At 58.5% G+C, this 40,642-nt stretch carries 35 protein-coding genes and 1 pseudogene; 22 read left to right on the forward strand and 14 right to left on the reverse strand.

From position 1 onward, the window contains the following. Nucleotides 1-124: 124 nt before the first annotated feature. Nucleotides 125-1,123: pseudogene (locus tag E2481_RS17830) on the reverse strand (restriction endonuclease); the annotation flags it as partial. 117 nt (nucleotides 1,124-1,240) lie between these two features. Here E2481_RS17830 and E2481_RS17835 point away from each other — a divergent pair. Then, nucleotides 1,241-1,927, forward strand: coding sequence for a DUF6166 domain-containing protein (locus tag E2481_RS17835; protein ID WP_136718518.1), 687 nt, complete (start codon nucleotides 1,241-1,243; stop codon nucleotides 1,925-1,927). Next, nucleotides 1,927-2,061, forward strand: coding sequence for a hypothetical protein (locus tag E2481_RS19080; RefSeq protein WP_256867918.1), 135 nt, complete (start codon nucleotides 1,927-1,929; stop codon nucleotides 2,059-2,061). Before E2481_RS17835 ends, E2481_RS19080 begins: the two co-directional genes overlap by 1 nt. 11 nt (nucleotides 2,062-2,072) lie before the next feature. Here the strand turns inward: E2481_RS19080 and E2481_RS17840 are convergent, their stop codons facing one another. After that, nucleotides 2,073-4,160: a hypothetical protein gene (locus E2481_RS17840; protein WP_136718519.1), complete on the reverse strand. Its 2,088-nt coding sequence runs from the start codon at nucleotides 4,158-4,160 to the stop codon at nucleotides 2,073-2,075. 142 nt (nucleotides 4,161-4,302) lie between these two features. On the opposite strand from E2481_RS17840, the gene E2481_RS17845 reads away from it, so the two are divergent. The 7 genes from E2481_RS17845 (at nucleotide 4,303) to E2481_RS17875 (ending at nucleotide 9,718) form a co-directional block, all read left to right on the forward strand. Next, nucleotides 4,303-5,463, forward strand: a complete 1,161-nt coding sequence (locus E2481_RS17845; protein WP_136718520.1) for a hypothetical protein — start codon at nucleotides 4,303-4,305, stop codon at nucleotides 5,461-5,463. A 97-nt stretch (nucleotides 5,464-5,560) separates the two neighbouring features. Further along, on the forward strand, nucleotides 5,561-5,872 hold the full coding sequence (locus E2481_RS17850) for a hypothetical protein (RefSeq protein WP_054584773.1): 312 nt from the start codon (nucleotides 5,561-5,563) through the stop codon (nucleotides 5,870-5,872). A gap of 139 nt (nucleotides 5,873-6,011) precedes the next feature. Then, nucleotides 6,012-6,233: a hypothetical protein gene (locus E2481_RS17855; RefSeq protein WP_136718521.1), complete on the forward strand. Its 222-nt coding sequence runs from the start codon at nucleotides 6,012-6,014 to the stop codon at nucleotides 6,231-6,233. 123 nt (nucleotides 6,234-6,356) lie between these two features. Next, the gene (locus E2481_RS17860) at nucleotides 6,357-7,358 is read left to right on the forward strand and encodes a DUF6610 family protein (protein WP_136718522.1); all 1,002 of its coding nucleotides are present in this window, start codon (nucleotides 6,357-6,359) and stop codon (nucleotides 7,356-7,358) included. Nucleotides 7,359-7,429: 71 nt separating this feature from the next. After that, nucleotides 7,430-7,777: a hypothetical protein gene (locus E2481_RS17865; protein ID WP_136718523.1), complete on the forward strand. Its 348-nt coding sequence runs from the start codon at nucleotides 7,430-7,432 to the stop codon at nucleotides 7,775-7,777. An 87-nt stretch (nucleotides 7,778-7,864) separates the two neighbouring features. Then, a complete protein-coding gene (locus E2481_RS17870; protein WP_136718524.1) occupies nucleotides 7,865-8,812 on the forward strand; it encodes an ArdC-like ssDNA-binding domain-containing protein in 948 nt (315 codons plus the stop codon). Nucleotides 8,813-8,902: 90 nt separating this feature from the next. Then, nucleotides 8,903-9,718 (forward strand): hypothetical protein, encoded by an 816-nt coding sequence (locus tag E2481_RS17875; protein WP_136718546.1) that lies wholly within the window; start codon nucleotides 8,903-8,905, stop codon nucleotides 9,716-9,718. Nucleotides 9,719-9,729: 11 nt separating this feature from the next. On the opposite strand, the gene E2481_RS17880 is transcribed toward E2481_RS17875, so the two are convergent. Then, on the reverse strand, nucleotides 9,730-10,533 hold the full coding sequence (locus E2481_RS17880; RefSeq protein WP_136718525.1) for a DUF6036 family nucleotidyltransferase: 804 nt from the start codon (nucleotides 10,531-10,533) through the stop codon (nucleotides 9,730-9,732). Next, entirely contained in the window at nucleotides 10,533-11,456 is a 924-nt protein-coding gene (locus E2481_RS17885) for a helix-turn-helix transcriptional regulator (protein ID WP_136718526.1), read from the reverse strand. The genes E2481_RS17880 and E2481_RS17885 overlap by 1 nt, the downstream gene beginning before the upstream one ends. 138 nt (nucleotides 11,457-11,594) lie before the next feature. Here E2481_RS17885 and E2481_RS17890 point away from each other — a divergent pair, with 138 nt between their 5' ends. Next, a complete protein-coding gene (locus E2481_RS17890; protein WP_136718527.1) occupies nucleotides 11,595-11,918 on the forward strand; it encodes a hypothetical protein in 324 nt (107 codons plus the stop codon). 630 nt (nucleotides 11,919-12,548) lie between these two features. After that, the gene (gene orc4 / locus E2481_RS17895; protein WP_136718528.1) at nucleotides 12,549-13,781 is read left to right on the forward strand and encodes a DNA replication protein Orc4; all 1,233 of its coding nucleotides are present in this window, start codon (nucleotides 12,549-12,551) and stop codon (nucleotides 13,779-13,781) included. Nucleotides 13,782-13,920: 139 nt separating this feature from the next. Here the strand turns inward: orc4 and E2481_RS17900 are convergent, their stop codons facing one another. From E2481_RS17900 to E2481_RS17915, 4 genes are all read right to left on the reverse strand, one after another. Further along, on the reverse strand, nucleotides 13,921-16,089 hold the full coding sequence (locus E2481_RS17900) for a type B DNA-directed DNA polymerase (RefSeq protein ID WP_250137879.1): 2,169 nt from the start codon (nucleotides 16,087-16,089) through the stop codon (nucleotides 13,921-13,923). Nucleotides 16,090-16,091: 2 nt separating this feature from the next. Then, entirely contained in the window at nucleotides 16,092-16,397 is a 306-nt protein-coding gene (locus tag E2481_RS17905; protein ID WP_136718530.1) for a hypothetical protein, read from the reverse strand. 2 nt (nucleotides 16,398-16,399) lie between these two features. Beyond that, on the reverse strand, nucleotides 16,400-17,344 hold the full coding sequence (locus tag E2481_RS17910; protein WP_370628424.1) for a hypothetical protein: 945 nt from the start codon (nucleotides 17,342-17,344) through the stop codon (nucleotides 16,400-16,402). 429 nt (nucleotides 17,345-17,773) lie between these two features. Then, nucleotides 17,774-19,255, reverse strand: coding sequence for a DUF7096 domain-containing protein (locus E2481_RS17915; RefSeq protein ID WP_136718531.1), 1,482 nt, complete (start codon nucleotides 19,253-19,255; stop codon nucleotides 17,774-17,776). Nucleotides 19,256-19,415: 160 nt separating this feature from the next. Here E2481_RS17915 and E2481_RS18800 point away from each other — a divergent pair, with 160 nt between their 5' ends. The 4 genes from E2481_RS18800 (at nucleotide 19,416) to E2481_RS17935 (ending at nucleotide 22,642) form a co-directional block, all read left to right on the forward strand. Next, nucleotides 19,416-19,922: a hypothetical protein gene (locus E2481_RS18800; protein ID WP_169302492.1), complete on the forward strand. Its 507-nt coding sequence runs from the start codon at nucleotides 19,416-19,418 to the stop codon at nucleotides 19,920-19,922. Continuing rightward, nucleotides 19,843-20,385 (forward strand): polymer-forming cytoskeletal protein, encoded by a 543-nt coding sequence (locus E2481_RS17925; protein WP_136718532.1) that lies wholly within the window; start codon nucleotides 19,843-19,845, stop codon nucleotides 20,383-20,385. The genes E2481_RS18800 and E2481_RS17925 overlap by 80 nt, the downstream gene beginning before the upstream one ends. Nucleotides 20,386-20,622: 237 nt before the next feature. After that, nucleotides 20,623-21,642 carry a helix-turn-helix transcriptional regulator gene (locus tag E2481_RS17930; protein WP_250137880.1) on the forward strand — a complete coding sequence of 340 codons (1,020 nt, stop codon included), beginning with the start codon at nucleotides 20,623-20,625 and terminating at the stop codon, nucleotides 21,640-21,642. 313 nt (nucleotides 21,643-21,955) lie between these two features. Then, entirely contained in the window at nucleotides 21,956-22,642 is a 687-nt protein-coding gene (locus E2481_RS17935) for an SOS response-associated peptidase (protein ID WP_136718533.1), read from the forward strand. 18 nt (nucleotides 22,643-22,660) lie between these two features. Here E2481_RS17935 and E2481_RS17940 read toward each other — a convergent pair whose 3' ends face one another. Continuing rightward, nucleotides 22,661-23,689, reverse strand: coding sequence for a Cdc6/Cdc18 family protein (locus tag E2481_RS17940; protein ID WP_136718534.1), 1,029 nt, complete (start codon nucleotides 23,687-23,689; stop codon nucleotides 22,661-22,663). Nucleotides 23,690-24,071: 382 nt separating this feature from the next. Here E2481_RS17940 and E2481_RS17945 point away from each other — a divergent pair, with 382 nt between their 5' ends. Then, nucleotides 24,072-25,220, forward strand: a complete 1,149-nt coding sequence (locus E2481_RS17945) for a hypothetical protein (RefSeq protein ID WP_136718535.1) — start codon at nucleotides 24,072-24,074, stop codon at nucleotides 25,218-25,220. A gap of 56 nt (nucleotides 25,221-25,276) precedes the next feature. On the opposite strand, the gene E2481_RS17950 is transcribed toward E2481_RS17945, so the two are convergent. The 3 genes from E2481_RS17950 to E2481_RS17960 form a co-directional block, all read right to left on the reverse strand. Next, a complete protein-coding gene (locus E2481_RS17950; RefSeq protein ID WP_136718536.1) occupies nucleotides 25,277-29,158 on the reverse strand; it encodes an Eco57I restriction-modification methylase domain-containing protein in 3,882 nt (1,293 codons plus the stop codon). An 83-nt stretch (nucleotides 29,159-29,241) separates the two neighbouring features. After that, a complete protein-coding gene (locus tag E2481_RS17955) occupies nucleotides 29,242-29,982 on the reverse strand; it encodes a DUF6338 family protein (protein ID WP_136718537.1) in 741 nt (246 codons plus the stop codon). 12 nt (nucleotides 29,983-29,994) lie between these two features. After that, on the reverse strand, nucleotides 29,995-30,375 hold the full coding sequence (locus E2481_RS17960; protein WP_136718538.1) for a hypothetical protein: 381 nt from the start codon (nucleotides 30,373-30,375) through the stop codon (nucleotides 29,995-29,997). A gap of 216 nt (nucleotides 30,376-30,591) precedes the next feature. Between E2481_RS17960 and E2481_RS17965 the strand changes: the two genes are divergently transcribed. The 4 genes from E2481_RS17965 (at nucleotide 30,592) to E2481_RS17980 (ending at nucleotide 36,919) form a co-directional block, all read left to right on the forward strand. After that, the gene (locus E2481_RS17965; protein WP_136718539.1) at nucleotides 30,592-33,177 is read left to right on the forward strand and encodes a PD-(D/E)XK nuclease family protein; all 2,586 of its coding nucleotides are present in this window, start codon (nucleotides 30,592-30,594) and stop codon (nucleotides 33,175-33,177) included. Next, entirely contained in the window at nucleotides 33,174-36,023 is a 2,850-nt protein-coding gene (locus E2481_RS17970; protein ID WP_136718540.1) for a UvrD-helicase domain-containing protein, read from the forward strand. Before E2481_RS17965 ends, E2481_RS17970 begins: the two co-directional genes overlap by 4 nt. A gap of 37 nt (nucleotides 36,024-36,060) precedes the next feature. Further along, nucleotides 36,061-36,495 (forward strand): TRAM domain-containing protein, encoded by a 435-nt coding sequence (locus tag E2481_RS17975; protein ID WP_136718541.1) that lies wholly within the window; start codon nucleotides 36,061-36,063, stop codon nucleotides 36,493-36,495. A gap of 151 nt (nucleotides 36,496-36,646) precedes the next feature. Next, complete coding sequence (locus tag E2481_RS17980; protein ID WP_136718542.1) at nucleotides 36,647-36,919, forward strand: hypothetical protein; 273 nt, start codon at nucleotides 36,647-36,649, stop codon at nucleotides 36,917-36,919. Nucleotides 36,920-37,005: 86 nt separating this feature from the next. Here E2481_RS17980 and E2481_RS17985 read toward each other — a convergent pair whose 3' ends face one another. Continuing rightward, the gene (locus E2481_RS17985) at nucleotides 37,006-37,701 is read right to left on the reverse strand and encodes a nucleotidyltransferase family protein (protein ID WP_136718543.1); all 696 of its coding nucleotides are present in this window, start codon (nucleotides 37,699-37,701) and stop codon (nucleotides 37,006-37,008) included. Continuing rightward, nucleotides 37,698-38,372 (reverse strand): RNA polymerase subunit sigma-70, encoded by a 675-nt coding sequence (locus tag E2481_RS17990; protein ID WP_136718544.1) that lies wholly within the window; start codon nucleotides 38,370-38,372, stop codon nucleotides 37,698-37,700. Before E2481_RS17990 ends, E2481_RS17985 begins: the two co-directional genes overlap by 4 nt. 494 nt (nucleotides 38,373-38,866) lie before the next feature. On the opposite strand from E2481_RS17990, the gene E2481_RS17995 reads away from it, so the two are divergent. Further along, entirely contained in the window at nucleotides 38,867-39,739 is an 873-nt protein-coding gene (locus tag E2481_RS17995; protein WP_136718545.1) for a ParA family protein, read from the forward strand. After that, nucleotides 39,732-40,217 (forward strand): hypothetical protein, encoded by a 486-nt coding sequence (locus tag E2481_RS18000; RefSeq protein ID WP_004594450.1) that lies wholly within the window; start codon nucleotides 39,732-39,734, stop codon nucleotides 40,215-40,217. The genes E2481_RS17995 and E2481_RS18000 overlap by 8 nt, the downstream gene beginning before the upstream one ends. Nucleotides 40,218-40,642 lie beyond the last annotated feature (425 nt).

Below are 40,642 nucleotides of genomic sequence, written 5' to 3' on the forward strand. Positions count from 1 at the left end.
GAGCCGACGCATAATTCTCGATGAGGAGGTGTCGTTGTGCACACTCGTCGCCTCCTCATTCCTCACAAAAACGTTCCTCGATAAGCCGCTGCTGTCACGCGGTTCTTCTCTTAGCTAAAGACGGATGCTCGTAGGGGTAGGTGTACTCTTGGACGTCGGTAGTGTGCCGAACTTCCGGGAGGTACACTGGTTCGATCGACTGGACAGAGATGTCCGAGCGGTTCGGCTCACAGGTCTTGTTGTACGTGACGTTGTTGTCGCCGGTGTAGGTGACCGTCGTCGTGTGATGCTGCTGGAGGCGCTCGACGGCCCACTCCTTGTACTCCGTTTGCGTCTGCCCGAACCGCCGCTCCTCGACGTCGTCGAACACCTCTCCGAACTGCTCGGCATCGAGGTCGACCGTCGCGTGGAGATTCTCGGTGACCAGCGTCCCGACGTCCTCATTGACGACCTGCGGCTGCCCGCGTTCGGCGTGGGCGACGAATCGGGTCCGGTCGTTGATTCGGTGGATGACGCCCACCGATGTCTCGAAGACGGCGTTCGTGTCCGCGGTAACCGCGACCACCGGGCGGAACGCCACCGATGAGTGTGGTTCTGGGAGATCGGCGGCTTCGATGTTCTCGATCTCGCGGAACGCCTCCACGACGGCCGCGTCGACGTCGGTGGCCGGGTCGTACGGGCGTAGGGTCTCGTCGCAGAGAATCTCGATGCGCCCGTTGTAGAGGTCGAGGCCGATCTCGTCGGCGATCTCCCGGAGGTCCTCGCCATCGAGTAACTCGATTGGGTGTGGGTCGTCGTTCTGCTGGAGGCGGTCGGCGTACTCCTGAGCGGGATTCGTGAACCGGCCGGTCGTGACGACCATCCCGCGTTTCGGGCCGTCGAAGTCGAACGTCGCGATCGCCGAGTGGAGCTTCTGGACCACCGGCCGCCCGACCGTCCCCGTGTGCTTGCACTCGACGATGATCGCGCGCCGCGTGCCGTCGACGACCTCCTCCATGATGACGTCGCGACCCTCGTCAGCCGTGCGGTCGGCCTGACGGACGTTCTCGTAGCCGAGGTTGCGGAACACGTCCTCCATCACGTCCTCAAACTCGAACCCCGAGAGATCGTCCAGTACAGCCATCCTCAATTATGTGGACAGTACGTTGCAACTGCCAAATACGTTGCCGAACGCTACGCCGTCCTGTTTGTTGAACCCCTGAGAGGGGTGCGGGGGTCACCGAACCGCCCGCGAGCAACGATGAACGGGAATGTACCTGTAGCAAGTTCGGAATCGGTTCCAGTAGCATCGCCCGGTCAGTCCCACCGAGACACAGTCGAGTACGTAGGCTTCCGCGTCGACGGCCAAGCCGTCGTCCTGAACCTCTCGGAGCATCGGCGACTCTCCCTCAAGCGCAGTCTCGACCTCGTCAACCACAGTCCGAGCGGGTTCGAGTGGGGGTACAGCGGTAGCGGGCCCGCCCAGCTCGCGTGCGCGCTCCTGCTCGACTACTACGACGATGAGCAGTTCGCCCATGAGCACTACATCGCGTTCCGGAATCAGGTGGTCTCACAGCTGGAGTGCGACGGTGCCGCGGCGTGCTGGCACCTCCCCGGCGAGGAGATCGACGCCGCGATGGCGACCCTTACCGACGACGTCGTCGCGCTCGCGGACGGCGGACGGCCGTCACCGTCGCTCCCCGAGAACTGGCGAGCCGTCTCTCGCCCTGATCGAAGAGTGTTCCAGCGCGCTGATCGCGACCACTACATCGTACTCGGGGATGGAAGCGACGAGTGGCTGGTCGTGCTCTGCAGCCAGGGTGACCGAGCATATCCAGCCCCGCTCGCACATCGGGTGGTTACCGAGGAGGCTGACGTAGAACGGGTGATCCAGGAACTCGCAGAAGAGAGCAACAACCTCATCGAGCCCCCAGAGGGGGAGCACTGATGGAGACGCTTCGACTGGCGCGAGCCACCCACCAGCTCCTCGAACGTGGTGTCGAGGCGCTTGAGAAAATCGGGCGCGAACTGGAGCGATACAACGACCGGCAGGAGCCTAAGCACCAAGCGACCGACGAATAAGCTAATGGCGGCTATTCCGTGAGGAAGTCGGTATCTGAGTTGCGCATCTCAATCGAGACTGGATTCGACGTTTCCTCAATATCTGTCCCGATGTCCCAGGTGTCCTCACCTAACGGGCCAATACGTGGAGTCGAGTCAAACTCCCCAGGCAGCCCTCGATAAGTACCACCAGCCAGCAGGTGATCCAGCGTAGCCACCAAATCGTACCACTGTGGTTCGGTAAACTGCGCCGTCACGCCGGCTTTCTCACCCGTACCTAAGTCCACCTCGAAGATTTCGTCGCCTTCGCCCTCGTCGACAAGACTCCGGATCTCTAATTCTAAGAGATCCTCCTCTCCGAAACGGCCCTGTAGTCGAAGATGTTCACTGTCACCCCGAATCGGGAATGTTTCCAAATCGATTACTTTGCCCTGTCCACGTATCGTCGCCCCATTGAGGTCCGAAATGTTCAGCAGAACCGAGAGCAGCTGCTGGATGGACTTGCCAGTGAACCAGAGATAACCCCCCACCCACGAGCCACCGCCAAAGTTCAGCTTCAGCCCTGGTTCGTCAGTGTCCTCAAACCACTCCAATGCCAAGCGAGTGTAGCCGCCCATCATCTCATCTTGGTCGACATCAGAGTCGAGGAGGTACGGGCCAGCTTTCACTCCACGGAGGAGGTAGTACCGCACTCGCTCCTTTGTGAACTCATCTTCTGTTCGTTCGGCGCCCGTCCAGTCTTCGACGTCAATCCAGCTCCCTGCGGGCACGTCCAAGTCGGCTGCCTCAATAATGGGTTTCGCGTAGGCGACTGGATCGGGATGCTTGACCCGTTCGGCTTCTTCGTCGGTGAGGTATAGGTTTGAGACTGGTTCAAGCCACGGGAGCTCGAGATCGCCATACCCGACCTTCCGATCATGATGATTCTCGAGATAGCCATCGTATTTCGGCGTCAGGTGCGTCGCTTCGGGAACGATGTTGACGCCACCGGTGTCGTCTACGGTGATGAGCCCAACTGTGTCAAATCCCTGCTTCTCAAGAAATGTGACTGCACGCTCGCTTAGCGTTGTTGGAACAGCAAGATAGAGTTTTGAAAGAGTTTCAGTTGCTAAGAACTGTTCTATTTGCTCGGTTTTTCGCGAACCCGAAAAAGAGCTCTCACCCTTTGCCTCGATACCAATGACCGCATTCGATTCGGGGGTTTCGACCGCTGTAGTCGGATCAATATCCCCTTCGAAGGCCAGAATGTCGATTGGGCGGGTGGGAGTGTCCGAATCCAAGTCGTTCGGGATATGGGCTTCCGGGATGCCACCAAAATGAGTCCAGGTATGATGTCGCACCCATGGTTCTTCTGTCGGAGAGATCTGGCCAGTGGTATCATCGCCAGCATAGACTGGCTCGGCATCCCGGACGATCGAGGGAATCGGACCGTCACCGGGAGTAAGCAGTCTAGAAAAGTCGGACTTGGATCCGTTCTTTTCGATCGGGACGTGAATCACACCCAACTCCTCCGGAAGTTGTGTCCGTCGTAGCTCTTGAACAGCCTCGTCGAGAGATATCGGCTCGTTATCCTCCGGGGAACGATCTAACAGTTGCCGAATTAGGTCCTCGACAGTACGATGCTCCAGCGAGTAGGCAAGAAAGTCTGCAGAGATCGCGTCCCGAATGTGAGTGATAACCTCCGATGGTGTGTACCAGTCCTCATCAACGCCCGCAGCTAACCGATAGCTTATCGCACGGATACTCATCTGGTCGACAGGATCCGATTCCGGATTGGTCCCAAGTTTGTCGGCGTCGGGAGCAGCAAAGTACAGCTTATCGAGGGCTCCGCTGTCGATATACCGATGGGTTTGGGCATATACGTCTCTATCGAGCCCGAATTCAGATGCTCGCTTCAGCTCGACCCCGATAATCTCTCCCGACGGTGATTCCGCGAGCAGGTCGATGCGACCAGTCCCGATATTGACCTCACCATCGACTGTGTATCCCTTAGACTCCTCCAGCCAGTGCCAAACTCGTTGCTTGGCTAATGCCTCAAGGAATGACGCCACAATAGTTGACTGGAGTTTGTCATAGCGAGTAAGCGTTCCGGTTCTATTGAATCCAGTTGCGGTATCCACCTCAGCCGGGGGAGCAGTGCATCTGAACAACCAGACAACCACCTCTTCTCGTCTGTGTTGTTTTTGCGCCCGGGAGAGGGGCGCAGGGCGCGAGTCGATGCAGTCGCACGTCGACGAGGATTCCTGAAGTGAGGTGACTGAGATGAAAGATCCAGAGTCCAGAACCATCTTCGCTGGCGTCGATGGACGTACCGACACCGAACTACCCCAGTGGTACCGAGAGCGTCACGGGGATGCAGACCCCGTGAGCTTCGCCGAGGCGGTTCGTGATCTTCCGCAGGCCGTCGAGACGACCGTGGCGTACCAGAATCCCTACACCGACGAGTGGGTTGAGACGGAGCGGTTCAACGCGCTCGTCGAGCCGAGTCGGGCTCGGGATCAGGCCCGAGATGAGGACGCGGAAACGGACCCGTTGTTCCACGTTCCCACTGACAGCTACTCGATCATCAACCCGGTCGACGTCTACGGGCCGCTGGAGGAGGTCCTCCGCGAGGAGACCATCGAAGGGACGCCGCTGGGTGAGGTGATGTTCGGCGAGATTCGGCGCTACCGGGGCGGCGGCGAGGTCCACATGGACATTATGTTCGACGGCCTCGAGGTGCGCCTTCCTGGCCGGTCGGACCCAATCACGATGGGCGTCACGTCTGGCTACGACTTCTTCGGCGAGCACGCCGTCTACGTGGAGGGGTTCGCCCAGGACGGCTACTGCTCGAACACGATGCGCTCGCTCACCGACAAGGAGGTTATCAAGCACGTCGGCGACGTGCGGAACTTCCGCACCTGGTGGGAGGAGCTCCTCGCACAGGTCGAACTCGTCGCGGACGACCTCTTCGAGTTCATCCGGGACGCTCAGGATATCGACCTCGACTTCTCGGAGCTCCCGTTCACCGTCACGGAGTTCTACACCCTGTTGGGGTTCCCGGACTACCTGGCCGAGCGTGCCGCCGGTGATGCAGAAGCCAACGCCGCGTCACGGTTCGAGATCGATATGTGGACGCTGCATTCCGGCGCGACGTACGCTCTCACCCACTTCTTCCAGGGGAAAGAGGGGGCATCCCTCGATCAGTACGTTCGGATCGCCAACGACATTCTGTTCAACCCGGAAGGTACGATCGAACGCGTCGAGCAGGCGTACGAGCAGCAGTTAGAGGCGGACGGTGACGACGGGTCGCAGGCCTCGCTGGCCGGCGAACGAGCGCTGGCGAGCATCGAGCGCGTCAGCGACGACCTGCAGGAGAAGGTCGAGCAGTTCGAAGAACGCGAGGACGCGCTGCGCGAGCGGTTCCAAGAGGCGATGGGCTAAGACCAGTTGAAGAGAAAATTCGCCAGGCGTGCTTCCGTTCTAGCGGCTGGAATCCACTGCTGACAGTATTAAGTGAGTAGGGGCGTACCCAGAGACCATGTCTATTGAGCATAATCCGACTCTCGACGCGCGAGAGCCACAGCAGGGGGATATAGAGACTTTTGAAGAATTGGAGCGTGGTGACTCGGTCAAATTCTTTGAATGGCCCGTCGAGCCGTTGACCGTGATCGGCTGGGAAGAAGACGATAATGTCGGGAAGCGAGTACGAGTTGAAGCAGAAGGCGGCGAGTCGTTTCTCTACCAGGTAGACGGCCATCTCTGGCATTACGTCCCTGAGGACGAGTTCGCCGGCGAGAATAACCCATACCCTGTTCAGAACCTCGTTTTGCTCGAATCCTCGGAAGCCTGATTGGGCTTCGAGACAGCTCGAATCCTGTCGTGAAGGCCTCTATATTGATGGTCTCATTCGCAGTGGCTGCACCTTCCCAAGATCTACTGCTTCAACCCTCTGCTGTTGCTCGTGCCCTCGATAGGTGGAGGCATCCGTTATGGGTACTTCTACAGACGACTCAGAGGCGTCAGACGAATTTCCGCCTGAAAAGCGGCTTGAGGCACCGAACACGCGCCTGATCAAGGCAGGGATCGCGACGATTCCGGATTTGGAAACCCTCCAAGAGTGCGTTGCCTACGAGAACGCCCACCAGAATCGAACGCAGATTCTGCGCCGGCTCAAGTGGAAGGCCGAAGAGCTACGTGAGAACGAAGAGTAAGCTCTATCCTTAACCAACACACTCCGAGTGAGTTTCCCTATTGTTGGTTAACTGCCTGAGTCTCGGTTTTTCGGGCCCCTGAATGGGTGCGGGGCAGCCAGCAGCAGCCTCGCGAGCCTAATCATGTCCCTCGAGCTGAGCTCCAGCGCCAGCACCGCCCGCGAAATCGCCGCCGCCAGACAGGGAGACTACGTGGCGTTTCTGCATCGAGCCCCGTTTGTCGTCGACGCTGTCGACCTCGGCTTCCTTCCCGGCTTTCGCGAGGACTGTGGGTATCAGGAGGCGCAGTATCAGAACCTTAGCCTCCCCGTCGGGATGCTCGACAACGATTTCCGGGATCCCGATCTGGAGCGGTTCGTCGACCGTTTCTTCGAGTACGAACCTCAGGTCGGGGTCATCGGGGACGTCGACGAAATCGACGACGTCGACGCCCACGTCGCTGCTGCTCGTGAGATCCAAGCGAGCTATCCAGAGGCCGAGCTCATCGTCGTTCCGAAGTCGCGGGCGGTGATCGACGCGATTCCCGAGACCCTCGTCCTCGGGTATTCACGGGGATACGCCGACCGCCTGGCCCACGAGTTCTCCGACCTTGCCGATTGGAGAGGTCGGCGCGTCCACATCCTCGGCGGGAGTCCGCCCAAGCAGCTCGATGCCATTCGACAGCTGACCAGACCGACACTCACGGACGAGCCACCAGCCGACATCGTCGGCGTCGACTGGAACGGGCTGCATCGCGGCGCGCAGTTCGGTGAGTTCTGGACGGCCGACGGCTGGGACGACAGCGGTCGCGACGCCGACCACGTCACCGTGCGAAAGACGGTGCGCCACAGCCTCGCTCGCGTCCGTGAGTTTTGGAGGACCCACGGGATCTGGCCCGAAACAACACCGCAAGACGAGGGGCTCGACGTCGAGTACGAGGGTCCGAGTCCTGCCGATCTCGAGGACGCCGCCTGTACCGAGTGCGGGACGAACGTCTGGCGAACTCACCGCGGCCCGTACGTGGCCGAATACGATACCGGCGCGATCTGTGGATACTGCAGCTACGAGTGCTACTTCAGCCACCGTCATCGAAACAACCTGGAGGAGATTGCCGGCGAACAGAGCGTCTACCTCCCGCCGGCGTGACTTCGCGACCTGTTTTTCGTGCCCCCAGAGAGGCCGAGGGCTCCTTCGAAAGCTCTCAGAGGTGACTTCCAGTGAGTCAACAACAGCGTCCTGACAACGTCTCGGTCGACGATATTCCCGTCGATATCGACAACACGCAATCAGCGGAGGTCGATCCCGCCGACGTCCCCGACGAAATCGAATCCATCACCCGTGGGCTCGCCGGTGAGCAGCCGCCGACGAATCCCATAGTGGTTCTCAAGGCGGCCCGGTGGTGGTACATTCACGGCAAGGGCGGCACGGATCCCGCCTTCCAGTGGGCCATCGAGTGGGCACGTCACCTTGCGACCGACACGCCCAGTGACGTCGAGCGGTTCGACGAGTTCCTCGAGTACCTCGTCTCGGTTGGCTTTGCGGACGAACGCCACGAGCTCCGCTGACCGACAGAGCGGTTTTTTGAACGCCCCGGAGGGGTGCGGCGCGATCTGAACAGACGCAGTCGCCGTGAACTTGATTCGGTGAACACGATGTCTACGACCAGAGACTCGTCGGTCTCCTTCGAGGAGACCGACACGCGATCAGACGAGATGAACAGTACGATCGAACAGTGGATCGACGACCTCGTCGCCGGCGTCGACGACGCGCAGGCCAGCGCGGAGTTCCAGGAGTGGCTTGACGTCCAGAGTCGTTTCCACGACTACTCGTATCGGAACACGCTCCTCATCAAGCGGCAGTGTCCCGAGGCGAGCCGGGTGGCGGGCTACCGGACGTGGCAGGAGGAGTTCGACCGTCACGTCACGGAGGGTGAGTCGGCCATCTGGATCTGGGCGCCGATCATCACCAAGCAGTGCCCGGAGTGCGAGAATTCGCCGAGCTATCACGAGGACAGCGACTGTGACTACCATGAGACGTCGCCCGAGGAGTGGTCCGAGGGCCTGGTCGGGTTCAAGCCCGCGCCGGTGTTCGATGTCTCCCAGACCGAGGGCGAACCGCTTCCCGACCTAGACACTGAAGCGACTGGGGACGCCGGCGATCTCGTCGAGCAGCTGACTGACGCCGCTGACGACCTCGGCGTGACGGTGCGGATCGTTCCAGCCGAGGAGTGGACCCACGGCGAGGCGAAGGGTATCTGCGAGCAGCTGAGTCTCGTCGACGTTCAGCCGCTCGTCGAGGTACGTGATCGGGAGAACGAGGCCGACCTCGCGCGAACGCTGATTCACGAGTACGCTCACGCCCTGCTCCACTTCGACGTCGACGACGACACCGAACGGGCGAAACGCGAGGTCGAGGCCGAAGCCGTCGCCTACGTCGTCGGGCGCTACTGTGGGTTGGACACCAGCGGGTCGGCGTTCTACCTCGCTGCGTGGGAGTCGGATAACCCCGAGGTCGTTCGCGAGCGGCTCGGACGGATCAGTTCCACAGCAGAAGAGCTCATCGACGTGCTCGAAAGCGAATCTTCGTCCCAATCCAGTTAACCAACAGAGTGATGGATTCCTTCCGCTCTGTTGGTTAAGTTTTTCAGTGCCCGCGGAGGGGCGGAGGCGCGTTCTGACCTCCGTCGAATGATGACTGAACCCTATCTCACGACGGTCCTCGAGGAAGCCGAGCACGTCGCCGAGCAGCACGATCAGGTCGCCCGAACGACAGACAACCAAGCCCACGAGTACCTCCGATACGCCGTTCTTCGGGTGCTTGAAGGCGAGGCGGACCACCTCCCAGCAGACTGGACGCCGATCAACGGCGTGACCGTCGGCTACGGGAGCGACGAGGCGATGTACGACAGCTGGAGCTCCAGCGAAGACTGGTGGGAGACCGTCTCGCCGCAGGAGGCGTGTACCCGCTTCCGGGTGTTCTTCCCGGACAACCACCAGACAGTTCCCCGTGACATCGTCGACGTGATGGCTGCGCTGGGTGCCTGGCGCGTCTGGACTGGGTGCGCAGCCGCGTGCGGCTCCTACGACCATCGCGAGCGCCGCGAGGTCCACTACCTGTGGCCGGAAGGCCATCCGGTGGAGGAAGTGCTCCACGAGCGGCTCAGGGGACCTGCGGAAGCCGTCGCTCCCGACGGTGGCCGAACGGGCGACGTTCGCGACCGACTGGTCGTCGACGAGAACGCACAGTCGGAGGACGATCTTGAGCCCCGCACGAAGCGTGCCGTCGCCGAAGCGATGGACGTCTCACTCCTCTCGAAGGGTGGCCGCTACGAGTTACAGTCTGCGTCCGGGAACCGGTACGAAGTCGACGTCATCGGCGAATCGTGTACCTGTCCCGACTGGCAGCAACGTTCACCCGAAGGCGGCTGCAAGCACCTGCGCCGCGTCGATCACGAGATCAAACGGGGCCGCGTTCCCCGACCAGACGGCCGCCTTCCCTCCCCGTAGTCGTGGCCAGACTACTCCACGGAACGGACTGTGTCGCCATCCCGACGGACCCGGTCGAACGTTGAGAGATACGCGATCCGGTCGTGAACCTCGTCAGTATCCAGCTCCAGTTTGGTGGCCAGTTCGTCGACGGTCATCGGCTCGTCGAGTGCCTGGAGGACTTCGAGCCCCCGGTAGTACCTGTTCGTGAGCTCCTGGACGCGGTCCTCGATCGGTGTGGTCACTCCGTACCGCTCCTCGAGTTCGACCAGCGCCTCGTTCGCGAACGTGGCGAACTGATCGTCCCCCAGGCGTTCGATCTGGGCTTCGAGTTCAGCCCGGACGACGTCGTAATCGAGGCCGGCCTGCACGAGCATATTCATGTCCTCGATGTCGTCGTCGCGGCCGGCGATCGCCTTGAACAGGAAGATATCCTCGTTGCTGACTAGCCGGACCGTCAGTCGATCCGTGTCGAGGAACGGCTCGCTGCGCTCTTGCATCCCGTCGGTGAGCACGAGCTTGTTCGCGACCTGCTGGTTGAAGATGTCGAGGCGACACCCGTCGTCGTTCTCGACGCAGCTCGTCGCCCCCAGCGCCCGGTAATCTGGATCCAGCGATTGAACCTCCGCATACCCGAGGTCCATCAGGACCGCCCACAGCTGACCGTATGCGTCGCCATCCGGGACGACCAGGTCGATGTCTTTCGTCGCCCCCTTGAGGTCGCGCAGCGACATCGCGCCACCACCAATCAGGTAGACCGTGAGCGGGGCTGAGAGGCCATCCCCGATGCGCTGGAATTCGTTCTCGATGTACTCGCGTCCGAATGTTGGTCTCATTATGGTAGTGGCACCTCGTAGTCAGCCGCCAACTCCTGGAACTCGTCCCACTCCGGGAGCCGGTCGTCGTCGACCTCGCCGTGCGTCTCGAGGTAGCGGAGCAAGGCGTCGATTTCGTCTTCGAGGCCATACTTCGCCGCCTGCTCTCGGAGGTCCGCCTCGTCGACGTCGACGTGGCTGAGCAGGAGGAGACAGTACGAGCGGTGGCGACTGCCGTCGTCGATCAGCAGCGTGTGACAGCAAAGTTCCGCCGGCGAGACTGCGTCGAGGTTCTCGGAGTAGACGTAGTAGCGGTGGCCGGTAAGCAGGAACTGGAGGTCGAAGGCCGCGAATCGAGCGAGGCCGGTTTCGTGGAACCCCTCTGCGTCGATCTCCTTCTCGGCCTGCGCGAGGAATTCGTCGTAGTCCTCCCAGAGAATCGTGCCCTTCGGGGCGACGGGTTCGAGGCGCTGGCGATGCAGCTGGTGTGCGAGTTCACGGGCGAACTCGTGGAGGCGGTCGAAGTCGGCGTTGAACTCGTAGTGGCCGTCGGCCGTCCCGACGAGACCACGGTCACGAAACCGCTTGAGGACGCGGTTAACCGTGTTGCGGTAGTTGTCGCTTCGATCGGCGATTTCGGAGACGGTTCGCGGCTGGTCGAGGTAGTACAGCACTTCGAGTGCCTTGCCCGTCAGCAGTTCGGGGAAGTCGATATGGGAGTGCTGGCGGACGAGATCTTGGTAGAGTTCGACGGCGCGAGCATCCGATGGAACGACTCGTTTTCGCCGCCCGTCGCGTTCCGTGTAGACGAGTCCCTTTTCGACGAGGTCGGCGACGGCACGAGAGAGGTAGCTCTCGCTGTGGTTGAGCTTCGTCGCGAGTTCGGAGATCGTGTCGCCGCGGTCGACCGTGGCGAGGACCTCGAGTTCGATACGCCGGAGCACGGTGTAACATAGTACGAAACTTGTATATAAAGAAGTTTCGAGTAGTGTTACAGTCAGCAAGCACGAGAGGCGTCTCCATCGTCTTAACCAACAAAACTATGGATTCGTGGGGCGTGTTGGTTAACACGAGAGTAGCCGATGTCCTATGAACCCCCGACCCCACCGGCGAACCTCCCGACGGAGATCGTCAACACGCTCAACGAGTCGGACCCGGAGCAGCTTCGAGACGTTGCAACGTACGCTGAGGCGCTCGCCGAGCACAAGGAACGAGAGGCCCGTCTCGAGGAGTCGGCAGATCAAGAAGAGGTCGAAGAACGACCAGACGATCTTCCGGACGAGGTCCCGGCCAAAGCAACGATCACGATCAAGGAAATCAACGACAATCGCTACTACTACTGGCAGTGGCGGGAGGGAGAGAAGATTCGTTCTCAGTACAAGGGTCCGGTCAACCCGGACGAGTAAAACTCGATGATAGAGGACACCCACCCCACGTTTCCGTCGTAACTGGATGTTGGTGGAGGGGGTGACGCTGATTTCGAAGGGGCCACACCCCCCGCGTTTCCGTCGTTTCTCCACGACGGTGTAGGGAGAGGCTACGATAGTGCTATACAGCCACTAATTCTGTTGACCTAGAACCAATCTAGAGATGAACTAACTTCTGCAACACATAGATTAAAGTGGTGTAGCCGAGAAAAGCTCATTAAGTGTACTTCGACCAAAGAAGGGGCGAAGTACTTCGCCCCCTCAGATGAAACGATCCTTTCCAGATGCTTCTGTAGACGGCCAGTATTGGACGGATAGGCCGCTCTCGTCTTTGGTATCTCGTCGTGGATGTCTTCTTCGAGTCCCCTCCCCACCTGTTCGGTGATTACGACGGAAACGTGGGGTGTGTGAGTTCGGGATTCGACATCGAGGCGATGCTTCCGTCTACGGGTTTCCTCTCTCACGTCGGAAACGCGGCTATATTGTCAGCAATCCAATTCCACCGAATGACGGCATTTTCCGGCTGATATCGGACAAGGAACGTCGGAAACGTGGGGTGGCGTTCTCCACTAGATTTATACTCCCCCCGCTCACACCGTGTGATATTCAATGACGCCCGACTCTTCACCCAGTTCTGTCGACGATCCACTCTTTGAATCCGGGCATCGAATCTTCGCGAACAAGGATCTCCTGAAAATCGGCCATGTTCCGGAGGCTGACCGGATCGTCGGTCGCGACGAGGAAATCTCGAAGCTCGCGAAACGTCTCAACGGTGCTGTCCACGGGTACTCCCCGGAGAACGTGATGATCTACGGGAAAACGGGGACCGGGAAATCTCTCGTTTCAAAACACGTCTGCCAGCGAGCTCAAAATGCCGCTCAGGATGGCGTCGAGATTGGAACCGCGTATATCGACTGTGCTGAAGACAACACGGAGACTCAAGCAATCTCCTCACTGGCCGCGAAGCTGAACGATGAATCTTCGACTGGAATCTCCGTCCCCCATACCGGCCTCAGTACGTCGAAATACTACAAACTCCTCTGGAAGACGCTCGACGCTCAATTCGATTCTGTGATCATCATCCTCGACGAGATCGACTTGATGAACGACGACAGCGTGCTGATGAAGCTCTCGCGCGCTGAGGAGGCGGGGAAAATCGACTGTAGCGTCGGCGTCATCGCGATCAGCAACAAGATTCAGTACGTCGACAACGTGAACGAGCGCGTGAAAAGTAGCTTCCAGCACAAGGAGCTGTTCTTCAAGCCATACGACGCCAACCAGCTCCGGGAGATCATGTTCAACCGCGAGGACGCCTTCCAGGACGACGTCCTTTCCGAGGACGTGATTCCGCTCTCCGCGGCCTTCGCCGCGCAGGAACACGGCGATGCTCGGAAGGCGATCGACATTCTTCGCCACGCCGGGGAGGTCGCCTACGAGGCCGGGGCAGAGCAGGTGACGGAGGAACACGTCCGCCAGGCACAGCAGCACGCCGAAAAGGACCGGTTCAGAGAACTCGTGAACGGCGCACCCACGCAGGCGAAGGCGGCGTTGCTGGCGCTCACGGAGCTGAGTGTCAACAGCAACGACGATGCGTTCCTCACGAGCCGGGTGTACGACCAGTACGAACGCATCTGCAACCATCTCGATATGGATATCCTCTCCGTCCGCCGGTTCCGCGACATCCTGAAAGAGCAAGCCTTCCTCGGGGTTGTCGAAATCGAGAAGATCAACAAGGGGAGTGCGGGCGGCATCCACCTCCAGAACCGACTCATCGAAGATCCCCAGGTCGTACGCGAAACGATCCTCGAGGACAGCCGGATGCAGGACTGGACTCGCGAGTAGTGACCCCCTACTACTGAGTGGGTGCGGACGACGGAAATCCGGGGTGGGGCGTGAGGAAACGACGGAAACGAGGGGGGCCGAAAATTACGTCGGAAACGTGGGGTTGGATCGAAACGACGGAAACCAGGGGTGGGGTCCACTACGACAGTTCGTTGGAGGCTCCGAACGAGGTCAAAACGGCGTCCCTCTCACCGGAGAGCTCTCGGCGAATATCGGTTCGGTCCCACCCGAGCGGTGAAAGCACGTTCTCGACTGCTCTGACCAGCTGCGTCTCGTAGTACGAGGCGTCGTAGGTCTCGATCTCCTCGTGGGCGAGGGCGACCCGGTCTCGCGAGGATTTCTCGTCGTCGACGACCACGTACTCGATATCTTGGCCCGGGTGGACTGCCAGGTCCTGCTCGCGGGCCCGTTTCAAGGCGGCCACGTTCTGGGTATTCTGTGAGTAGCTTTCCAGGGGCTTGGAGACACGGTTCCGCTCGACGAGCCGCTCTACTGCTACGTTGCCCGCCTGCAGTTCGTCGATTGCTCGTTCGAGCCGTCCGAGCACCGCGTCCGGTGACCGCGTGGCATCGAGCCGGTCAAGACAGTCCCGCTGGACGTCCTCGATGAACGGCGGGGTTGAGCGCTGCCGGGCTTCGATGCCCCTGATCTTGAAGTCGTCGTCGCCGGCGACCTTCCCGAAGTACTTCGTTAGCGCGCCGGCGTCGCTCTCGCGCTGCGGGACGAACGCCACCCAGTCGTACTGAGCTTCGTGTTCGAGCCGAATCTCGACGCAGTCGGTGATCTCCGTTGCGAGCGTCTGGAGGTCCTCGCGGTCCTCGTCGTTGACGTCGGGGTCCGGAGTCACCCAGATGGAGTCAACGATGCCGTGGACGACCCGCCAGCCGCCGGCTTCCAGCCGCTGTTTCGCCGTCAGGAGAATCTCGCGAGCGAATGCGTTGATCGCTTCGTGACACTCGATGCGGCCGAACTTCGCGTTGCTGAACCCTTGATAGCCGAAGCAGGCGACGAGGATCCACTTCAGCGCTCCAGACCGCCCTTCGAGTTCAGCCAGGCGGTCCTCGTCGGGGTCGTCTCGATCCTTTTCGCGACGGATGGCCGCCTTGATCTCGTCGCGTGCGTCGATGATCGGCTGCAGCACGTCGACAAGGTAGCCCTGGTCGTCGCAGATCGAGTACCCGAGGCCGGGGACGTCGTCGCGGTCGCTGTGACAGCTACACCGGATGACGTCCGGCGAGACGTTCCGGGTACAGATGATGTTCGGGTACAACGAGGAGAAGTCGAGTTCGTGGACGTTCTCGTGGAGGCCGACCTCGGGGGCGAAGATGAAGCCACCGCGGTCGGCGTCGTGGAGCGTCCCCATCGGCTTGTAGAACTCGTGACGCCAGGAGTTCCATGGCACGAGGAAGTCGCGGTCGTGGGCCTCGCAGATCTGGATCGCCGTGAGCACGTTCCCGATCGACGCCCACGCAAGTTCCTGGACGGGCTTCTTTGAGCGCGATACGAGGTCGAGGACGCCGTCGAGGTTCGTCTCTCCGTAGAAGAACGTGTTCGACTCGTCGATAATCGCCCGGCCGGGCACGTTGTACCGCGCCGGCGAGTGGCCGACGCGACCGTAGCTCGAGTACGTCGACCGGCTCGCGAGCTGCTGGTAGTCGACGCCCGGCCACCGACCCAGCGAGAAGTCGTCGACGCCGACGTCCGTCGCCATCTCGTACAGGGTCGGGACGATCTCGCTGGTTGAGCAGACCAGGACGTCCGGATCGTGCGCTTCGAGTGCCCCTTGGACGGCGGTCAGGATATCCGTCGGCGAGCCGGTGACGGTGTCGCCGGCGACGGACAGTTTCTCGTAGACGTCGTTGCTCGTTTCGGTCACCGGAATACTGAGCCGGAGCGTCGACAGCTCGCTCGCCGGCGTCGGATCGGCGCCGGTCTCCAGACAGTACCGGAACTCTCGCGAAAAGTCCACGTTGAAACAGGCGAGGTCCCCGACTGGATAGTCCGACAGCTGGCGCGCTTGCCGGGCGAGTGGAGTGACGCGATCGATGTGGGCAACGTCGACTGCGAGAACGGCCTCCTCGTCTCGTCGAAAGCCGGGGCGTCGCGCAACCAGTTCGGTCGCGACGACATCCGGGTGCTGGTCGTACACCGATTGGAGCGTCGTGAGGTCGATGTCGGACGCTGGGTCGCGAGCGGCGACGTAGAAGCGTGGGGTGTAGTCATCGCGCTCGGTCGCGACGGCGCCGTCGGCGGTTGCCTCCCACTCCAGGACGCGGCCGTCGTCCAGAAAGTCGATACTGAACGGCATCGTCACGGGTCCGAGTCTGGTGGGGCACTCTCTTGATCATCGCGTGCTGCGACCGCGGCTTCGAGCTCTTCGAGGCGTTCCTCGTGGTCGTCGAGGCGGGCCTCCTGTTCGAGATCGATACTGAGCAGCGCCGGCAGCAGCGGATTCTGGTGGTTCAACAGTCCGCTCGCGTCGGCGTGCTCGCGGGCGTACTCGAACAGTCGGTCGAAGCGCGGCTGGTCGCGACGCCGCAGTGCCCGCCGGAACTCTGCCCAGCGCTCTTCGATGGCCCGCAGTGCATCTCGGTACGTCGGGTTCGTGCGTCCCATCGCTATCGGCCTCCTGTCCCGGTCGCGGTCCACGCATCGAGCAAGGGGTCCGCAGTGGCCGCCACTGTCTCACCGTCAGCGGTGATGCCCGTCCCGACACCCTCCGGAGCCGGCGTCGACGGCGTCGGCGTTGTCGGTTCCACGCCGACCTGCGTGGCGCGTGCCGCGAGCAGCTGCCGCCAGTACGCGAACGTCGTCTGGTAGTACGCGCCGTCGTCGACGGGATAGACGAGCGTCTCGAAGTCTTTGCCGACGACCCGTGGCCCCATCCGAGTCTGCTCGCACTCCAGGTGGTGGTCGGCGACCGTCGCAATTGGCTCGGTGAATTCGTTTCGTTCGTTTCGCGTAACGAGCACCGGGATGTCGTACCCCTCGGCGTAGCTCGCCAACCGGGCGAGAGTTCGGGCCTGGATGGTTTTCGCGTGGGTTTCGCCGAGAGTATCGTCGGCGCGGTACTGGGCGTCGACGGCCGGCGCGACGATGAGGGCGGGCGTGTGGGGCGACGTGTCCTCGTCACGACTTGGTTCCCCTCGACCGGCCGCCCCAGAACCGGCGGTGGACGACTGGATTACCTTATTCACCGCTGACGGGAGACCACAGACGGCGCCGTAGTGCTGGTAGGCGGTGAATCCGCGTGCCACGTGGATTCGGTTGAGCAATCGTTGACTAGGGGCGATTTGGGCGAGTGTCGTCGTCGTCGCGTGACCATTTGCGTCGATCCAGAAGGCGGGCCCGTCGTGCAGGAGGAGATGGTCGAGTACGAGCGACTGCAGGATCGGGACGCCACGGCCCCCCTCGACATCGAGCAGCGTGATTCCGTTGCCGAGTGACGGCAACAACATCTCGTCCGTAGACGGATCGGCCTGGTCAGCAAGGGACCGATTGCGGTCAGCTCCCCGTGTCGGCTGGTCCACCGCCAATCGGTTCGGCGTTGTGTGTTCTCCCATACTTGACTAGTTGTCTACGTTCCCGATAAGCCGCGGCGTGGCGCTTCCGCGTTTCAGGGAAGGGCTGGAAGGTATGTAGAACCGGACTCAGGCAACGGATTTCTACTATCGTTCGACTATTTCCGAGAAGGTTTCCTGAATGATCTTGTTGAATTCTTCAAGCGATGATCTATTTCAGATATTGTGCTGAATACAAAGCGCGACCCACTCATTAGCGTGATGAGCGAGTAAATGTGCGAGAGTGATTCTACAGTGGATATATAAAATAATCAGATAAGTTATTATCTCAAGTGTGTCTCGGTTGCGTATATCGATGACGACCCGTTTGAGAAGGAGGGACGGATTAGCACAGGGGATTACTTGGATTGTGTCAAACTATTTCGACTGTACCACGCTTAAGTCGAAACGACTCACTTATTGTGGAGACGTTTAGCTTTCGTCCTCATCATTATCCTCCTGGGTAAGATCTCCATCCTGAACGATGTATGTCCGTTCAGTTTCGAACCCCTCTTTGGCGATTTCAAGCTCGAGTTCCTCAGTCTCGTTCGTGTCGATCGTGAACGCTACAGTCCCGTCCGAATTTGTGGCACCGACAGCGCGCTCGTTCGCAGTGACAGACGCGTTCTTAACGCTATCGCCGTCGTAGGTAACGGCCACCGTTACAGTTTCGTCCTCAAGTATCGCGTCCACAGTCAGCTTCTCGGAGATCTCCTCGTCGAACTCGATGTCCAGTTCGGCCTCGGAATCGTCGCTCTGGGCCCTGAGTTCCACCTCCTCGGAGAGGGGCAACGTCACCTCCACCGTGCCGTTTGCGTCAGTCGTTCCCACCTGCTGATCGTTCAGGTAGACGGTGCTGTTCGCGACCGGGTTGCCGTTCGCGAGAACCTGGAGGGTGACCTGCTCGTTCGGTCCGGGCGTTCCGTCAGCGACGACTATCGTCAGGTCCCGATCGGTCTCGTCGTCATCAACCTCGATCTCTTCTTCGAGGAGGAAGATTCTCCCCGACGAGCCGTCGACCGAGACCTCTGCTTCGCCCGTCACGTTCGCGGCGTTCCGGAGCGAGAACGCGAACTCGTAGCTCCCCTCGTCCCGATCAGTCTCCGATTCGGTGAGTACCCAATCGCCGCCGTCGGTCGTCGAAAGTGCTGCGCGTGCCGTCTCGAGGGCGTTCGTCTCACTCACAGAGATGCTATCGTCGTCGTCGCGTGGGCGTTCGAACTCGCGGGAGCGCTCGCCATCCTCGCTCTCGACTTCGATCGAGAGCCCATTCTCGGTCTCCAGTTCGATTTCACCCTCCGCCTCGCCGGTGAACTGCTTGAGAAGGGCGGACGTCCCGGGACCGGTCACGCGACTCAGATTCTCGACGGACCTGTTGAGCGCGGGTTGGTCGACGTCGGCGGCGTCGAGTTCGTCCGTAGAGACGGTTGCTGCCCGCTTGGTGAACTGCTCGTAGCTGTCGAGCAGATTGGTCGCACGAGCGTTCAGCGTCGCGAGGCGTTGGGCGTACTCGGATTTGGTGAGTTCACCGTCTTCGAATGCCTCCGTGGCTTCTTCGTAGTCCTCACGGATCGATTCGGCGTAATTCCGGAGTTCTTCCGCCCGCTCTGCGAGGACTTCGGCTCGCCGTTCCTCGCTTGCGTTCTCGAACGAGGTCTCGAAGGCGGTGTTTCCGAATCCCGTCTGTACGTCCTCACTCGAGACACTGATGACCGTCGAGAGCTGGGGGCCGACCGTCACGTTCACACTCGAGTTGTTTTGGGGAGACTGCGGTGACGCGGCAGCTGTCGTCTCTGTGGTTTCACTCGTGGTTGCCTCGCTTGCGCTCGGCGAGAGTGCCACGACAGGGACGGCCATCCCGACCACGATGAGGACCGTGAGCAGGATGGGCCAGAGTGCCGTTCGATTCGTCATTAGCGAGCGATACAGCCTAGACGCACATAAACTGGCGAGATATTGGGCGTGGTTTTCGGCCGTTTGCACTCGTTTGTATCGTTCCTGCCCAGTTGTACCCTGCAAATCACTGCGAACGTCTTGTCGGTTTATTGGCATTCCCCTTCGAGGGGTGAGTGCAATGGCATCCACACAGATCATCGCAGTTGGCCTCGCAGCATTGCTCGCTGTCGGCGGCGTCGGTGCCGCCGTTTCGGGCGTTGGTCCCCAGGCACTGTCCGGTGACGCGACCGAGACGACTGTCGAGAACGTGAACGCACACGCGGTGGCCGACAACGGAACGGTCACGGTCAGCGTGACTGATCGCGGCGAGCCCGTCGAGAACGTTTCCGTCTACGCGGACTCCGACGACGAGGAGATGGACGGCTCGACGGATGCGAACGGGACAGTGACCTTCGATATCGACCCCAGCGAGGAACTCGAGATCGAGCTTGAGGGAGAGAACTTCGAAGCCGAACTGGACTACACCGTCAAGGACGGCTCGCTGATTCTCCTCGAAGAGGAGTACGAGTACGAGCGTGACGACATAGAAGACGACGAGGAGGAGAGTGAAGACGACGAGGAAGATGAGGACGAGGAAGAAGAGGAACGTGAAGACGACGAAGAGGAGGATGACTCCGATGACTGAGCGAGTCTCGCGTAGAGGGCATCTCAAGCTGGTGGCTGGTGCTGTCGCTGCAGGAACAGTAGGGCTCGCGGGGTGTATCGGTAGTAGTGCGGCAACGACTATCTCGGGTGAAACGAGGAACGAATCGGTCACTGCTGATGGGGACGTGCGTATCGAGGAAGAAGCAGAGGTCCTCGCGTCAGTCGACGCTGAAGGGGACGTAACTGTCGAGAACAGTCGCGTCGAAGGCGAAGTAGAAGCTGATGGTGCGATCACCATCATCAACAGCGAGGTCGAAGGCCAGGTCGACGGGGACGGTGCTATCGAAATCACCAACAGTACCGTCAACGGCGACGTCGAATCCGACGGCGATATCCAAATCACGGAGGGCAGTATGGTCGATGGCGACGTCGAGACCGACGGTGAACTCACCGTTAGTGACGACAGCGAAGTTACCGGTGAAACTAGCGGTAGCAACCAGTAACATCCTGATTAACGACTATTCAGCTGCCTGAGTCAGAACCTCGTATACCGCAAATACCAGACACCCGCTGATGCGTTCTCTACTGTCGGACAGGGCCACACAACCCCGTTTGGGGAAAACAAACTCTTTATACGGGTTCTAGTGGAACGATTCCGTATCCGAATGGCCATACCAAGAGTCGCTCCGCTGCTGTTGGTAGCCTTTCTCGGTCTCTTGGTTGGTGGGCTCCTGGTTCCGATGTCAGCCGGTGACGCTGTCGCCCAGCAGTCTCAGCCTGACGTCGACAATACCGTCACCCGAATCGAGGTGAACGAGAACGGCTCAGCACACTGGACGATCCAGATTCGAACCCGCCTCGACACCGAGCAGCGCGAGGACGAGTATGCTGCGTTTCAGGAGCAATTCAGGGACAACACGACACAGTATCTCGGCCCGTTTCAGACTCGAATGCAAGGAACGGTCGCCGATGCGGCAAATGCGACCGGACGCCAGATGCGAGCAACGAACTTCACTGCCTCAACGAGCGTTCAGGAAGTTCCTCGGCAATGGGGGATCGTCACCTACGAGTTCACCTGGACGAACTTTGCAGCCCAGCAGAATGGGCAAGTAGTCGTCGGTGACGTTTTCCAGGGCGGCTTTTTCATCGCGGAAAGTGACACGCTCGAGATTATCGCCCCGATGGATCACGAGATAGTCCGTACCGACCCGCAGCCGGACAGTCAGGAGGGTGATATGGTGGCGTGGGACGGTCGGGAGGATTTCGACGATACCAACCCGACGGTCGTCTTTGCTCCGGCTCCGAACCAGACTGACGCCACGACCGATTCAGACGGGCCGATAGACTCCTCACCACCGACTGGGGACGGTTCGTTCCTCGATACTCTTGGTCTCCCCGTACTCGTATTGCTGATCGTCATCGGCCTCGTCGGGATCGTGGCAGCCGTGATGTATCGTCGACGCAGTAGTGGAACCAGCGGGCAGGGTGCAGCCGCGACAGAGGCTGGAGAGTCACAGCCGTCGACGCAACAGACAGCGTCCGGAGGGACTGCATCGGGAGCCGCTATGACGGACGAGGAGCGAGTTATTGATCTCCTCGAAGCTAATGACGGACGGATGCGGCAGGCGGAGATTGCCGAGGAATTCGACTGGTCTGCATCGAAAACGTCGCGTGTCATCGGGAACATGGCGGATGAAGACTCTGTAGAAAAACTTCGCATCGGGCGCGAGAACTTGGTCGCGCTCAACGACGACCAATAACGTAGAGTATCAGGGTTATCACTGCTATCGATTGCGTTCTAGAGGATATAAGGCGAATAATAGTCCGATAGTCGTCGGTCTTGCCACTCATGGCGTTCATCTGTTGTGATATTCTGTATACTTCTCTGTATTCAGTACGTCTCTCCTGTTACTTTTTGTGGGTTTCACTCGACCTCTAAAGTTAAACTCCGCCAGTACTCACACCGTTAACCAACACAGCGTTTGTACGTCCAGTGTGTTGGTTAATACTGGCCGACCACGTCGATGGTTCTCCGTGACCACGTTGAAGATGCCTCCCTCCAAACTCCTCGGTATGTGTGGTCGAAACTCGCTCTTCATCGACCAGGCCGACCTCGAAGCTCGTTTCGACGCCGAGGTCGTCACGGACGGCGGGTACACACCTCGATACAACATCGCGCCTGGCGACGACCTACACATCATCACGAACGAGGCTCCAGACGAGCTCGACGCCTACCACTGGGGGCTGATTCCGTTCTGGGCGGATGAACCCGAGGAAGGCATCATCAACGCTCGCTCCGAGACTGCCGACGAGAAACGCGTCTTCGAGCGGGCGTGGGAATCACGTCCCTGCCTCGTCCCCTCGTCAGGGTTCTACGAATGGAAATCGCCGAACGGCGGGTCGAAACAGCCCTACCGGATTTACCGCGAAGACGACTCTGCCTTCGCGATGGCCGGGCTCTGGGATGTCTGGGAGGGCGACGACGAGACGATCTCGTGCGTCACGATTCTCACGACGGGGCCGAACGACTTGATGAACTCCATCCACGATCGGATGCCGGTCGTCCTCCCGCAGGACGCGGAATCGGACTGGCTCGCCGCAGATCCGGACACCCGCAAGGAACTGTGCCAGCCGTATCCGAAGGACGATCTAGACGCTTACGAGATCTCGACGCGGGTCAACAACCCCGGCAACGACGATCCCCAGGTCATCGAGCCGCTGGACCACGAGCAATCGGGCCTCGGCGAGTTCAGTTCCTGATAGCTGACGGCGTCACGGTCACTGCATCGGCGACGCAGCTGCCGAATCGACGAGCGAGTACTCTCGATCCCGACTCGTCCCCTCCGCCTCGAGGAGGTTGTACTGCTCCATCTTCGAGAGGTACGTGCGGATAGTCCGCTTCGTCCGTGGGTCATCGACGTCCTCGGTATAGCGCTCGTGAATATCGCTCGGCCCGACCGGGCCGTGCTCGCGAACGATGTCGTAGACGACGCGCTGGTGCGGCGTGAGCGAGTCGAGGCTCTTTTGCTTGATCTGGGCCCGAGCATCCTCGGCGGCGTCCAGGAGAATATCGTCGGTGATGCGCTCGTGGTTCTCGCGATCGGCCTTGCCGGCGGCCGTTCGAAGGATGCCGATTGCGAGGCGTGCGTCGCCGGCGGCCGCGTCGGCGATGCGGTAGAGCTGGTCGTCGGTGATGACGTCCTCATCGAGTCCCCACTTCGCCCGCGCACTCAGAATGTCGTACAGCTGTTCGTCGTGGTACTTGTCCATCCGGACGTGTTCGCTGGAGCGCAGGCGGCTCACGAGGCGGTCGTCGACGCGGCTGAACAGCTCCTCTTCCTTGTTCGCGATGCAGATGATCGCGAACTGCGGGAGGCTGTGGAGGTCGTAGATGACGCTAGGGTCATCCAGCTGGTCGACCTCGTCGAGGATGACAACCGTTAGCGGGCCATCGTGTTGCTGGAGGCGGTCGACGAGTTCGTCATGCGGCGTCGACTGGCGGTGGATGTCGATGGTGGCGCCGAGATCGTCGAGGATCTGGTAGAGCGTGCGGAACCGGGTGTAGTTGCGCCAGCAGTTGACGTAGGTGATCTCGACGTCGAGAATCTCTTCACGGAGTCGTTCAGTGACGAACTTCGAGATGCAGGTCTTGCCGGCGCCGCTAGGCCCAGTAACGATGGCCGTGTCGGCGGGTTCACCGTTCGTGATGGGCTCGAGGACGCTAGAGAGGTGGTTGACTTCGGCGTCGCGATGCTCAACTTCCCGAGGGACGAACCCGGCCCGTAGCACGCGAGCATCGCGAATCATTTGTTTCTGATAGACCGATTTTGAGTCCGGTCATAAAAGCCTGACCGGGTTGTTTCCGGAAAAGCTCTTACTGCTGTGAAGAGTCATCGCTATCGCTTTGCTGTCCCCCAAATTTGACTGCGGAAAACAGCTTTTCCGGAAACACTCAAGACCCACTCACTAATGCGGTTCCCATTCTACGATATCAAAGATATGGATTGTTTCTTTTTGGTTCCTATCCCTGAGTATATAATAGCTACACCCTTCTCGATAGCCACGATAACCAGTTGTTTTTGGGGACGCTCTTCGACTGGTTTTCGCTCCTCGAAAGTCGTGACACCGAATGTTCGTACCGGGCTCATCGTCGTGGCCTACAAGTAGTGAACAGGATAACTCGAAGGAAATGACATCAGGCGACTCCTCCCGCCGCCCGGTCACCGGGAAAAACACCGAGTGGATGATACCCTCAGACCAGATGATCGTCCGGCGCTACAAGCCTCTTCGACACTTCGCCGACACACTCGAAAACGGGTTCCGCGCCGGCCAAGCCGAGGGGTACGAAGAACGCGAGGGCCAGGCCTCTGAGCCAGCCCGTGAACACGAGAGGCACCGTTCGGAGCGAACCGAGTCGATGACGCTCAGCAACGGCGAAGAGATGGATCTTGCCGCGGGGATCGAACAGGCCCGTGAAGCTGCCCGTGAGAATTACTACGCGAGCTGTTGGCGGCTCGGGACAGATGAGGACCCCGAGATTTGGGATACGTACGCGGATGGCCGAAGAGTGGCGATCGAGACCACATATAGTCAGATAGAGGAGTTCCTTGCGCCCGACCAAGAGGATCACTATATGGGCATCGTCCGGTACCTGGATTACGAGGAGGAATTTACGCCGACAGGGATTCCGTACGCCCTGTACTTCTACAAACATCGAACGTTCGACGGTGAGCAGGGGTTCCGGGTGCTCACTAATCGGGGCGGCAATCCGATAATCAGGACGGACGGCCAAGAGATGCCACCTGAGAGCAGGCCGGACAATCTGTCGCACGTCAACCTGTCTGCGGATATGGATGCCCTGACCAATCGCGTCATCCTTTCGCCGGGAGCTGATGATGATCTCCGGGCAGAGGTCGAGGAAACGTTAGATGAACACGGTGTGTCGGCGCCGGTGGTGCCGTCTCGACTGGATGATCAGGCGCCTCATCACGATACGTATGATGCCGAACTTGGTGGGGCGGCCAACTACGAGGCCAGCGAAGAGTACCTGGAGGACTTGATCGACCGCTTTGTTGAGGAGACGGACTGGGATGTCTGGAACACTGTGGACGTCATCCAGTTGAATCAGCGTGAGAGGCTGCATCCACGCACGGTCTTCGTTGAGTGTTTCCGGTACGTGGAGGATCCGCCGAATCGATCGGAGTACGGCCAGGAGCATCTGAACTATGAGGTCCGTGCGCACCGGGTCGTTAACGGTGAGTACCAGAACACGTTTCTGAATGATCCAGCGGAAGCGACGGAGGAGGAATTGTCTGAAGCGGGTGAACCGTCTGAGTGATCTACGGGACGAGTTTTCACTCGAACTAAGGGGGTTAGACCTCCGAACGTTCGGAGCTACGAATGTTCGGCGGTCGGCGCCGTCTCAGCCAACTCCTCAAACTTCTCGAACACAGATTCAAAGTATTCGTCTGTCATCAAGCGCGGACTATTCACCTTATAGAAGTCTTCAAGCACAAACTCAGTCTCAGCCGAATTCAGCCCATACGCGTGGAACGCGGCCGCATCAATCTCTGCCTGCAATTCTTGGCGCTCGTCAACGTCGGTTACTGGGTCACCCCCGCCAAGACGTTCACGCAGATCGGCAAACTCCTCACCGTAGCAGTTCAGCCGGGCAGCACGCGTCCAGATGTACTCGAACCATTCATCGCCAGCGGTCAACCGGGGAACCTGCGTCTCCTTGAACGTGTACTGGTAGATCTCCTTGTTCACCTTGGTACGCATAATGAAGTCGAATGGGATACTGTTCAACAAGCCTGTTGCTGCCATCATCTCCTCATCCGTGAACGCTGGTTCATATACTGGCCACAATGGTGATTCCGCCAGATCATCCTTTGACGGATTAATTTCGAACGGCCGGATCGTGTAGATCGAGTGAAGGTTGATGATGCCCGGCGGGATGACCGTCGCAATGAACGTCCTCTCGTTGGTGGCGTTCGTGATAAACCGGTATATGATCCGGTAATCGGTGCAGTCCAGTTTCACGTCATCCTCTGAGAGCGGTTCGCCACGGTGCTTTTTCAGCAGGTCGTCAACAAACTGTACCTGGGACTGGCTCGTTTCATCCCCGCCGAAGGCGTAGTACAGAGACCGTTTGAGATTACCGAGGTTCTTCTCCCGGACGCGCTGCTTGGCGCTTTTGACGGTGTCTGTATCGTCCTCCACGCTCCAGTATTCGATGTCTTCGATATCGTCAAGGATTGAATCGTTGTGGATGAACTGGTAGATGTTCTTGCCCTGGTACACGGGGTAGTCGCCGATATCTTCTGAGTCGGTGATGCGGTCGTTGTCAGGGCCTTTCTTGATCTCGTAGTACGGGTCAGAGTTCCAGGCTCCGTCTATCCGGTCGCCGACAGACGGGTGTTGAACCACATTGCTGATCACCCCGAGCTCTTCTTCGGTCCGTATTATCGGGAACAACCGGACCTCCGGTGAGTACTCAGCGAGCACCTCTTTCGGGATTTTGAACGTGTGTTCCCCGATGTTGTTCAGGATGCTGACGTCGTGTTGCCGTGAGATCCCGTTCAGATAATCGGTTTCCCCGGTGTTCTGGAATGTGAGCAGCCGGAAGACGTACTGGTCGTGCAGCCCGTCGAAGATTCCCTTGTTCTCAAATCCGACTAGTGACTGCACGGAGGTATTATTCAGTAGGTGCATCCGGAGATCCTTCCCCATCGCGTTGTTGAAGATGATGTCCGGCAGGACCTGTGCGACATAGCCGCCGTCGTGAACGAGATCGTAGATCCGTTCGAGGAACAACGCGGCGAGATTGTTCGCGATAGGCTGTTTTCTGCCGTCGATTTCGGGTTGCTGGTATTCGTATTCCGTGCTGTGTTTGAAGTAGTCTCCCAGCTGGGCTACCCGGGACTGGTAGGTTTCCCACTCGTTTTTGATGTCCTCGTCCTCCAGGAGTTCTTTTTGGCGCTCGTCCATCCCGTGAGTAGGCAGGCTGCGGAACACGGGGTCGTATTTGACGAAGAATTCTTTGCGATCGCTTTTGATTTCGTCCCACGGCGGGTTCCCTACGACGACGTCGAACCCCTCGTCAGCGAAGACTTCTGCGAACTCCAGCACCCAGTGGAAGGTATCGTGAGCCCGAACGTCCTCGTCGGTGACGTTCTCGGTGAAGGCGCGGAACTGGTCGACGGTTTTGTTGTCCAGATCGGAGCGGTACTCCTTCAGCAGGTCTTTCGCGTTTTGGCGGTGCTCCTCTGCCTTTTCAGGGAATGCGCTGCTTTCTTGGTACGCGTTGATCTCGTCGATGATGTCCTTGTATCGGCGCTCGACGCTGTCGTCCGACCAGTTTTCGAATGTGTATTCCCCGTCATCGGTTTCATCCGGGAACCCGAGGTACCCGATCAGGCTGTTGCCTTGGCGGATGTTGAACACGATATTGGGCAGCGCGAGTTCCTCTTGACTGAGTGAATCTAGATCGTCTTCCTGGAGTTCAGCTATGATTGAGAGCCACAGGCGGAGCTTTGTGATCTCAATACCGGAGTCCATGATGTCGACCCCGTACATATTGTTCTGGACGGTGGTCGTTTTCAGGCGGTGGCGGCTGGGGTGTGACCCCATCTGGGCGTAGAGGGCTTGCCGGGTGTTGACGATTTCTTCGACGACGGAGGTGAGGAAGTGGCCACTGCCGCAGGCAGGGTCGACCACGTAAAACTCGTTGAGCTCGTCAAGCAACCCCGTGATCAGGTCTTTGTTCTCTGTGAGTGCGTCGATAAGGTCATATAATTGGTCGTAGTGATCAAGTTCTGCTTGGCGCCATCCCCACTCCTCCTGTAAGTGAGTCTTGAACAATTCCAGCAGGGCGGGGCGAACGGTTTCTTCGGCGCAGAAGCGGGTGATCTCGCTGGGGGTGTAGTAGGCGCCGAGTTCCTTGTTTTTGTTCTTATCGTCGATTGTGATGTAGTTGATCGTCTTTTCGAACACGTTGCCCAGGACGCTGGGGTCAATATCTGTGGGACCGCCATCTGCGGAGAACTGGTACCGCTCAAGTAGTTCTATAATGGACATCAAGACGCTGTCCCGGACGTTAAATTCGCGCTCGTCCAGTTCATCGGAGCCGTTCAGCTCCGGGCGGAACAGGCCGCCGTTCAGATACGGGATACCCTCGAAGGGATCGATCTGGTCTATTTGGGACTCGCGGTTCTCGGGCTTGACGTTGAACACGTCATAGAACAGTGGTTCGAGGAAGGTCTGGTAGAAGGTTTGCGGGTACATCCCGTCGTCGTAGACCTGCTTGAGCGTGTTCAACAGGTCGGGGCGGACGATCTTCTTGTCTTCAAGGAATTTGACAAAGATCATCCGATTCATGAGATGGACTGAGAACAGGCGGACATCATCACCGCTGGCCTGTTCCGGGGGTATGATGCCCCCGCCTACGAGGCTTCTTGATCGGCGTTCTTCGTCGTCTTCTGCGCCGATACCGAACACGAGGCGGACGTAGTCATCGTAGAACTCGTCCGTGATTGCTTCTTGTTTCTCTTTGATGACCTCACGGGCGTCCGTGATGATCGAGACGAAGTTGTCGAATGCAAATGTCCGTATCAGGTCCTCGACTAGTGCCTCTTCCTCATCGTTGAGCGCCTCAGCCGGCGGCCGGTTCTCTCCGACCGTGTTCTCGAACAGCTTGAGAAACACCGGTTGCAGGTCCACGTGCTCGATCGTGTTGTGGGTGTAGCTGTCTGGGTCGTACCGGATGAAGATCCAGCGGATACCGTCAGTTGCGAACCCGAAATCGGTCTGGAACTCGCGTTGGCTGAGCCAGCTTTTGACCTGGTCGACGCCGTGTCCGCGCGTGTTGGTCAGTGATTTGTTGATCGGTTCGGCCTCGATGAGGAGACGTGTGGAATCAACGTTCTCGACATCTCGAAGGGAGACCGCATAGTCGGCTTGTTCTCCGCGTTTATCGGAGAGGTCGCCTGCCTCCCACCCGTAGTTTTGGTGTCCGAGCGCGTCTAGGAATGGTTCTATGATGACGCCTTGTGTGAGGGGTTCGGGATCGAGAGCGTCTTTGGTGAAGTCTCCTCGGAGCTGGTAGGAGCCGGGCTCTGCCCGGAGCATGGACTCGAGGGTATCGTCTTTGATCTGGTCGCGAAGGCGGGATATCGCGTCGGAGATCGCGTTGATAACTGCTGATTTTTCCGCCTCAGTTATTTCAGTCTCAAATTCAGATATATCGAATTGTGTCTGATGGCCCTTAGCAGACATTGGTGTTGATCAGAACGATTAGTGCTGGGGTAATGAATTCCCACGCTTCTTCATTCACTTCCCTTGGGTTTGCTCGCGGGGACCTACTCTGTGTCAGGATCGGGTTGGTTGCCAGAATCCCTGGGATCGATCCAACTCTCTCTAGGATCGAGCCAGCTCCCAAACGCAACCATCCCACCCCAGACCCGTTCCCGGATCGAGAGGATCTGGTCGGTCTTCAACACGGTGATGCGCTGGATATCATCATTCAGGAAGAGCTGTTCCGGCCCACCGACCGGCTCGAACTCCTGTTCCTTCTCGTTGTACCGGTGCGGGTCGGTGATACGGAGCTCCTTCTGGCGGTTGACACGGCTCCACCCGGAGACATCGCCGATATACAACTGGTCGTCACTGGTCTTGACCATCACCTGGTCGGCGTGTTTGAGGTAATCCTCCCACGGCTGGCGCCGTGAGTACGACACCTGCATCTTCGCCTGAATGATGCCCCGTATGATACCCGGAAGATCGATGAGGATGGCAGAAGCGTACAGCACGCCGACGAACAGAGATACCGCGAAGATGACGAGGATGTACCCGATACGGAACGCGGGATTGAACAGGATGCCCTGGAACTGCGAGTACGAGGTAATAGGCTCGACGAAGATCTGGTACGCGCCGATAAACAGGGCGTCGATCAAGAGGCTGGACACGAGGCTCCAGACGAGCAGGACAAACTGTTTGATGTCGTCCTCGATCGCGGCCAGCGAAACGGCGGTCATCACCGCGACGAAGCCTGGGGCTATGAGGACGGCGTAGAAGATCGCGTTACCCGGAAGGCTGGCCATTCGTGTTCCAGGTTATTCGCTGCTCTCAGAGCTACTGGATGTGTCGGATTGGTCTCCGCTAGAGTTCGAGGGTGCATCAGGGTCAACGCTGCTGGGGATCGATACTTCGTCGGCTGAGGGAACCTCATTGCCACCGGACGGTTTCTTGTCAGCACTTTTCTCGTGGGTTTCCCAGTCCGAGCTGCTCGTGTCTTTTATGCCAGCATTCTCGCGACGTTTGGTCTCGCGTTTGCCGGATTTTTGAGCGCTGTTGGCGGCTTGATAGCGTTCGCCATCAGCACGCCGGTTTTTGTTGGCGGCAAGTGCGTCACGGCCGCTGTCGCCGGAGGACGTGTCGTTCGAAGAATCGTTGCTAGAATCGTTGCTAGAATCGTTGCCTGAATCGTCACTCATACACGGATTTATGGGCGCTGGATACACTAAAACCGTCGCCAAGCACGGTGGATGTATAATCGGCTGACTGTTCGCGTGTGAGGATCCGTTAGCACTGGAGCCTGATGGCCGTGTATTCAACCTCGATCCCCGCGCTGTCTGCGGATTCAACAGAGCCGATCAGAGGGTATGGTATTCTAACAAAGATTTAACCGACATCGCTGACTGTCTCTGTGCGTGCCATTTCCTCGCGCCAAATCGCTATGCCAACTCTACGAAGAGGTTCAACCGTACGACCGGGTGATCACCCCGGACGGGCCGCTCGCGAGTGCCCTCAACCGCCACCTCGATCGGCCACATCTTGGTCCGTTTGCCATCCCACCACGTCGCCTCGCGGTCGGTCGCCGCCAAGAGTCTGAGGACCGCCTTGCATTTCTCGGCATGATCGCCAACGAGGACATTTCCTGGAAACGGTGCGCCTACGCTGTCGGTAACATCCTCCAGTGTTGGGAACACCAAGGGTCACACGACGCTATCTTCGAGTACGACGCCTATGTCGACGACGCCACCGAACGCGCCGTCGATCGAATTTCTGCGCTCGAGACACCCTCGATGAAGCTCACGAACGAGACCATCAGTCCGGACCTTGATGTGGCTGTCGTCGAACCTGAAATGCTTACCCAACTCGAACGATCGTATCTGCCTGCCGAGTACGATACGGTCGATCTGTTTACTGACACGGAGTTCGCACTCCCCCCGTTCCGAATTCATGACTCGCCGACGGCGATCGTTGAGGCGGTCGTCGATTCAGTCTCCGACGCAAACGCTGACAACGTCGGGATAGTTCTCGATCAGGAAAGCGAGTACTCGCCGCTTATCGAGTCCGCGCTCGAAGCGGCCGACATCCCGTTTTTCGGCGGACCAGGCTTCACTGATCGCAGCGACCACCGCTTGTTCCTCCATTTCCTTCGGACTGCCCACCGCGGGACTGATACCCGAGTAAGCGAGATTCGGTCGCTGTTAACGGCCCTCGATTGCGGAGTCGATGACTGCGACGCAGACAAGCGACTGCACGAACTCGACGATGAAGAGCTCTCGTGGTTGATCGATTTCTGTCACGATGTCCAGGAGCACACGTTCTTGGACGCACTCTCCGCGTTTGAACGCCGCTTCGACGACACGCTTGATGCCTTTCGCGCGGAACTGGAGACACTCGCCATCGCCGACGAGCCCGTCACAGAAGAGCGAGTTGACGAGTTGTCGTTCTATCTGCAAACCTATGAGGTACCCGTCGAACGAGAGAACGAAGGTGTACTACTTGCCGACGCTAAGTCGGCGTCGTACGTAGGGCGCGAGGTTGTCTTCTACCTGGGCCTCGACGACCGGTGGACACATTCGGCACCGCGACGTCCGTGGGTTGATCAAGACGCCCAGTTCACGCGGAATCTCAAGAGCTTCCAGTTGCTGTTACAGAGCGGGAGTCAGCAACACTATCTCGTTCAAGACGCGACCGGCGGATCACCTGTCACGCCGTGTCTGTACTTCGAAGAGCTACTCGAGGCGGAGTACGATCGGTTCTCTGATTTACCTTCAACGAAGCATCAGTTCGAATCCGCAGCAAAAGCCGGTGATAGATTCGAGAACGAATCGGTAGACGTGTCTTATGATCCGATCGAGACAATCAGCAAATCGAGTCTCAACACGTACGTGAACTCACCGAGGGATTATTACTTCAGTCGGATCGTCGATGCCCCGGAGAAAGCACATCTCACTGAGGGGACCCTGCTCCATGACTTCGCAGAATTCTATGTTAACCACCCGGATGCCGTCGACGAGGAGACACTCACAAAGATCGTTGACCTCTTACTCGATGAAGTCCGCCCGCTGATCCGCTCCGTCGATGAACGGACCCGTCGCACAGAATACCGAGCGAGTCTCGAAACGATCGTCTCGTATCTCGATGCAAACCAGCCGACTGACGGGGCGTTTCTCACGCCATCCAGCGGCGGTGACAACGCCATCGCTGCCCACTTTGGCCGGGACGTCGATGCTCCCGTGACTGAACGCCAGTTTACTGACAAGGAACTGGGAATCAACGGAATGATCGACCTCGTGGAGTCGCCGACGGCGCTCCTTGATTACAAGAGTGGCAGCGAGAAGAGTGCCGCCTCGATCGTCAAACACGGCGCGATCAACGAGCCGACAGACGAACCGGACTTTCAGGCGTTGCTCTATCTCACCTATTGGCGATCACAGACACCGAGTGAGCAGCTCTCGTTCACGTTCTTCTACGTCACTGAACTTGTCGACGACGTGATCGCTGGCGATGTTGCCCTCGACGACGCACTGACCACAGTGACATACTCCCCGGAATCACTTACAAAGCACGTTCAACGTGAGGAATTCTTCGAGTATCTCCGCGAGGAGGGCGCGCAAAAGTGCCAGAAGATTCTCTCCAAGATCGACTACCAGACGTACGCCGCCCTCTTCGATGCTGCACCCTTCGTTGAGACGACAGACAGCGACGAGCTCATCGAGTCGGAGTTCGGCCAGACGATGATCGAGCGGCTCGAAGCCGAAATTGGCCCGTACAACTACGTGACAACGGGAAGCAAGCAGGTCATGCGGAAGATCGCTGACAGACAGAAGGGTGCGTTTTTCGAAAGTGACCTTGATGCGTTCGAATCGTTTGTCGACGAGCGACTGACGGAGCTCAACCGGCGCCGTGCCGGCGACGAACCGTTCCCGATCGAAGGGCTTGCTGGCGAGCCGAATTACCGGCGGGTGGACAACCGGGACCTACTCTTGGAGGGCGAGCGATGAGCGGTGTCGAACCGAACCCGGGGCAACGCGAACTCATCGAGGCCATCGACGGACTGTACCTCGTTGACGCGGGTGCCGGCACGGGAAAGACGTTCACCGTCACTCGCCGGTACGCGAACATCGTTGAACAGGAGGGGGTGGACCCGTCCGACATCCTGTTGGTGACCTTCACGAACAACGCGGCCGAGGAGATGCGTGAACGGATCGTGCGCCACAGCAAGTACGGAATGCGCGAGCTGTCGAACGCGCCGATCCAGACGTTCCACTCGCTGGCACACGATATCCTCGACGAGCACGGGCACGACGCGCCGACGTATCTCGGACTCGAGGAGACGATCACTGGATCGACGCGCATCATCGAAGACGACATCATCGAACAGGCGCTGTTTCGCGAGTTCATCGGCCAGTTCATCGACAATCGTCCGGAGGATGACGAGTTCTTCACAGCGCTTTCGGAGACGACGGAGCTGCTCGATTTGATCAAGGAACTATCCGCGAAGGGCGTGTTCCCTGTCGAGGACGGCTGGTACCGGGACGGCGAGTCACACCTTGACGGCGACTTCGAGGCGTTCGAGACGCTGTTTGCCGACCGAAACCAACCTCGGAACGGCGGGAGCAAGCAATCGAAGCTCAAAGAGAAGCTCAACAGGTATGGCAAGGACAAGACGTACCTCCCGGAGGCGCCCGCAAAATGGGAGATCCGGGGCGATGGCAAGCAGGTCCCGCTGGACGTTGCCGAATGTGTCTTTGAGGACGACCGAACAGCACTCAAGCAGTTCGTCCACGACGTCTATCACTCCTACCTCGAGTTCGCGCTCCGGCGGAACTACCTGAACTTCGGATTCCTTCAGCTGTTTGCGTTCGTGCTCCTGTGTGAAGACCACGACCTCCGGGAGCATCTGGGGTACGAGTACGTGATGGTCGACGAGTTCCAGGACTCCAGTGAGATCCAGTTCAAGCTCATGCTCCTTCTGGCCGGCACGAACAACATCTGCGTCGTCGGCGACTGGAAACAGAGTATCTACAGTTTCCAGTACGCCGACGTCGACAACATCCGTGAGTTCGACGACCGACTCCAACGATTCGCTGAGGAGCTGAACCGAGACGCTGATCGAGTCACCTTCCCGACGACCCCGGTTGACGGCAAGCAACTGACGCGGAACTACCGGTCGACGCAGTCAATCTTGGACTTCTCTACGCACGCGCTGACATCCCCTGCGACGAAAAGCGAGTCACTTGATGTGGAGACTATCTCCGAGAAACTCACCCCTCTAAACGCCGATACGGACCGAAACGACAGTCACATCGAGGCGCTCACGAGCGAGGACGAACACGAGGCGATCCTCGCGAAGATCGACGCGATCGTCGACAACGACGCCTACGCCGTCGAAGGTGATGACGGCACGTATCGCGCTCCGGAATACGGCGACATCGCTGTCTTGACGCGTACCCGTGATTTCGGTCGAGATCTGCTCGATACGGCAAGCAATTTCGGTCTGCCGATGGCCTACGAGGGCGGGATCGAGGTCTACCGGACCGACGCCGCGAAGCTGCTGTTAGCGTGGCTACGAATTCTGGAACGCGACGCCGACCGGGGCTGGACGCTCGTCCTCGAGGAGGCCGGCTACACAATCGACGAGGCTGACGCGATCATAGACCGGGAGGCGTATCCCGAGTCGATGGTTGCCTTCCGAGAGAATCTCCGTGAGATGGAGACGTTTGGCGGCGTCGCTCGGCGTGTGTTCGACCGGTACGGTCGAAGCGGTCCGACCGCGGATGTCGTTCTCGACACTATCCAGTCGGTTCACGGGAAGACGACATTCACCCGGGGAGAGTTGATTCGGTTCATCGAGGAGGCGATCGCGGACGGCAGTACACACGACGTCGACGTCGGGGCTGGGACGAACGCGGTGACTGTCCAAACGATCCACGCGACGAAAGGGCTCGAATACCCGATCGTCATCCTCGCAAATATGAACGCTAACAAATTCCCGTCCTCCGGTGGCAGCGGAAGCGATATCGCCTACACCGACCCGATTGGCCTCCGTCAGCGGAAGGTGTACTCAGAGGACGCACACAACGTCCCACACGTCTACGACAACTGGAAGACAGACGTTCTCAATCGCTGCCTCCCACAGAACTACGACGAGGAGCGTCGGCTCCTCTATGTGGCTGTCACGCGCGCTGAGAGCCACCTCGTCCTGACTGGCGGTACTGACCCGAATTCGTTCCTCGATGCACTCCCCGTTGATGTCGAAGATGTCGACCCCGACCTATCTGCGTTCGACCCAGAACCCCGCGATCATTCGACGTACACGGTCGATATTCCGGAGCCTGATGGACCGGCAAGCTACTCACCACACACCTTCATCGATGACGCAGTCTTCGAAGGGAATACCGGCGGCCGGGGAATGGAGTTCGGGTCAGACGTCCACGAGTTTGCGGAACGGTATGTTCTCGGTGAAGCAGTCGAAACCGGCGATAACCCTGACAAGGAGCACGTGATGGCGTTATTCGACTCACTCGATGGTGAGACGAGAGCCGAGATCGATGCGTTCCTTCCACTTACCGTCGACGGCGAGAAGGTAACGATCGGCGGCATCATCGACTTGCTCCACGTGACATCTGACCGTATTGAGATCATTGACTACAAAACCGATCTCACAACGCACGCAGAAGATGAATACCGGAAACAGCTCAGTATCTACTACCATGTCGTCGCTGACAAATATCCCGATCGGCCGGTCACTGCGTCTATTTTCTACACCGATGATGGCACTCGTCACAATATTACCCCTCTCGATAAGGCGGCTCTTCGAGAGCTAGTGCTAACACATAGTGTTTAAATTACTTATCTCGTGGATACTGAGCACTAGAAACTCAATGGTCGAAATTCCCAGCTCCCTTCGCTCTCTGTTCAGTGCTCCAATTAAAGTGCAGGATGGGACGTACATAGTGGAGGTACCTTCGAATGAAATCGACTATGAAGCGTTATCAGCTGACGAAACGTATCGCGTAGCGATTCTGGAATCTTCTGTCTCGACGGAGTCGTCAGTACAACAGGAGTCACAGAGACCCCCTTCTCGTGAGACTGCGAGCCATTCTTCCTCCGGACCTCCCGTGGAGGAAGGCGAAGTACGTGATGTGACTATCGAGACAGTCGGCGATCAGGGCGATGGTATCGCAAAAGTCGAACGTGGCTACGTCGTGATCGTTCCCGGCGCTCAACCCGGCGACGAGCCAACCGTCGAAGTTGAACAAGTTCAGAAGAATGTCGCGTTTGCGAGCATCGTCGATAACGATCCGCGGGCGGTCTAACTGTTCTCTCTGAGCCAGCTTCCTTCTCGGTAAACCATCGGTGTGAGAAGGCTCCGTTCAAGTTTGTCTGATTGAGATGATTCTAAAAGTCACGTCACGCCCTTTCCGTTCGTTCTTGATGGCACAACCTTCCAAAGCCGAAATTCAATCTATGACAAAGGAACCTATTGAGGTACTCGACGACCTGGCCGACCAGGTCGTCGATGAGTTCGAGGCGTATAGACAGCCGGACGAGTTCAAGGATGTCTCGCTCGTGATTGAGAACAGCGATGAGGAGCATCCGACGCTGATCGTCCACGTCGATAGGGAGGATGCGGAGTCCCTTGCCGACCGTATCGATGAGTTCCTCCGCGAGCACGGTGCTCGGACTGAACGGGAACAACATTCAGAGACGGACGTCCGTGTGTTAGCGACGGTCGACTGACACCGCCCCTCCAATTTTTTTTGACTGACTGCAAGCACCGCTGAAGGGCCTTATCTTCACTTCTGGTCAAGGGAGTCCCGACCGATTCAGCTCAGGTGGTCAATCTGTGCAGACAGATACTCTTGGAGAGCGGTGACCGTTTCTTCTGAGACAGCTGAGGCCCCGAAGTCACTCCGAAATCCGTGCTTGAGTTCGTCGCTCTCCAAGATATCCAGTCCACGCTCAAGTTGCTCCCGTAGGGCATTGTCGTCCCCTCGCCGCAGATGGGGCGTGACAGCGTTGAGGTCGATCTCTTCAGCCACTGCCAGGACGTCTCGGAGGTCCGTTTCTCGGCCACTGTGGAGCTTTGCCGCCACGAGGACGGCCCCATCGATGACTCTGGCCGTCGTCGTCACTGTGCCTCCGCTCACCTCCTGTTGGTGGCTGTGGTCGTACAGGTAGTCGAACGACCACTGTGCCTCCGTCTGGCGACACCCGAGTCCGTTCACCAGGAGATCGAAGCCGATCGGCTGCTGCGGCGTGAGCCGCTTCTCGTACTCGATTACTTCGGTGTCGTAGAACCATTCTTTGGCGTGGCTGTCCGTTTTCTCGAATCCCCGCTGTTCGAGGAACTCGACGAAGTCAGCTTTGGAATCCGGCGCGACGACGATATCGAGGTCCGTGGAGAAGCGAGCATTGAAGGCTGAGACAGCGTAGCCGCCAACAAGAACGTACTCGTGGCCCTCTTTGGTGAGCTCTTCGAGCAGTTCGATGAGCGCGTCACTTCGGTTGTTGAAGCTCATGGCTGCGCCCGTTCGGTCTCTCGATACGTGACGCCGAGGTCGAGGTCCTCGTACATCCGATCGAGCATCGCCAGCGCCGACTGGAACTGGGCGTAGTTCTCGCGCATGTACTCGATCGTCTCTGCTCTCGGTATCACCGGGTACCCCTCGACGTATTCGATGTCGAGTGACGGGCGTGGCTCGAGGACCATCTGTAGCGGTCCGTTAAGCTCGTCTCGGGGCTGTCGTTCGAATGCGGTCGGGAGGTCGAACGATTCGAAAAACGTCTCCCAGGCGTCGACGTCCTGCTCACGAACAGCGAGGAATAGTGGATAGTCGTTGGGCTCGCGACCGACCTGGTAGCCGCCCTGAGTCCACACGTAGACGGCGTCGATTCGCGTGAATGCGAACGGCCAGTCACTGAACTGTGGGATGACGTACGTTTCCTCGATGGAGGGTGGACTGACGCCGGCGCTGGCAGCGACGAGATCGAGCGCTGCGTCGCGTACGCGCTCGTCGACTACAGTGAGGCCGTCGTCATAGGAAACGTAGCCTGCGTCTTCCAGCCGATTGACGGCCTGTCTCACCGTCTCGTACGGTGTGTGGAGGTGTTGGGCGACACGGCGGATGGAGTCATCACTCTCGATGGTGAGGATGACCTGCGCCGCGGTGTCGTCGAGTACCTCATACATCTGGTGGTTACCAATAATCTGGTAACAGTTAAAAGTCTTACTAGAGGGCGGGGTAGAATGGCTCTGTCTGAGTTCTATCACTCAGGACTCTCCCATTGAATGACTGAAGAATGTAGATCTCATAGCCAATCTGCATAATGTGGATAATGTAGATAATGCAAATTGGGCTTCTTCAATTGGTTAGTGTGGGTGGCAAAGATCGCGATGAATACGTATGAAATGCTGATAATCTAAATTATGTAGATTGCGTAGGGTCGACGGTGATTATGCCAATTGAGATTGTGCCAACAATCTACGTAATGTACAAAATGTAGATTGTGTAGATGGCGTACGCAATCTGTCTGACACAGAATTAAGATGGACGAGCTTCATTAACCGCGTATGACCAGTGTAAAACGTACATTATCGACAAAACTCGCGCAACCTTCAACATCTGCCCAATGCACATCACCTACAAAATGTACAAAATCCGCTTCTTACGGGGGTGCTGAGCTATGAGTGCTGACGAGTTTGAAGGGCTCCCCGGAGCAGCTGTCTCGTTGCTCAAGGGAGGGGTAGGGAAATCCACGATCGCGCTCAACATCGCCGATCGACTCGCTGCTCGTGGCCATGAGACGGTACTATTGGATCTGGATAAGGACGGGCACATGACGACCCAGTTGGGATACGACGATGCGTACGACCGAGATGCGAACCTCGGTGACGCCCTTATCGATGGTGAGGACCCCGAAGACCTGCTTATCGAGACGGACTTCGGCGTTCACCTACTCCCGTCGAGTAACGAGCTCGAGAACGTCGAGACGAGGCTGAAGGACGAACGGTTCGCAGACGTGAAGCTTCGACGGAACGTTGTCGATCCGCTCATTCAAAACGGATACGACTACGTGATAATTGATGCCGCAGGCGGCCGTGGGAAACTCTCCGACAACGCCCTCATCGCCGTCCAGCGCGTCATAATCCCGCTAATCCCGCGTGCTGGCTCGATCAACGGCCTCAATAAGATGATTGAACGCCAGATCTCCCCAATCCGGCAGAATATCGGGTTGGATATCCTCGCAGTCACTCCGAATATGATTCGCGAAACAATGGGACAACGCAACGAGCATCGGACTCTCGTTGAAAATCTCAACCGGGAGTTCGGTTCATTCGTCCCCGAGTACGCTCGTGTGGATCCGGAGATGTTCGATGCCCTTGATGATTCGGGACGCACCATCGATAGTATTCCGAAGCCAGGGATTCGCGAACGGACCGCGATTTCTCGCGCGTTCAAGCAAGGAATGCCGGTCTCGGAGTTCGACGAAGATTGCGACCAGATCCCGAATTTCGACCACTTAGCGGACCTCGTGGAGGAACACAGCCATGCCTAATGAGGACGACCGTTTCGGGGACGTCGCTGAACAGCTCAAACAAACGGAGGAAGGAGCCGAATCGGATGACGACGAACGTACTGACACCCAGGATGAACCGCAACCGGATGAAGAGATAATTCCTGAGGACACAGAGTCGGAGACTGAGTCCATTCCTGAGCAGGATGAGGAGGATGTGGACGAATCCACCGGTGGACCGGCCTTCTCCTTTGATGAGACCGATATGCACGGCTTCTATGTCCGGGAGGACACGTGGAATGGCGTCACCCGGATGCGATCATCGGTAACTGCTGCGTGCTCTATGTTTGATGTTCCCGAATTTGAGGGAAGAGAGTTTCAAGATGCGTGTCTCCGGGTAATTGCGGACCACGGTGATGAGGTCGCCCTCCAGATCCTCCGGGAGCGTGGTATCGAAGCCGATGAGGAACGTGTTCAGGAAGTTGTGGAGATGCTGAGCGAGCAAGCTACGAACGACTAACATTGGATTTGGGTGATTTCCCTCACCATTCAGATTTCGTGCGCATTGTACATTATGCAGATTGTGTAGCAAGCCATCTGCTTGCAGTCTCGCGATTATTCTCGGAACCGGGTCCGGACGGCGGTCGCGCAGAAGTTGAGACTGGAGCTCTCAATGCATACGCATTCAGCACACATAATCCCGAACGTGGATTTTACTTCAGACAGTTTCGTCGATGTACTCGTCTTTCTAGCGCACTGATTCGGGATTCAAATCGGTGGTGTTGAGGCTACACCGAGGGTCTAAGATGATTCTACAGCATTCGTCTTTAGCTAAGCCTCACACCTCGGTTGCGTAGCGGTAGCGAGCGTCTCCTGTAAGATCGGTCGTTGCTTGTGGATCTTCTGTGCATCGTCGATCAGCCGCTCCAACAGCGGAGGTGGCGA

The organism is Halorientalis salina, assembly GCF_005049285.1.
Lineage (GTDB): Archaea > Halobacteriota > Halobacteria > Halobacteriales > Haloarculaceae > Halorientalis > Halorientalis salina.

Coding starts and splice junctions, on each gene's coding strand:
- E2481_RS17845 (WP_136718520.1), top strand. CDS start 4,303: ATGAAAGATCCAGAGTCCAGAACCATCTTCGCTGGCGTCGATGGACGT.
- E2481_RS18800 (WP_169302492.1), top strand. CDS start 19,416: ATGGCATCCACACAGATCATCGCAGTTGGCCTCGCAGCATTGCTCGCT.
- E2481_RS17870 (WP_136718524.1), top strand. CDS start 7,865: ATGTCTACGACCAGAGACTCGTCGGTCTCCTTCGAGGAGACCGACACG.
- E2481_RS17835 (WP_136718518.1), top strand. CDS start 1,241: ATGAACGGGAATGTACCTGTAGCAAGTTCGGAATCGGTTCCAGTAGCA.
- orc4 (WP_136718528.1), top strand. CDS start 12,549: ATGACGCCCGACTCTTCACCCAGTTCTGTCGACGATCCACTCTTTGAA.
- E2481_RS17960 (WP_136718538.1), bottom strand. CDS start 30,375: ATGAGTGACGATTCAGGCAACGATTCTAGCAACGATTCTAGCAACGAT.
- E2481_RS17985 (WP_136718543.1), bottom strand. CDS start 37,701: ATGAGCTTCAACAACCGAAGTGACGCGCTCATCGAACTGCTCGAAGAG.
- E2481_RS19080 (WP_256867918.1), top strand. CDS start 1,927: ATGGAGACGCTTCGACTGGCGCGAGCCACCCACCAGCTCCTCGAACGT.
- E2481_RS17950 (WP_136718536.1), bottom strand. CDS start 29,158: ATGTCTGCTAAGGGCCATCAGACACAATTCGATATATCTGAATTTGAG.
- E2481_RS17900 (WP_250137879.1), bottom strand. CDS start 16,089: ATGCCGTTCAGTATCGACTTTCTGGACGACGGCCGCGTCCTGGAGTGG.
- E2481_RS17905 (WP_136718530.1), bottom strand. CDS start 16,397: ATGGGACGCACGAACCCGACGTACCGAGATGCACTGCGGGCCATCGAA.
- E2481_RS17955 (WP_136718537.1), bottom strand. CDS start 29,982: ATGGCCAGCCTTCCGGGTAACGCGATCTTCTACGCCGTCCTCATAGCC.
- E2481_RS17890 (WP_136718527.1), top strand. CDS start 11,595: ATGTCCTATGAACCCCCGACCCCACCGGCGAACCTCCCGACGGAGATC.
- E2481_RS17980 (WP_136718542.1), top strand. CDS start 36,647: ATGACAAAGGAACCTATTGAGGTACTCGACGACCTGGCCGACCAGGTC.
- E2481_RS17930 (WP_250137880.1), top strand. CDS start 20,623: ATGTCAGCCGGTGACGCTGTCGCCCAGCAGTCTCAGCCTGACGTCGAC.
- E2481_RS17880 (WP_136718525.1), bottom strand. CDS start 10,533: ATGAGACCAACATTCGGACGCGAGTACATCGAGAACGAATTCCAGCGC.
- E2481_RS17970 (WP_136718540.1), top strand. CDS start 33,174: ATGAGCGGTGTCGAACCGAACCCGGGGCAACGCGAACTCATCGAGGCC.
- E2481_RS17910 (WP_370628424.1), bottom strand. CDS start 17,344: ATGGGAGAACACACAACGCCGAACCGATTGGCGGTGGACCAGCCGACA.
- E2481_RS17945 (WP_136718535.1), top strand. CDS start 24,072: ATGACATCAGGCGACTCCTCCCGCCGCCCGGTCACCGGGAAAAACACC.
- E2481_RS17940 (WP_136718534.1), bottom strand. CDS start 23,689: ATGATTCGCGATGCTCGCGTGCTACGGGCCGGGTTCGTCCCTCGGGAA.
- E2481_RS17915 (WP_136718531.1), bottom strand. CDS start 19,255: ATGACGAATCGAACGGCACTCTGGCCCATCCTGCTCACGGTCCTCATC.
- E2481_RS18000 (WP_004594450.1), top strand. CDS start 39,732: ATGCCTAATGAGGACGACCGTTTCGGGGACGTCGCTGAACAGCTCAAA.
- E2481_RS17990 (WP_136718544.1), bottom strand. CDS start 38,372: ATGTATGAGGTACTCGACGACACCGCGGCGCAGGTCATCCTCACCATC.
- E2481_RS17875 (WP_136718546.1), top strand. CDS start 8,903: ATGACTGAACCCTATCTCACGACGGTCCTCGAGGAAGCCGAGCACGTC.
- E2481_RS17855 (WP_136718521.1), top strand. CDS start 6,012: ATGGGTACTTCTACAGACGACTCAGAGGCGTCAGACGAATTTCCGCCT.
- E2481_RS17995 (WP_136718545.1), top strand. CDS start 38,867: ATGAGTGCTGACGAGTTTGAAGGGCTCCCCGGAGCAGCTGTCTCGTTG.
- E2481_RS17850 (WP_054584773.1), top strand. CDS start 5,561: ATGTCTATTGAGCATAATCCGACTCTCGACGCGCGAGAGCCACAGCAG.
- E2481_RS17860 (WP_136718522.1), top strand. CDS start 6,357: ATGTCCCTCGAGCTGAGCTCCAGCGCCAGCACCGCCCGCGAAATCGCC.
- E2481_RS17935 (WP_136718533.1), top strand. CDS start 21,956: ATGTGTGGTCGAAACTCGCTCTTCATCGACCAGGCCGACCTCGAAGCT.
- E2481_RS17975 (WP_136718541.1), top strand. CDS start 36,061: ATGGTCGAAATTCCCAGCTCCCTTCGCTCTCTGTTCAGTGCTCCAATT.